Source organism: Streptomyces sp. JLBJ103, from assembly GCF_058215575.1.
The window spans coordinates 1,880,236-1,936,995 of the sequence record NZ_CM177089.1 but is presented as its reverse complement, the minus strand read 5'-3'; the positions used below and the strand labels follow the sequence as shown (position 1 = coordinate 1,936,995).

Genomic DNA, 56,760 nt, shown 5'->3' with positions numbered 1-56,760 from the left:
CCATCCTTGGGCACGCGGCCAATACGGCAGTGAGCAAGGAGTGTTCGGGTGGACATGCACAACGCGCGCGATACGGGGCCGGCCCGGCTGGACGATCCCTGGTACGACGCGCTCGCGTCCGGCTGGGGAGAGCCGGACGACACCGACAGCAGAGCCGGGCGGGTGAGCCCGCCCGCCGCGGAGGAGGTCTACACGGAGGTGCACGGCAGCGCCGCGTTCCAGGAAGTGCGCAGGCGCTACCGCCGGTTCGTCTTTCCGGCGGCCGCCGCGTTCCTCATCTGGTACCTGGTCTATGTCGTCGCGGCGACCACGGCTCCCGAACTGATGGCCCGCCCCGTGATCGGTGTCCTCAATGTCGCGATGGTCGCCGGACTCGCCCAGTTCGCCACCACCTTCCTCCTCACCTGGGCGTATGCCCGTCATGCCCGGCTGCGCAGGGACCGCGTCGCACTCGAACTGCGCTGGGTGACCCAGGAGATGATGCGGGGGCACGGGCGGTGACCGGCAATCAACAGGGCCTTGCGCTGCTGCTCTTCGGCGTCTTCGTGGCCGCCACGCTCGGGATCACCACCTGGGCGGGGCGCCGGCGTCATGGCTCACCCGAGGAGTTCTACGCGGGCGGACGGCTGTTCTCGCCCATGGAGAATGGTTTCGCGATCGCCGGTGACTACATGTCGGCCGCTTCCTTCCTCGGTATTTCGGGACTGATCGCGCTCTTCGGTTACGACGGGGTGCTCTACTGTGTCGGCTTCTTCGTCGCCTGGCTGGTGGTGCTCCTCCTGGTGGCCGAACTGGTCCGCAACTGCGGCCGGTTCACCCTGGCCGACGTACTGGCCGCCCGGATGCGCGAGCGCCCGGTCCGGATCGCCGCGGGCGTCTCGTCGGTCACCGTCTGTGTGCTCTATCTCGTCGCCCAGATGGTGGGCGCGGGCAGTCTGGTCGCCCTGCTGCTCGGTGAGACCGGCGCCCACGCCCGCACCTGGACCGTCATCGGCGTCGGCACCCTGATGGTGGTCTTCGTGACGCTCGGCGGGATGCGCGCCACGACCTGGATCCAGATCGTCAAGGCCGTGCTGCTGATGGGTGGGGCGGTCGCGCTGACGGCCCTGGTGCTCGTCCGCTTCCACGGCGACATCGACGCGCTGCTGAGCTCGGCGGCGCGCCACAGCGGGCACGGCTCCGACTTCCTCGCCCCCGGCCTCAAGTACGGCGGCGACTGGACCGCGCGGCTGGACTTCGTGAGCCTGGGGCTGGCCCTGGTGCTGGGCACCGCCGGGCTGCCGCACATCCTCTCGCGCTTCTACACGGTGCCCACCGCACGGGCCGCACGCCGCTCGGTCATCTGGTCCATCGGCCTGATCGGCGGCTTCTACCTGATGACGATCGTGCTCGGCTTCGGCGCGGCCGCGGTGCTGGGCACCGATGCCGTACGGTCCTCCAACGCGGCCGGGAACACGGCCGTTCCGCTGCTCGCCCTGGACCTCGGCGGTGGCGCGGGGTCGACTGGGGGGACGGTGCTGTTCGCGGTCGTCGCCGCCGTCGCCTTCGCCACCATCCTGGCCGTCGTCGCGGGCATCACCCTCGCCTCCTCGGCGTCCGTCGCCCATGACCTCTACGCCTCGCTGAGCCGCCGGACCGACCGCACCCCGCGCAGCGAGGTCGCGGTCGCGCGGCTCGCGGCGGTGGGGATCGGGGCGGCGGCGATCGGTCTCGGGCTGCTCGCCCAGGACCTCAATGTGGCCTTCCTGGTGGGGCTCGCCTTTGCCGCCGCGGCGTCCGCAAACCTTCCGGTGCTGCTGTATTCGCTGTTCTGGCGGCGGTTCACCACCCAGGGCGCGGTGTGGTCGGTCTACGGCGGGCTGATTCCGGCGGTGGTGCTGGTGGTGCTGTCCCCAGTGGTCTCCGGCAGTCCGGGTGCGATCTTCCCCGGGCTGGACTTCCATGTCTTCCCGCTGGAGAACCCGGGCCTGGTCTCCGTGCCGCTCGGCTTCCTCGCGGGCTGGATCGGCACGGTCACCTCACCCGCGGCCGTGGACACCGCCGGGCACGCGGCCAAGCACGCGGAGACGGAGGTCCGGGCGCTCACCGGGGCCGGGGCCGCCTGACCCCGTGGTCCACGGTCCGGGAAGCCCGCTCAGACCCAGACATAGCGGTGTTCGGGGCGGCCGGTCTCCCCGTACTTGAGGCTGAGCCGCACCCGGCCGGTACGCTCCAGCAGCTTCAGATAGCGCTGTGCGGTCTGCCGGCTCAGCGATGACCGCTCGGCGACCTCCTGGGCCGACAGCGGCCCTTCGGCGCCGCGCAGCACCTCACGGACGAGATCGGCGGTGAGCGCGGAGTGGCCCTTGGGCAGCTCCGAGGGTCCGGCCGAGGCGCCGCCCAGCGCGCCGAAGATCCGGTCCACCTGGTCCTGACCGGCCTCGCCACCGCCCTCCAGCGCACGGCGCAGCGCCGCATAGCCCGCCAACTTGGCGCGCAGACCGGCGAAGGTGAAGGGTTTGACCAGGTACTGGAGGGCGCCGTGGCGCATGGCCGCCTGGACGGTCGCGATGTCGCGGGCGGCGGTCACCATGATGATGTCCGTGTGGTGGCCGAGCCGGCGCAGCCGCCCCACCAGCGCGAGCCCCGTCTCGTCCGGCAGATAGTGGTCCAGCAGGACGAGATCGGCGTGGCCACGCTCCAGGAAGGCCAGCGCCTCGGCGGCCGAATGCGCCTGCCCCGCCACGTGGAAGCCCGCCACCTTGCCGACGTAGGCCGCGTTCACCCGGGCCACGCGCACATCGTCGTCCACCACCAGCACCTCGATGGGCGCGGGTGGACCGGGTCTGTCGGTCATCGTGGCTCTCCTGTCGCGGTCAGCGGTGCCCCACCCGGTTCCTCGGCCAGCGCCTCGGGGAGGACCACGGTGAATTCCGCGCCCCCGCCCTCGCGGTCGGACACCTGTGCGCTGCCACCCTGACGTTCGGCGAGCCGTCGCACCAGGGCGAGACCGATACCGCGCTTCCCGTGCGCGGGTGGCTCCTTGGTCGACCAGCCCTCGGTGAAGACCAGGTCGCGGCGGTCGGGCGGAACACCGGGACCGGTGTCGGCGACGCGCACGCGCACCGTACGCGTACGGTCGTCCGCGCGCAGCGCCACCTCGACCCGCGGTTCGCGCGATCCGACGGCCGCGTCCAAGGCGTTGTCGATGAGGTTGCCGACGATCGTCACCAGGCCCGGCGGATCCACCAGACGGTCCGGCAGCAGGGTGTCGTCGGCGAGGGCCAGCGAGACACCGCGCTCGGTGGCGACGGTGGCCTTGCCCACCAGGAGCGCGGCGAGCAGCGGGTCATGGACGCGCTCGGTGACCTGCTCGGCGGTGGCGCGGTGCACCCCGACCGCCTCGGTGATGAACTCCGTCGCCTCCTCATGCAGCCCCAGCTCCAGCAGGCCCAGGAGGGTGTGCATTCGGTTGGCGTGCTCGTGGTCCTGGGCGCGCAGGGCGTCGATCAGCCCACGGGTGCCGTCCAGTTCGCGGCCCAGCCGCTCCAGCTCGGTGCGGTCGCGGAGGGTGGCCACGGCGCCGCCGTCGTCCGTCGGCATCCGGTTGGCGACCAGCACCCGTCCGCCGGAGACGGTCAGCAGATCGGCGCCGGTGACCCGCCCGGTGAGCACATCGGCCGTACGGCCCGGTGGCAGCACCGCCTCCAGCGGCTGTCCGGTGTCCTCGGTGCGCAGCTCCAGCAGCCGCTGGGCCTCGTCGTTCAGCAGCCGGATGCGGCCGTGCGCGTCGAGGGCGACCACCCCTTCGCGGATGCCGTGCAGCATCGCCTCGCGCTCGGCGAGCAGCGCCGAGATATCAGAGAAGGCCAGGTCATGGGTGCGGCGCTGAAGTCTGCGGGCGACCAGATACGCGGCGAGCGCGCCGACGGCGAGTGCCCCGCCCGCGTAGGCGAGCATCCCGGGCACGGCGCCGACCAGCCGTCCGCGCACCGTCTCGTACGCGATGCCCACCGAGACGGCGCCGACGATGCGGCCGTGTGCGTCGCGCAGTGGCACCTTGCCGCGTGCGGACCGGCCGAGCGTGCCCTGATCGATCTGCATGACCTCGCGGCCCGCGAGGGCCTCACTGGGGTCGGTGGAGACATGTCTGCCGATCTCCTGCGGGGAGGTGTGCGACCAGCGGACGCCGTTCCGGTCCATGATCACGACGTACTCGGCGCCGGTCGCCCGGCGGATCCGCTCCGCCTCGGTCTGCACGGGGCCGCCGGGGGAGGGGCGGGTGTGCTGGAGCGCTTCGGCCAGCCGGGGCTGGGCGGCGGTGGTCTGCGCGATGGCGAGGGCGCGGCGCATGGCCTGGTCGTCCAGCTGCGAGCCGAGGGGGGCGAGGAAGAGGCCGGTCGCGAGCACGGTGACGCCCGTGGCGATGGCCAGCTGCATCAGCAGAACCTGGGAGAAGACGCGTCGGGGCCAGCCGATGCGCCACCTGGTGGCCGCGAGCCGCGGCCGCGGCGGTATCGCGGCGCTCATGGCAACGAAGGGTAACCAAGGGCGTGGGGACCGGGTCTCCGGCTCCCCGGGTCTGCGGGGCGCTGCGTCTGCGGGGCGCGGGGCACGGGCCCCCGTGGCTCGGCGCGTGGGGCGCCGGAGCTCAGTGCGCCCGGTGCGAGGGGCCACAGGGCTCAGGCCCGGACATGACCAGGCTCAGTGGCGGGCCGCGGCCACCGCGCGGGCGTCGTGGGGCGCCGTGCGCGTCGCGCGGATGCCGACGACCTCCATCCGGGCCGGGGAGCCCAGCGCGGAACCGCAGCTCTCCGGGCGGGGCGGGGCGGACACGACCTGGGCGACGCTCACCCGCCACTCCCGGCCGTCGCGGTGCGCGACGGTCACGGACCAGGTGGGTGCCGTGCCGTCGGTCCGCGCCACGGTGAGCGCCTCGGCGCCGTCCTCGCCGGTGATGGCGCGGACCGCCAGCTCCGCCGCCTGGCCCGGGCGCTCCCACGCGGAGCGGCCTCGGCAGCCCTCGATGACAACGCGCCCGCCGCGCAGCGCCTCCAGGACCTCGTGCACACCCTGCGCCGAGGCGCGTCCGTAGGTGTACCCGTGCGGCAGGACGACGAGCGTCGGCGAGAAGCGGTGGCCTCCGATGTGGGTGACTTCCCAGGTGCCGTCGACCCCGGACGCGGCGAGCTCGGCGGCGAGCGGACGGCCGAGGAGGGCACAGCAGCGATCCCGCTTGCCGTTGGTGCAGACGAGCACCAGCGGATCGCCGGTGTACTCCTCCCACTGCCCGGGGACGCCCTGGGCGGCCTGTCGCCCGGAGGGTTCGCCGTCCGCCGGGCCCAGCGTCAGCCCGGCCGGATCACCGGCGCCCAGCGCCGCGAAGTCGAGGCCGCGCAGCCGTCCGGGGTCGGTGAGCGCGGTGGTGCGGATCCAGGAGCGGCCGGGCCGGGTGTGGGCGACGAACACGCGGTGCCGCGCACCGGTGTGCAGATCGGCATGACGGCCGGGGCGGCGGATGAGCGCGACCCGTACGCCGGTGTCCTTGGCGGCGCGCTCCAGCGCGCGGCCCACGGCCGGGTCGAGATGACTCGCCGTGAGGGCCTCGGTGCCCCACGGACCGGGTTGTTCGACCAGCAGCCAGGTGGGGGCGGTGGCCGCCGTTCCGGCGAGCGGCTCGGACAGGTCGCGGGAAGCGGTCGCGCACGTGCTCACGAAGGTAAGCCTAACCTCTCTCGATCGGCGTGGCGCGCCGGAGTGCGGCAGGGGAAGTCACATGAGTTACATCACGCCTCCTGAGCGCCATGACCGGAAGGTCACGGTCCGTATTCAGCGCCGTACACGCGGTTCCGCGATGCGGAAACACACGGGAGAATGGCGGACACGGGGGCGGGGAGGCAGGGCTTGGATGAGTGGTTTATGGGCGCGGTGGCGGGGGCGCAGGGGAAGACGCGGAGGACGGCGAAGGCTGGATCCCGCCCTGAAGTCGATGGTGCGGGCGGCCTACCGCGACGGGCGGCCCCTCCCCGAGCCGCTCGCCCGCAAGGCGGCGCACGCCGGTGACCGCCAGGGCATGACGGTCTACGGCATCGGGCTGGGCAACCGGGGTGCGTACGCCGAGGCGGTGCACTGGCTGGGAAAGGCAGTTGACGCGGGGGACACCTCGGCGATGGTGGTCCTCGGCACGCTGCATATGGATCTGGGCAATCTGGGCGAGGCGGAGCGGCACTTGCGCAGGGCCGCCGACCGCGGACACTCCGGTGCCCGCGTCGCCCTCCACCAGCTGCGCGCCCGCCGCAACGGCAGCGGCCACTGAGCCCTGCCGGAGGCCCCCGGGGGAGTCGTACACGGCCGCGGCCGGACGGGGACGCCTTGGTCCACCTCGTACGCGCCCAGGTCCCCCTACGCGCCCTGGCCGATCCCGCTACGCGCGCGGGGGCGCGGCACCCCGTGGTGCCGCGCCCCCGTCCCGTTCAGCGCCGTGTGGCCCGCCGCCCGGCTCACACCGGTCCGGCCACCACCGCCACCGGCTTCGCCAGGGGTGTCCCCGAGCCGTCCCGGCGCGGGTCGGGGTCGGGCAGCGGTGCCGCCGTGCCGGTGGCCGTCGCGGCGTGGGCGGGGGTCGGCCCCGCCCAGGCCAGGACGAGACAGTCCTCGCCCTTCAGGAACCGCTGGCAGCGCACACCGCCGGTGGCCCTGCCCTTGCGCGGGTACTGGTCGAACGGGGTCAGCTTGGCCGACTGCTGCACCGAGTCGTCGAGCGTGCCGTGCGCGCCCGCCACCGTGAACACCACCGCGTCGGCCGCCGGATCCACGGCGGTGAACGAGATCACCTTCGCGCCGGAGCTCAGCTTGATGCCCGCCATGCCGCCCGCGGGACGACCCTGTGGCCGTACCTGACTCGCCGGATAGCGCAGCAACTGGGCGTCGTCGGTGATGAAGACCAGGTCCTCCTCACCGGTGCGCAACTCCACCGCACCCACGATCCGGTCGCCGTCCCGGAGCCCGATGACCTCCAGTTCCTCCTTGTTGGCCGGATAGTCGGGGACCACGCGCTTGACGACGCCCTGCTCCGTGCCGATCGCGAGCCCCGGTGAGGACTCGTCGAGGGTGGTGAGACCGATCAGCTCCTCGCCCTCGTCCAGCGTCAGGAACTCCGCGATCGGCGCCCCGCCCGCCAGGTTGGGGGGTCCGGCCTTCTCCGGGAGAATCGGCAGGTCGATCACCGACAGCCGCAGCAGCCGCCCGGTGGAGGTCACCGCGCCCACATCGGCGCGGGCCGTGGCCGGGACGGCGGAGACGATCACATCGTGCTTGGCGCGCTTGGCCTGTCCTTCGACCGGGAACGGCTCCCCGTTCGCGGTGCGGGCCAGCAGTCCGGTGGAGGACAGCAGCACCCGGCACGGGTCGTCCGCGACCTCCAGCGGCACCGCGGTGACCGGCGCGCTCGCCGACTCCTGGAGCACCGTCCGCCGGGGGGTGCCGAACTTCTTGGCCACCTGGGCCAGTTCGGAGGAGACCAGCTTGCGCAGCTCCGCGTCGGAATCCAGGATCCGGGTCAGCTCCTCGATCTCCGCCTTGAGCTTGTCGCGCTCCGACTCCAGCTCAATACGGTCGAACTTGGTCAGCCGACGAAGCGGGGTGTCCAGGATGTACTGCGTCTGGACCTCGGAGAGTTCAAACCGCGACATGAGGGCTTCCTTGGCCTGCGCCGCGTTGTCGCTGGAGCGGATCAGCCGGATGACCTCGTCGATGTCGAGCAGGGCGACCAGGAGACCCTCGACCAGGTGCAGCCGGTCGCGTCGCTTGGTGCGCCGGAACTCGCTGCGCCGCCGCACCACCTCGAAGCGGTGGTCGAGATAGACCTCCAGCAGCTCCTTCAGCCCCAGGGTGAGCGGCTGGCCGTCCACCAGTGCCACGTTGTTGATGCCGAAGGACTCCTCCATCGGCGTGAGCTTGTAAAGCTGCTCCAGCACGGCCTCGGGGTTGAAGCCGTTCTTCACCTCGATCACCAGACGCAGGCCGTGCTCACGGTCGGTGAGGTCCTTGACGTCCGCGATGCCTTGGAGCTTCTTCGAGCCGACCAGGTCCTTGATCTTCGAGATGACCTTCTCGGGGCCCACGGTGAAGGGCAGTTCGGTGACGACCAGGCCCTTGCGGCGGGCCGTCACGTCCTCCACCGCCACCGTGGCGCGGATCTTGAAGGTGCCGCGGCCGTTCTCATAGGCGTCCCGGACGCCGCCGAGCCCCACGATCCGGCCACCGGTCGGCAGGTCGGGGCCGGGCACGAACCGCATCAGTGTTTCCAGATCGGCAGCCGGGTGCTTGATCAGATGACGGGCGGCGGCGATCACCTCGCCCAGATTGTGCGGGGGCATATTGGTCGCCATCCCGACCGCGATTCCGGACGTGCCGTTGACCAGCAGGTTCGGATAGGCGGCGGGCAGGGTGACCGGCTCCTGCTCACTGCCGTCGTAGTTCGGCGAGAAGTCGACCGTGTCCTCGTCGATGGACTCGGTCATCAGCGAGGTGGCCGAGGCCATCCGGCACTCGGTGTAGCGCATCGCCGCGGGCGGGTCGTCATTGCCCAGCGAGCCGAAGTTCCCGTGTCCGTCGACCATCGGCAGCCGCATCGAGAACGGCTGTGCCATGCGGACGAGCGCGTCGTAGATCGAGGCGTCGCCGTGCGGGTGGAGCTTTCCCATCACCTCGCCGACGACGCGGGCGCACTTCACGAAGCCGCGCTCCGGGCGCAGCCCCATCTCGTTCATCTGGTAGAGGATGCGGCGGTGCACGGGCTTGAGCCCGTCGCGGGCGTCGGGCAGCGCACGCGAATAGATGACCGAGTAGGCGTACTCGAGGAAGGAGCCCTGCATCTCGTCGACGACGTCGATGTCGAGGATGCGCTCCTCGAAGTCGTCCGGCGGCGGGGTCTTCGTGCTGCGGCGGGCCATCGCGCGTGCGGCTCCTTCAACTGCCGGGGCGGGATCTGACGGCGTCCATTGTGGCCCGGCCCGCCGACAACTGTGGAACGGGCCATGGACGAGCGTGCCCGCGCCCCCTCCTGTGACCGCCTTCCGGGGGTGCCCCGGACCCCCGAGGCACCCCTCGCGGGGGCGGAACGGGACCGGAACTTCGCCAGATGTCCGTGCGCTTGCATACAGTGACAGGAGCGCTCATCACGCGGCTCGCACCGCCTCCATCACGCGATCGAAGGGACGTACATGCCCATGGGTCACACGGCCACGCAACAGGCCGAATCCGGCGGCCTGAAAGCCACCGAGCATCGGCTGGCCAACGGACTGCGGGTGGTGCTCTCCGAGGACCACCTGACCCCGGTCGCCGCGATCTGTCTCTGGTACGACGTCGGCTCGCGCCACGAAGTCAAGGGGCGCACGGGCCTGGCTCACCTCTTCGAGCACCTGATGTTCCAGGGCTCGGCCCAGGTGACCGGAAACGGCCACTTCGAGCTGGTGCAGGGCGCCGGCGGGTCGCTCAACGGCACGACCAGCTTCGAGCGCACCAACTACTTCGAGACCATGCCCACCCACCAGGTCGAGCTGGCGCTGTGGCTGGAGGCGGACCGGATGGGGTCCCTCCTGACCGCGCTGGACGAGGAGAGCCTGGAGAACCAGCGGGACGTCGTCAAGAACGAGCGCCGCCAGCGCTACGACAACGTGCCGTATGGCACCGCCTTCGAGAAGCTGGTCGCCATGGCCTACCCCGAGGGCCACCCCTACCACCACACCCCCATCGGCTCGATGGCCGACCTGGACGCGGCCTCCCTGGAGGACGCGCGCGCGTTCTTCCGCACCTACTACGCGCCGAACAACGCGGTGCTGTCGGTCGTCGGTGACATCGACCCCGAGCAGACCCTCGCCTGGATCGAGAAGTACTTCGGCTCCATCCCCTCCCACGACGGCAAGCTGCCGCCCCGCGACGGCACCCTCCCGGAGGTGATCGGCGAGCAGCTGCGCGAGGTTGTGGAGGAGGAGGTCCCCGCCCGCGCCTTGATGGCCGCCTACCGGCTGCCGCACGACGGCACCCGCGAGGCCGACGCCGCCGATCTGGCGCTGACCGTCCTCGGCGGCGGCGAGTCCTCCCGGCTCCACAACCGCCTGGTGCGCCGCGACCGCACCGCCGTCGCGGCCGGATTCGGCCTGCTGCGGCTCTCGGGCGCGCCGTCGCTCGGCTGGCTGGACGTGAAGACCTCCGGCGGTGTCGAAGTGCCCGCCATCGAGGCGGCGGTCGACGAGGAGCTGGCCCGCTTCGCCGAAGAGGGGCCGACCCCCCAGGAGATGGAGCGCGCCCAGGCGCAGATCGAGCGTGAGTGGCTGGACCGGCTGGCCACCGTGGGCGGCCGGGCCGACGAGCTGTGCCGCTTCGCCGTGCTGTTCGGCGATCCGCAGCTGGCGCTGACCGCCGTGGAGCGGGTGCTCGACATCACCCCCGAGGAGGTGCGGGCCGTGGCCGCCGCGCGGCTGCGGCCGGACAACCGCGCCGTGCTGGTCTACGAGCCCGTCCAGGGCGCCGAGTCCGCAGATGACGCCGCCGACGACACCGACGCAGAAGGGGAGGCGGCCCAGTGAGCGACGCCGTCACCGCGACCATGACCTTCCACCCGCAGCCGACCGGCGGCGCCCCCAGGCCGTGGGCGTTCCCCGCCCCCGAGCGCGGGGAGCTGTCCAACGGGCTCACGGTGCTGCGCTGCCACCGCCCCGGCCAGCAGGTCGTGGCCGTCGAGGTCAATCTGGACGCCCCGCTGGACGCCGAGCCCGCCGGGCTCGACGGAGTGGCCACGATCATGGCGCGCGCCCTGTCGGAGGGCACCGACAAGCACGACGCCGAGGAGTTCGCCGCCGAGCTCGAGCGCTGTGGCGCCACCCTGGACGCCCATGCCGACCACCCGGGCGTGCGGGTCTCCCTGGAGGTCCCGGTCTCCCGGCTGCCCAAGGCGCTGGGGCTGCTCGCCGACGCGCTGCGCGCCCCCGCCTTCCCCGACAGCGAGGTCGAGCGGCTGGTGCGCAATCGGCTGGACGAGATCCCGCACGAGCTGGCCAACCCGGCCCGCCGCGCCTCCATGGCGCTGTCCAAGGAGCTGTTCCCGGCCGAGTCGCGGATGTCCCGGCCCCGCCAGGGCACCGAGGAGACCGTCGAGGGCATCGACGCCGCGGCGGTGCGGGCCTTCTACGAGGCGCATGTCCGCCCGTCCACCGCGACCGCGGTCGTGGTCGGCGACCTCAGCGGGGTCGACCTCGATCAGGCCCTCGCCGACACCCTCGGCGCCTGGACGGGCGGACCGGCCGCGCCCCGGCCGGTCCCGCCGATCGTGGCCGACGACACCGGCCGGGTGGTGATCGTCGACCGGCCCGGCGCGGTCCAGACCCAGCTGCTGCTCGGCCGGATCGGCGCCGACCGCCACGACCGCGTCTGGCCCGCCCAGGTGCTGGGCACCTACTGCCTGGGCGGCACCCTCACCTCCCGGCTCGACCGCGTGCTGCGCGAGGAGAAGGGCTACACCTACGGGGTGCGCTCCTTCTGCCAGGTGCTGCGCTCCACGGCCTCCTCGCCGTCCGGCGGGTCCACGGGCGCCGCGATGCTGGCGATCAGCGGCTCGGTGGCCACCGAGGTCACCGGCCCGGCGCTGGAGGACCTCTGGAAGGTGCTGCGCGGCGTGAAGGAGGAGGGGCTGACGGACGCCGAGCGGGATGTCGCCGTGCAGAACCTCGTAGGCGTCGCCCCGTTGAAGTACGAGACCGCGGCCGCGGTCGCGGGCACCCTCGCCGATCAGGTCGAGCAGCATCTTCCGGACGATTTCCAGGCGCAGTTGTACGCCCGGCTCGCCGAGGCCGGGACAGTGGAGGCCACCGCCGCGGTGGTGAGTGCCTTCCCGGCGGACCGGCTGGTCACGGTGCTGGTCGGGGACGCCTCGGAGATCGAGGAGCCGGTCCGCGCGCTAGGCATCGGTGAGGTGAGCGTCGTCTCGGGCTGACCCCGGCAGGACCTCCGGCCGTCCAACGGGCCGTCAGCGGAAGGACCCTGGCATCGTGTGCGATGTCAGGGTCCTTCCGAATGCCCGTTTTATAGGGAGGTTGGCTGTTTGGTTTGTGGGGAGGGCAACAAAAATCCGGATCTGTTTGGTGATCGAAAGACGGCCCGTTTAGCGTCAGTCCGGCTGTTCGCCATCCGCACGCCGCGCCCGCGGCACGAGCAGCCATCGCCGAGTCCCCGTACGGCGCGAGCCAGGGGAGCCGGGGACCCAAAGTCCCCTGGGGTGAATCGGGCGCCTTGTCCTTCGGGGCGAGGGGTCCGTAGGAGACCTTCCTGCTCCGAACCCGTCAGCTAACCCGGTAGGCGAGAAGGAAGGAAAGGAGTGCGCCACAGCATGGCGTTCACCCGTGCCACCGGGAAGCACCGCCGTCCCCGACGGTCCGTCCGCACCGGCGCGAACATCGCGGGAGTCACCACCGTCGCCTCGGGTGTGGTCGCCGGTATCGCCGGTCCCGCCCTCGCCGCCGAGGAGCCAGCTCCCGAGCAGACCGGGTTGCAGCAGGCGATCGTGATCGATGAGGGACTGGCCGACCAGATCCAGGCCCAGGCGCAGTCCCAGGAGACCGCCGCCGCGGAGGCCGCGGCCAAGGCGCGGGCCGAGACCATCGCCCGTCAGGAGGCCGCCAGGAAGGCCGAGGCGGCCGCGAAGAAGGCCAAGGCGGAGCGCGAGGCCAAGGAGCGCGCCGCGCGCGAGGCCGAGCGCAAGCGCCTCAACACCTTCGTCGCGCCGATCTCGGGCTCCTACGTCTCCACCGCCTACAAGGCGTCCAGCGGTCTGTGGTCCTCCGGCAGCCACACCGGGATCGACTTCCACGCCGCCTCGGGCACCTCGGTGCACGCGGTCGGCTCCGGTGAGGTCGTCGAGGCGGGCTGGGGCGGCTCCTACGGCAACAACATCGTCATCAAGATGAAGGACGGCACGTACACCCAGTACGGCCACCTGTCCTCGATCAACGTCTCGGTCGGCCAGTCGGTTACCCCGGGCCAGCAGATCGGCCTCTCGGGCGCCACCGGCAACGTCACCGGACCGCATCTGCACTTCGAGGCGCGCACCAGCCCCGACTACGGCTCGGACATCGACCCCGTGGCGTATCTGCGCTCCCACGGCGTCAACGTCTGACCCACCCCGCGCGAGGACACCCTCCGCGCACCAGACCGTGCCAAGGCCCCGTCCGCCGGACCGGACGGGGCCTTCGGCATGCGCAACCCGCCCGACTGACCAAAAATATCCATGAATTCCGGTCCGCCATCGGAAATTCCCTCGGTTTGGAATAGAGTTGTCGAACGCCCGGCAATCGGGTGCGTTTCGCTGGGATTAAGGCGGAGGTTCGACAGTGGGGGGACCGGAAGTGACCGGGGATGCGGCCGCGATTCCGGGTGGTCGGCGGATTTCGGCGCACGCGGTGTGCGCGGCGATTCGCGACGACATCGTCTCCGGTGTCCATCCGCCCGGCAGCCGGCTCACCGAGGAACTGCTCGCCCGTCGTTACGGCGTCTCGCGGGTGCCCGTGCGGGAGGCCCTGCGCACCCTGGAGTCCGAGGGGTTCGTGACCACCCGGCGCCACGCGGGCGCCTGTGTCGCCCAGCCCTCCGAGCGGGAGGCGGCCGACCTCCTCGACATCCGCGGGCTGCTGGAGCCGCTGGGCGCCGCCCGCGCCGCCCAGCGCCGCACCGAGGCCCATCTGAAGGTGCTGCGCGGTCTGGTCCGGCTCGGGCAGGAGCGGGCCCGCCGCGGCTCCCTCGGTGAACTGCGGCCGCTGGACGACTGGTTCCACGAGACGCTCGCCCAGGCGTCGGACAGTCCGAGCCTGGCCGCGCTGCTGGTCCAGGTGCGCCGCAAGATCGCTTGGGTGTACGCGGCCGCTCCGGCGCGGCAGTCGGAGTGGCCGGTGCGGGCCGCCGCCGACCGGTCCGATCCGGCGGCGCGGGCCGTGGAGTCCTGGGCGGAGCACGGCGCGCTGGTGGACGCGGTCGCGCGCGGTGACGCGGACCGCGCGAGGATCCTCGCCACCGCGCACACCGAGCGCGCGCTCTCGGAATTCCGGCTGCGCCGTCCGGCTCAGGTGAGGACTTCGAAACATTCCGTCAACACGGCGAGCGGGCGGAATTAACATGGCTCGCGTATAAAAGTTTCCGGCTCCGCCCTTTTGGCAAAGTTTTGTCAGGGGCAGGAATTCGGAAACGACAGGGCCGCGGTGACCATTCCGGTCACCGCGGCCCTGTCGTACGAGAAAGGACCCGGCGGAATACGGGGCAGCCGAATCACCCGGTGGGTCAGACGGTCTCGGGAAGCTCCTCGAGACCGTCCGCCACGAGCTTCGCCAGGCGGTCGAGCGCGACCTCGGCGTCGTCCGCGTCGGAGGCCAGGACAACCTCCTCGCCACCCTGCGCGCCCAGGCCGAGCACGGCCAGCATGGAGGCGGCGTTGACCGGGGTGCCGTCGGCCTTGGCGATCGTGATGGGGACGCCTGCGGCGGTGGCCGCCCGGACGAAGATCGACGCAGGGCGGGCGTGCAGGCCCTCGGCCCAGCCGATGGTGACGCGGCGCTCAGCCATGGTGTTGCCCTTCAGGTGTGACGGGTGTGCTGTTGTCTAGACCAAAATCATACGGTGTCCGGGTTCACCCGAACGATGCCCGAGTGAGCCCGGCTGTGTCCGGACCGGTCCGATACGGACCTTCCCGCGACACCCGGCCCCGACGCAAGGGGGTCCACCATTCGGACCGGCTGCCGGATCCGGACGGGCCCGTTCGGACCTGCTCCCGATGGCCGCCCGGCCCTTAGGCTTGCCCCATGCCGACGCCGCCGGACCAGCATGCCTACCCGACCCACTGGGAGGCCGATGTGGTGCTACGGGACGGTGGCACCGCCCAGATCCGCCCCATCACCCCCGATGACGCGCAGCGGCTGGTCAGCTTCTACGAGCACGTCTCCGACGAGTCGAAGTACTACCGCTTCTTCGCCCCCTACCCGCGTCTGTCGGACCGCGACGTCCATCGCTTCACGCACCACGACTACGTCGACCGGGTGGGTCTGGCGGCGATCGTGGGGGGCGAGTTCATCGCCACCGTGCGCTACGACCGCATCGACGGCCGGGGCCGCTCCGCCAGTGCGCCCGCCGACGAGGCCGAGGTCGCCTTTCTGGTCCAGGACGCGCACCAGGGCCGTGGTGTCGCCTCCGCCCTCCTGGAGCACATCGCCGCGGTCGCGCGCGAACGCGGCATCCGCCGCTTCGCCGCCGAGGTGCTGCCCGCCAACATCAAGATGATCAAGGTGTTCACGGACGCGGGCTACACCCAGCAGCGCAGCTTCGAGGACGGCGTCGTGCGCCTGGAGTTCGACCTCGAACCCACCGACCGCTCGCTGGCCGTCATGCGCGCCCGCGAACAGCGCGCCGAGGCCCGCTCCGTGCAGCGGCTGCTCGCCCCCGGCTCCGTCGCCGTCATCGGCACCGGACGCGCCCCCGGTGGAGTCGGCCGCACGGTGCTGCGCAATCTCCTGGACGGGGGCTTCACCGGGAGCCTGTACGCCGTCAACCGCGCCTTCCCCGAGAGTGGCGCGCCCCTCGACCCGGAGGGCGTTCCCGGCCATCGCGCGCTGCGCGAGATCGACGGCCCGGTCGACCTGGCCGTCGTCGCCGTCCCCGCCGGGCAGGTGCCGTCCGTAGTGGCCGACTGCGGTGAGCACGGCGTCCAGAGCCTGGTCGTGCTCTCCGCCGGATACGCCGAGAGCGGGCCCGAGGGCCGCGCCCGCCAGCGCGACCTGGTCCGCCAGGCGCGCACCTACGGCATGCGCGTCATCGGCCCCAACGCCTTCGGCGTCATCAACACCGCCGACGGGGTGCGGCTGAACGCCTCCCTCTCTCCCCAACTGCCCATCCCCGGACGACTCGGTCTTTTCACCCAGTCCGGGGCCATCGGCATCGCGCTGCTTTCCGGGCTGCACCGGCGCGGGGCGGGGCTGGCCGGTCTGGCCGGGATCGCCGGGATATCGACCTTCGTCTCCGCGGGGAACCGCGCCGATGTCTCGGGCAACGATCTCCTCCAGTACTGGTACGACGACCCGCAGACCGACGTGGCCCTGATGTACCTCGAATCCATCGGCAACCCGCGGAAGTTCACCCGGCTCGCCAAGCGCACCGCCGCGGTCAAACCGGTGGTGGTGGTCAAGGGCGCCCGGCACAGCGGCGCCGCCCCCACCGGCCATGCCGTGCCCACCACCGGGATCCCCGACGCCACCGTCTCCGCCCTGCTGCGGCAGGCGGGCGTCATCCGCGTCGACACCGTCACCGAGCTCGCCGACGTCGGCGTCCTGCTCGCCTCCCAGCCGCTTCCGGCCGGGCCGCGCGTCGCCATCCTCGGCAACTCCGAGTCCCTGGGGATGCTCACCTACGACGCCTGCCTCACCGAGGGGCTGCGCCCGCTGCCGCCCCGCGATCTCACCACGGCCGCCGAGCCCGGGGACTTCCGCTCCGCCCTCAGCGAGGCGCTCGCCGACGACGGGTGCGACGCGGTCGTCGTCACCGCCATCCCCTGGGTCGGCGACACCTGCGCCGCCGATCTCGCCGCGGCCGTGCGCGAGGCGGCCGACGCGGCCCCGGGGCCCGGCGGCGCCAAGCCCGTGGCCGTGGTCCATCTGGAGATCCCCGACCTGGTGGAGTCCCTGGCCGGGATGCGCGACGAGCGCGACGCCCCGCGGGCCCGGCGGATCCCGGCGTACCCCGCGGCCGAGCGGGCCGTCCGGGCGCTCGCCGAGGCCGTGCGGTACGCGCGCTGGCGCCGGGAGGAGTCCGCCGAGCCCGGACGGGTGCCGGAGTACGACGACATCGACGAGTCCGGGGCCGCGGCCGACATCGAGGTGCTGCTCGCCCCGGCCGCGAGCGCCCCCGCTGAGAACGTCCCGTTCGCCGGCGTCCCGGCCGAGGGCCGACCGTCCCCCGGCGCCCCGCTGCCGGACGACACCGCGACCGCCGCGGCCGGTGTCGAGCTGTCCGCCGCCGACACCCAGCGGCTGCTGGCCCGCTACGGCGTCAGCGTGCTGCCCGCCCTGCCCGCGCCCGGCCCCGACGCCGCCGTCCGGGCCGCCGAGCGGCTCGGCTTCCCGGTGGCGCTCAAGCCCACCGCCCCCCATCTGCGCCACCGCACCGACCTGGGCGGCGTACGGCTCGGCCTCGGCAGCGAGGTGGAACTGCGCCGCGCCTACGCCGAGTTGACCGACTACCTCGGCCCGCCCGAGGAGCTGGGGCTGGTCGTCCAGCGGATGGCGCCGCGCGGTGTGGACACCGTGGTCCGGGCCGCGATCGACCCCGCGGCCGGGGCCGTGCTCTCCTTCGGCCTTGCCGGTGCCCCCTCCGAACTGCTCGGCGACACCGCCCACCGCCTCGTCCCGGCCACCGACCGGGACGCCGCCGGGCTCATCCGGTCCATCCGGACCGCCCCGCTCCTCTTCGGCTGGCGCGGCTCCAAACCCGTCGACACCGCGGCCCTGGAGGAGCTGCTGCTGCGGGTGTCACGTCTGGTCGACGACCATCCCGAAATGGTCGCCGTCGACCTCGAACCGGTCGTTGTCGCTCAGCGCGGTCTGTCGGTGCTCGGCGCCTCCGCCCGCCTCGCCCCACCCCCCGTCCGGACCGACCTCGGTCCCCGCCACCTCCCCGCCTACTGACCGCCAGGAGGTCCTGACGGTGGACACCACATCCCCGTACCCGGCGATCCGGCTCCCGGAGAGATCCTGGTGGGACTGGGACGTCCTCGCCCGGGACTGCGGCGCGTTCCGGCCGGCCGCCGGGCCCGACCTCAGCTACGGCCACGGACCGGAACTCGTCTTCCGCGGTCCGGCATTCGTCAGCTGCCCCACGGCGTTCCACGATCCGGCCTTCGCGCCGACCCCCGGGGAGCCGGCCGCGGTCCCCCGGCACCTCGGTGAACAGCCGACCGTCCTGGTCGCCTTCGAGGCGGACGCCCACGGCCCGGAGCCCGTCTCCTGCCTCGTCGCCGCGGAGCGGCTCGAGATCGTGCGGCGGCACGTCCTGCGGTACGGGCGCGACGATGCGCCCCCCGGTCAGCGCTTCGCGCCGTGGGTCCGCCCCGCGGCGCACCGGACGGGCCCTCCGGCCGCGGGCCCCGGTGGGTCCCGAACCGGCCGTCCGCGCATCCGTACGGCCGGACCGGCCACACCCACGGATTAGGATGGTGCACATGGCGAAGACCGGTACGACGACCCAGGGGCTGCGCGCGGCGATCGAGCGCAGCGGCTATTACCCGGCACTCGTGGCCGAGGCGGTGGAGGCCGCCGTGGGCGGGGAACCGATCGTCTCGTACCTCGTCCACCAGGAGACCACCTTCGACGCCAACGAGGTCCGCCGCCATGTCACGGTCCTCGTCCTCACCCGCAACCGCTTCATCGTCAGCCACACCGACGAGCAGGCCGCGGACGGCACCTCGCCGTCGCCGTACGCCACCACCTCCACCGAGTCGGTGAAGCTCCAGCGGATCTCCTCGGTCGTGGTCAGCCGGGTCGTCGCCAATCCCGAGTCGTACACCCCGGGCACCCTGCCGCGGGAGGTCGTGCTCACCATCGGGTGGGGCGCGGTCAACCGGCTGGACCTGGAGCCCGCCGCGTGCGGCGATCCCAACTGCGAGGCGGACCACGGCTACACCGGCTCCTCCACCGCCGACGACCTGAGCCTGCGCGTCAGCGAGGCGGGCGACGGGCCCGACAGCGTCCGCCAGACCCTCGCCTTCGCCCAGGCGCTCTCCGAGGCCACCGCGGCCACGCCGGACTCCGGCCGCTGATGTCCGGTTCCGCCACCGGCCCCGCCCCGGCCGGCTCCGCCTGGCCCGAGCCCGCGCCGCTCGACCCGCGTTCCGCGCCGCTGCCGAAGTACGGCTCCGCGTCGCTGGCCGATCTGCTGCCCGCCGTCGTCGCGGGGCAGGAGGTCCCGGGCTTCACCTCCGGGCTCACCCTCGCCCCCGCCGACCGGGTCTGCGTCTTCCTGGTCGACGGTCTCGGCTGGGAGCTGCTGCGCGCCCACCCCGCCGAGGCGCCCTTTCTGACCACGCTGCTGTCCAGCTCGCTGAACGGCACCGGGGCGCCGCTGACCGCGGGCTTCCCGTCCACCACCGCGACCTCGCTGGCCTCGGTCGGCACCGGGCTGCCGCCGGGTGCCCACGGGCTGCCCGGCTACACCGTGGCCGACCCCGCCACCGGCCATCTGATGAACCAGCTGCGCTGGCAGCCCTGGACCGATCCGCATCTCTGGCAGCCGTACCCCACGGTCTTCCAGCAGGCCGACGCGGCGGGTGTGCACACCTGCCAGGTCTCCGCGCCGACCTTCGAGGAGACCCCGCTCACCAAGATCGCGCTGAGCGGCGGCACCTTCCACGGACGGCTCACCGGCGAGGAGCGGATGGACCTCGCGGCCGAGCAACTCGCCGCCGGGGACCGCTCGCTGGTCTACACGTACTACAGCGAAGTGGACGGCAAGGGCCATCGCTTCGGTGTGGATTCCATGGAGTGGCGTGAGCAACTCCGCTATGTGGACCGGCTCGCCCAGCGGCTCGCCGAGCAACTCCCGCCCCGCTCCGCCCTCTACGTCACCGCCGACCACGGCATGATCGACATCCCCTTCGACCCGGAGTCGCGGATCGACTTCGACGAGGACTGGGAACTGCGGGCGGGCGTCGCGCTCCTGGGCGGCGAGGGCCGTGCCCGGCATGTGTACGCGGTCCCCGGAGCCGCCGCTGATGTGCTCGCGGTCTGGCGAGAGGTGCTGGGCGACCGGATGTGGGTGGCTGGGCGCGACGAGGCCGTCGAGGCGGGCTGGTTCGGCCCGCCCGGCGACGGCGGCGGGGTGGAGGAGCGGGTCTACCGGCGGATCGGCGATGTGGTGGCCGCCGCTGCCGACGATGTCGCGATCGTCGCCTCGGAGACCGAGCCGAAGGAGTCCGCGATGGTGGGGCTGCACGGTTCGATGACCCCTGTGGAGCAGTTGGTGCCGCTCCTCGAAGTACGCTCCTGAAGCGCGATCCGTCATCTCCGCCGTACGAAAGGCTCTGCCGCCCTCATGCCCGAGCTGGTGTTCTTCTCCGGAACCATGGACTGCGGAAAGAGCACCCTCGCTCTTCAGATCGAGCACAACCGCTCGACGCGCGGACTGCAAGGGATGATCTACACCCGGGACGACCGGGCGGGCGAGGGCAAACTCTCCTCGCGGCTGGGGCTGGTCACCGAGGCGGTCGAGGCCGTCGAGGACCTGGACTTCTACGCCCATGTGGTCGGGGTGCTGACGGCCGGGGGCCGGGCCGACTACGTCATCGCGGACGAGGCGCAGTTTCTCGCCCCGGCCCAGATCGACCAACTCGCCCGGATCGTCGACGACCTGGGTGTGGACGTCTTCGCCTTCGGCATCACCACCGACTTCCGCAGCAAGCTGTTCCCCGGCTCGCAGCGTCTGGTGGAACTCGCCGACCGGGTGGAGGTGTTGCAGGTCGAGTCGTTGTGCTGGTGCGGGGCGCGGGCCACGCACAACGCACGTACCATCGGCGGCCGGATGGTCGTCGAGGGCGCCCAGGTCGTCGTGGGCGACGTCAACCAGCCGGAGAGCGCGGTCGGTTACGAGGTGCTGTGCCGCCGCCACCACCGGCGCCGGATGACGGCCGCCACCGCCCACGCCGCCGCCCTGTCACCGGATGTGCTGCCCGTCGACGCGCCCTCCGGGCCGGTGGCGGCCGGTACGGGGTCCGACGGGACCGCGCACCGGCGTCACCACGACCCGGCCTCCACCTCTGCCTGAGAGGCCCTGAGGCCGTGGCCGCCGTACCGTCAGCCGTTCGCGGCCCGTACGACGGTGAAGGCCGCGCCCTCGGGGTCGGTCACCGTGGCCCAGCGCCCCGCCGTCCCCTCCGACGGCGGCCGCACCACCTGGCCACCGGACGCGGTCACCCGGCGTACCGCCTCGTCCACGTCCGTCACCGCGAAGTGCGTCATCCAGTGCGGTCCCCGGTCGCGCGGCAGCGCGCCGCCCACGCTCCGGATCGCGCACACCGGCCGCCCGTCCAGCCGCAGGGTGCGGCAGCGGGAGTCAGCCGGGTCCGCGGGCTCCGGCTGGTAGCCGAAGACCATCTGGTAGAACTTGGCGACGCCGACGGCGGAACGGGTCATCAGCTCGTGCCAGACGGGTGTGCCCGGCGCCCCGGTCGCCGGGATCTCCGGCTGGTGCACCTCCTGCCACACCCCGAACACCGCGCCCTCCGGGTCGGCCGCCAGCAGCATCCGCCCGGCCTCGTCCGCGTCGAGCGGGCCCACCGCCACGGTGCCGCCGCAGGCACGGATCATCTCCGCTGCCTCATCGGCGTCGTCCGACGCCAGATAGGTCATCCAGGCCACCGGAAGATGGCGCTCCGGAGGCAGTTCACCCAGCCCGGCGACCGGTCGGCCGCCCTGTACCGCGCGGACGTACGCGCCGAGCTGCTGTGGGCCCGGTGTGAACTCCCAACCGAACACGGCGTGGTAGAAGTCCTGTGTCGCGGCAAGGTCGTGCACCATCAGACTCGTCCAGCAGGGCGTGCCCGGTGTGCGCCGAGTCGCTGCCTCGGTCATAGGTCAATCTCTCCTCGGACCATTTGTTGTGGTCGTACGTCCCCGGACGCCGGTCGGCGGCGCGGGGCGGTGGTGCGGAGGTGTTGCTGTGGGGGTCCGGAAGATATTTGCACCACCCGTCGTGGAGCGCCCCCCGGCCGCGCCGCAATTCGCGGGTTCCCACTGGAGAATGCCCGAAATCACACGGTGCATCCGTTTCGGCTTCATTGCGGTCCTGTGGCCATCAGCTGTACGTCGGGTGACTCGATAGTCCAAAAGTCGCAGGGATTTCTACGTAAGGATGGTTCCCATGAATCCCCTCATCACCGCATCTGGCCTCATGGGTGAGATGGCTGGAGACCGACCGCCGCTGCTGCTCGATGTGCGCTATCAACTCGGTGGTCCTCCGGGGCGCCCCATGTACGAGGCGGGCCATCTGCCCGGTGCCGTCTACGTCGACCTCGACACCGAGCTCGCGGGATCGGCCGGAGCCGCAGGGCGTCATCCGCTGCCCGAACTGTCCACCTTCGCTACCGCGATGCGTGGGGCCGGGGTCGGCCGGGACCGGAGCGTGGTGACCTACGACGGCGGTCAGGGGTGGGCGGCGGCGCGTGCGTGGTGGCTGCTGCGCTGGGCGGGACATCCGTCCGTACGGGTGCTGGACGGCGGTCTGCCCGCCTGGACGGCGCAGGGCGGCCCGCTGACCACTGACGTCCCCACCGTGGCCGAGGGGGACTTCGTCCCCGAGCCGGGCGCCGTGCCGCTGCTGGACGCGGACGGCGCGGCGGCGCTCGCCCGGCGCGGTGTGCTGCTGGACGCGCGGGCGGCCGAGCGGTACCGGGGCGAGGTCGAGCCCATCGACCCGGTCGCCGGCCATATCCCCGGCGCGGTCTCCGCCCCCACGGCCGAGAACGTCACCGCCGACGGCCAGTTCCTGCCCCCGGCACGGCTGGCCGAGCGCTTCGCGGGGCTGGGCGTCACGGAGGCCACCGAGGTGGGGGTGTACTGCGGTTCGGGTGTCTCGGCCGCGCACCAGGTGCTGGCGCTGGCGGCCGCGGGCGTACCGGCGGCCCTGTACGTCGGCTCCTGGAGCGAGTGGTCCGCCTCCGGTGAGCGCCCCGTGGCCACGGGCCCGCAGCCGGGCTGAGCGCGCCGGTGGGCCCCGCCGTCCCCAACGGGGCGGCGGGGCCCACCGGATGAGCACCTACGGGCCGTGGGCGCCCGGCGCGCGGCCGGGGCGCCCGGCGGCTACTCCTGCTTCTTGCGGCGGGTGCCGAAGACGATCTCGTCCCAGCTGGGCACCGCCGCCCGGCGGCCCGGACGGACCCCGTCTGCCTCCGCCTGACGGTCCGTGGTCCCGGTCAGCCGGTCGCGATGGCCCGCCACCGACCGCGGCATCAGCACATCCGCGTACGCCGAACCAGCGCTCGCCGCCGGGGCGGGCGGCTCCACGGTCTCCGGCTCCTCGGCGGGCTCGTCCGGCGGGGAGGCCGACGCGGCGGGCGCGTCGGGCACGACCATGTCCCCCCGGAAGTTGGGCACGGCCTCCAGCAGGCTGGTGAGCGAGTCCCGCTCGCCGCCGATGCCGTCGTCCGCCGAAGCGGACGCCGATGCCGACGTGGGGCTGTCGGTCTCCTCGCCGCCGCGCTCGCCCGACATCCGGTCGCGGTCTCTCTCCCGGTCGCGGTCGCGGTCGCGGTCGCGCGGCAGCCGGGCGATCCTCGGCACGAAGGGGAAGCTGGGCTCGGGGGTGTCGTCCGCCTCGCCGATCAGCGCCCGCGCCTCGTCGTCGACGGCCTGCACCAGCCGCCGGGGCGGGTCGTAGGTCCAGCTCGCCGAATGCGGCTCACCGGCGACCCGGTAGACCAGCAGCACCTCCCAGGTGCCGTCGTCACGCCGCCAGGAGTCCCACTGCGTGGTGTCCTTCTCGGCGCCGCGCAGCAGCAGCCGCTCCGCGACGGCCTCGCCGAGCTGCGGGCCGGTGTTCTCGCCGGGGCGGCGCACGGGCGTCTTGCGGGCGCGCTCGGCCATGAACGCGCGCTCCGCGAGCACCGGGCCCTCGAAGCGGCGCACACGATCGACGGGGATTCCCGCCATCTGCGCCACCTCTTCGGCAGAGGCGCCGGCGCGTATACGGGCCTGGATGTCACGGGGTCGCAGATGGCTCTCGACCTCGATCTCGATCTGGCCGAGCCGAGCGCGGTCATTGCGCACCGCGGCGCGCAGTCGCTCGTCGATGGGAAGTGTGTACTCCGTGCTGTCCGCAGCCTTGAGCACCAGCCGTGTGCCGTCGTTGCTGACGGCCACGACACGCAGTTCGGGCATGGGGACCTCCCGGGTGGTGCCTGCCGACGTCACGGTTGCGTCGCTGCTCTCCCGCTAGACGAGTGTGGCCTGCCCGGGTGCAGCCTGCCACAACTTTGCCGAGTTGCCCGGCGTGTCGGGCATGGTCCCCGATCCGCCGTTATGGCACGGTGACCTGTTTGCAACCCAAAGTGACGGCGCTGTCACCTCGGGCGGCGATCCCCATGTCATGTCGCGGCGGCGCCCGTTGAGTTGCCGCCTTCCGGCCCCTCTCGTTGGGTCCGGGCAGCCGGACGGGGGGAGGGGGGCCAGGGCTCGCCACAGTACTCCATTCGGGCCGCTCGGGTGGAGCGGCGCGCCAGCCGAGTTCGGCCGCGGCATGGTGATCGGACCCTCAGTCCTTCGAAGTGGGTCCGGATGTGGGTGGCAAGGTTCACAGAATCGCCAGAATCGGAACGATCCGCTTCGTTTATCGGTCACTTCTCCTTGCAGGCTGGAACGAATGTCCACGCAAGGGCGAGAGATGCACGGCAAGGCCGAGAGCGACGGACAACAGAAGAGCGGGCGGGCGGAGCTGAGCGTGGCCCAGGTGGCCGGGAGCGCGCTGGCGGCCGTCGCCGCCGCGGTGCTGGCCTCCAAGCTCGGTGTGTACGGCACGATCCTCGGCGCCGGTCTGGTGAGCGTGGTCGCGACCGCGGGCGGCAGCATCTTCCAGCATCTGTTCCGGCGTACCGGTGAGCAGATCAAGGAGGCGCGGGACCAGACCCGGACCGCGCCCCGCGCCGGACGCGGCGCCGCGGCCGCGCCCAGGGAGCACGGCGTCTGGAACGATCCCACCACGCACGGCACCCGGCTGCGCGGCGGGCGGCGGCCCGCGCTCGCGGCGCTGGCCGTGTTCACCGTCGCCATGGCGGCCATCACGGGGATCGAGTGGGCGTCGGGCGGTCCGGTGTCCAACGTCTGGGGCGGCGACCGGGGCGGGACAACGGTCAGCGAGAGTGTCAACGGCCCGTCGGGCTCCTCGGGGTCGAAGAACGACCCCGAGCCGTCGGACACTCGTCCGGAGACCCCGTCCCGGGACCGGGGCCCCGAACGTGGCTCCTCTCCCTCCGCGAGCCCTTCCCGCGAGCGCGGCGACGGCGGTGCCGGCCGTCCGGCCACGCCGACGCCCGGCCCGTCCAGGTCCTCCGGTGCGGGGGGCGGTGACGGCGGCGCGTCCCCGGATCGCACCCCCGGCACCTCCGACCCCACCCCGGCTCCCTCGACGCCCCCGTCGCAGAGCGCTCCGGACGGGAGCACGGGCACCGGGGGCGCCACGCCCGAGCCGGACTCCTCCGCCGCTGAGTGACTCCGTGCGGTGCGCGACCCCGCGCCGGAGGAGCCGGGACCGGGCGTCAGTCGCCGAGCACCCGCCGCAGATAGTCGTTGGCGAACAGCCGGTCGGGGTCCAGCCGGTCGCGGATCGCGGTGAACTCACCGAACCGTGGATAGACCCCGGCCAGATAGGCCGCGTCACGGCTGTGCAGCTTGCCCCAGTGCGGGCGGCCGCCGTGCGCGGTCATGATCTGCTCGGCGGCGGTGAAGTACGCCCGGTGCGGTGTGCCCCGGTACAGATGCACCGCGATGTACGCGGTGTCCCGGCCTGAGGCGGTGGACAGCGGGATGTCGTCGGCGGGCGCGGTGCGCACCTCCACCGGGAAGCTGACCCGCAGATCCGAGCGGTCGACGGTCCTCTTCAGCTCGCGCAGCGCGTCGACCGCGGCCTCGCGCGGCAGGGCGTACTCCATCTCCAGGAAGCGGACCCGGCGCGGACTGGTGAAGACTTTGTAAGGAATGTCCGTGTAGCTGCGGGCGGACAGCGCCCGGCTGGAGATCTTGGCGATGCCGGGGATGGTCGCGGGGACCGCCCGCCCCACCGAACAGGCCATCTGGAAGATGCCGTTGGACAGCAGCTCGTCGTCGACCCAGCCGCTGACCCGGCCCACCGGCTCGGCCGGACCCCGGCTGCGGTTGTTCCGCTTGGTGTTGCAGTTTCCGGTGTGCGGAAACCAGTAGAACTCGAAGTGCTCGTTCTCGGACACCAGGTGCGGGAAGTCGGCCAGCACCCGGTCGAAGGGCATCGGCTCCTCCCGCGCGGTGAGCAGGAACTCCGGCTCCACCCGGAAGGTGATCGCGCTGACCACACCGAGCGCGCCCAGTCCGACCCGTGCCGCCGCGAAGATCTCCGGGTGCTCCTCCGCAGAGCAGCGCAGCACCGAGCCGTCCGCCGTCACCAGTTCGAGTCCGGCGATCTGGGCGGAGATCGAGGCGCTGTCCCGGCCGGTCCCATGGGTGCCGGTGGAGGTGGCCCCGGCCACCGTCTGCTCCATGATGTCGCCCATGTTGGTCAGCGAAAGACCATGGGCCGCCAGCGTCTCGTTGAGCTGCTTGAGCGGGGTGCCCGCGGCCACCGTCACGGTCCCGGCCCCGCGGTCCAGATCCCGTATCCCCACCAGCCGGTCCGGGCGTATCAGCAGCCCGTCCGTGGCGGCGGCGGTGCTGAAGGAGTGGCCGGTGCCCACCGCCTTCACCGTCAGCCCCTCGGCCGCCGCCCCGCGCACCGCCGCGACGAGGTCCTGAGTGGACGACGGACTCACACTCCGCGCCGGACGGGCCGCCACATTGCCCGCCCAGTTACACCACACGCTGCTCCGACCGGTCCTCACGGTCCTGACAGCCATCCGCACCCGACCCCTCCCGTTCTGGCGCCGACCGCAGCCGGCGGTATCCGAGGAACGCCACCGCCGCCGCGAGCGCCCCAGCCACCGCCGACACCAGGTACCCCGCCCCGGCCCCGGCGGCGTCGACCACCCAACCGGCGATCGACGAGCCGAGCGCCACCCCGACCGCGAGCCCGGTGGTGGTCCAGGTGATGCCCTCGGTCAGATTCGCGCGCGGTACATGCCGTTCGACGAGGGCCATGGTGGTGACCATGGTCGGAGCCACCGTCATGCCCGCGACGAAGAGCGCCCCGGCCAGAAACGGCAGGTTCCCGACCAGTAGGAGGGGGATCATACTCACGGCCATCGCACAAATACCCACCAGCCACTGGCGGGACACCGCCCCGCGCGGTCTCTTCATCCCGAACACCGCGCCCGCCAGACACGAGCCGAGCGCGAATACCGACAGCACCAGGCTGGCCGCGGCCTTGTGGCCCTCCTCCTCGGCGAAGGCCACCGTCACCACGTCGGTCGCGCCGAAGATGCCGCCGGTCGCCGCGAAGGTGGCCACCAGCACCCGCAGTCCGGGCGAGCGCAGTGCCGAGCCGCCGGTGTGGTGCTCGCGCGGATGCGGAACCGGCTCGGTGGCGCGCTGGAGGGTCAGCGAGAAGACGCCGACAGCCAGAAAGCAGGTCGACAGCAGTACGCCCGCCTCCGGGAACCAGGCCGTGGACAGACCGATCGAGATCACCGGTCCGACGATGAAGCACACCTCGTCGACGATCGACTCCCAGGCGTACGCGGCGTGCAGCTCCCGCGGCGCGTCCTGGTGGATCGCCGCCCAGCGGGCCCGCACCATCGCCCCCACGCTCGGGACGCACCCGGCCGCCGCGGCCCAGACGAACAGCGTCCAGTCCGGCCAGCCCCGGCGCGCGCTCACCAGCAGCCCCGCGACGCCGATCAGCGCCACGAGGGTCGCCGGGCGCAGCACCTTGCGCTGGCCGTACCGGTCCACGAGCCGGGAGATCTGCGGCCCGGCGACCGCCACGGACAGCGCGACGGTGGCCGCGAGCGCGCCCGCCAGTCCGTACCGGCCGGTGAGCTGGGAGATCATCGTGACGATGCCGACGCCCTCCATCGCGATCGGCAGCCGCCCGACAAAACCGGCGAGGGAGAACGCCGTGGCGCCGGGAGTGGCGAAGAGCGCACGGTAAGGAGACTTGGGCACGACAGCGGCTCCGCCGATGAACAGGGCTGGACAGCGGGACAGGCCCGCTGGGTAAGGAACGTGAGAGCTGATACAGCTTACGGCCACCGCCGGTTCCGCGCAGGGGTATTTCCTGCCTGTCAGAGGCTGGTGGCAGGATCGGGAGCATGCCGGATCTGTCAGAACAGCCATCTCCCGCCCCGTACGACGCCCTGCTCCTGCTCTCCTTCGGCGGGCCGGAGGGGCCGGAGGACGTCGTCCCGTTCCTGGAGAACGTGACGCGCGGACGGGGCATCCCGCGCGAGCGGCTGACGGAGGTCGGCCGGCACTACTTCCTCTTCGGCGGCGTCAGCCCGATCAACGCCCAGAACCGCGAGCTGCTCCAGGCACTGCGCAAGGACTTCGCCGAGCACGGGCTCGATCTGCCGGTCTACTGGGGCAATCGCAACTGGGCGCCGTATCTGACCGACACTCTGCGCGAGCTGGTCACCGACGGCCATCGCCGCATCCTGGTGCTGGCCACCAGCGCCTACGCCTCCTACTCCGGCTGCCGCCAGTACCGGGAGAACCTGGCGGACGCGCTCGCCACGCTGGAGGCGGAGGGGCTGCCGCTGCCGCGCGTCGACAAGCTGCGGCACTACTTCAACCACCCCGGCTTTGTGCGCCCCATGGTGGACGCGACGCTCGCCGCGCTCGGCGAGCTCCCCGAGGGGCTGCGCGCCGCGGCGCACCTGGCCTTCACCACCCACTCCGTCCCGACCGCCGTCGCGGACACCTCCGGGCCCCCGGCGGACCACGGCGAGGGCGGCGCGTATGTGGCCGAGCACCTCGAGGTGGCCCGGCTGGTCGCCGACGCGGTGCGTGAGCAGACCGGTGTCGACCATCCGTGGCGCCTGGTCTATCAGTCGCGCAGCGGCGCGCCGCACATCCCGTGGCTGGAGCCGGACATCTGCGACCACCTCGAGGAGCTGCACGGCGAGGGCGCGCCCGCGGCGGTCATGGTCCCGATCGGCTTTGTCTCGGACCACATGGAGGTCAAGTACGACCTCGACACGGAAGCCGCGGCCAAGGCAGCCGAGCTGGGCCTGCCGGTCTCCCGCGCCTCGACCGTCGGTGCCGATCCGCGGTTCGCGGCGGCGGTCCGCGATCTGGTGCTGGAGCGCGCGGCCACCGAGCGCTTCGAAGAGGGCGGGGCGGCCGCCGCCCCCGAGCGGTGCGCGCTGGGCTCCCTCGGCCCGAGCCATGACCTCTGCCCGGTGGGCTGCTGCCCGGCCCGCTCACCGCGCCCCGCGGCCGCGGGCATCGACTAGGTCCTGTCGCTGTGGATCCGGGCTGATCCACAACCGGGGCCCGGCCCACGGAAGTCCATGGCCCGTCACCGCCGCCGGCGCCGCTCGCACCCCACGGGTACATCCGCGAAGGAGCACGATGACCGACCCACTCACCACCGAACTGCTCGACCTGGCGCTGGAGGTCGCCCGCCGGGCCGGGGACCTGCTGCGGGACGGCCGCCCGGCCGACCTCGGCGTGGCCGCCACCAAGTCCAGCCCGATCGACGTCGTCACCGAGATGGACATCGCCTCCGAGAAGCTGATCACCGACTTCCTGGCGCGTCACCGCCCGGCCGACGGTGTGCTGGGGGAGGAGGGCGCGAGCCATGAGGGCAGCAGCGGTGTCCGCTGGGTGATCGACCCGATCGACGGCACGGTGAACTACCTCTACGGCCTGCCCGCGTGGGCGGTCAGCATCGCCGCCCAGAAGGACGGCGAGACGGTCGTCGGGGTGGTGGCGGCCCCGGTGCGCGGTGAGACGTACCACGCGGTGCTCGGCCAGGGTGCGTACGCGGACGGCGAGCCGGTGCGCTGCCGCCCCGCGCCGGAGCTGGAGCGGGCGCTGATCGGCACCGGTTTCGGCTATGTGCGGGAGCGGCGCATCGGGCAGGCAAGGGTGCTGCACGAGCTGCTGCCCACGGTGCGTGACATCCGTCGCGGCGGCTCGGCGGCCATCGATCTGTGCGATGTGGCCTGCGGGCGGCTCGACGCCTACTACGAGCGCGGGCTCAACCCCTGGGACTACGCGGCCGGGGAGCTGATAGCCCGCGAGGCGGGAGCGCTGACCGGCGGACGGCCGGGGGTCCCGGGTTCCGGGGAGCTGATGGTCGCCGCGGCCCCCGGGCTCTTCGAAACGCTCCAGGGGCGTCTTGACGAGCTGGGCGCCTGGCACGACTGATGCCGTGCCCCGCGGGCGGCTCCCCGCGGACGCCGAAGCGCCCCGGTGCCACTGGGACACCGGGGCGCTCGGGCGTGGGACCGGAAACAGCCGCTGGATCGTCGGCGCGTTTCCGTTCTTGAACCTGGATCTTTGAACCTGAACCTGAACCTGTATCTGTATCTGGATCGTGAAACAGCGGATCAGTATCCCCGGAGGGATCAAGCGACGGCGCTGACCTCCACGCCATGCTCGGCGGCCAGCCGACGAAGGTCGTCCAGCTCCGCCTGTTCCACATCGGCGAGGTACTCGTCGCCCGTCTCACGGGCGCGAGTGAGGTCGGACTGGGTGGTCTCTATACGCTGCAGAATGCCTGCGGTGAACGCGTCCATGGTGCGCCCCCTCGTCGTGGGTCGGTGGCACGGGGGTGTGCCGACGGCGGGGCGATCACGTACGTGGTCCCTGCGGATGACAGCAAGATCATGGGATGCCAAAAGACAGGGCGTGATCGCGGGTGTGCAGTCGTCCTCCCCACCCCGTTGTGAGCGGAAACCTCCGGCGCGAAAAGAATCTGAATTGCCTGTTCCGGTGGATCCGTCCCGCGCCGGTGGCGGTGCGGCGGGCCCCGCTCCCCCTTACCGCCGGTTTATGAGACTTCGAGGCAGGATGGAGGGCGCCGAACGCTCATCGAGTTTGGCGAGATCACGCCCGCTGTGGCCATGACGGAAGGACTAACGACGTGCGTGTACTCGTCGTCGAGGACGAGCAGCTGCTCGCGGACGCGGTGGCCACCGGTCTGCGCCGGGAGGCCATGGCCGTCGACGTCGTGTATGACGGAGCGGCCGCCCTGGAGCGCATCGCCGTCAACGACTACGACGTCGTCGTCCTCGATCGGGACCTGCCCCTCGTCCACGGTGACGACGTCTGCCGCAAGCTCGTCGAGCTCGGGATGCCCACCCGGGTCCTGATGCTCACCGCCTCCGGTGACGTCAGCGACCGGGTCGAGGGCCTGGAGATCGGCGCGGACGACTATCTGCCCAAGCCCTTCGCCTTCAGCGAGCTGATCGCGCGGGTGCGGGCACTGGGCCGCCGTACCACCGTCGCGCTGCCGCCCGTGCTGGAGCGCGCCGGGATCAAGCTGGACCCCAACCGCCGCGAGGTGTTCCGCGACGGCGAGGAGATCCAGCTGGCGCCGAAGGAGTTCGCGGTGCTGGAGGTGCTGATGCGCAGCGAGGGCGCCGTGGTCTCCGCGGAGCAGCTGCTGGAGAAGGCGTGGGACGAGAACACCGACCCGTTCACCAACGTGGTCCGGGTGACCGTGATGACGCTGCGCCGCAAGCTGGGTGAGCCCGCGGTGATCGTCACGGTTCCCGGCTCGGGTTACCGGATCTGACCGGGCATGGCGACGACCCCGCTTCCGCCGACCGCGCCACCCAAGCCCAGCTGGGATCCGCCGCACGGTTCGCCGCCCAACCCGTGGCTGCGCCCCACCATCCGGATACGGCTCACCCTGCTGTACGGCGGGATGTTCCTGATCGCCGGTGTGGTGCTGCTGACGATCATCTATCTGCTCGCGGCCGACGCCATCCGGCGCGGCAGTGAGTTCCCGCTGCAAATCGTGCGGATCGACTACAAGCCGACCGACACCTGCCATCTGCCCAGTCAGGGCAACAACGACGCGTTCAACCGCGCGGTGGCCCAGTGCATGAAGCAGCAGCGCGACTTCGCCCTGGACGGGCTGCTGCGCCGCTCGCTGATCGCCCTGCTGGGGCTGGCCGTGGTCGCCTTCGCGTTCGGCTATGCCATGGCCGGACGGGTGCTCTCGCCGCTGGGTCGGATCACCCGTACCGCGCGCCAGGTGGCCGGTTCGGACCTGTCCCGCCGGATCGAGCTGGACGGCCCGGACGACGAGCTGAAGGAGCTGGCCGACACCTTCGACGAGATGCTGGAACGGCTGGACCGGGCGTTCACCGCCCAGCAGCGGTTCGTCGCCAACGCCTCGCACGAGCTGCGCACCCCGCTGGCGATCAACCGCACCCTGCTGGAGGTCCATCTCTCCGATCCGCAGGCGTCCCCGGAGCTGGTGCAGCTGGGCAGAACGCTGCTGGCCACCAATGAGCGCAGCGAGCAGCTGGTGGAGGGCCTGCTGCTGCTCGCACGCAGCGACAACGAGATCGTCGACCGCAAACCGGTGGACCTCGCCGAGGTCGCCTCCCAGGCGCTGGACCAGGTCCGGGCCGAGGCGGAGGCCAAGGGCGTGGAGGTGCGCGGGGTGCGCGAGCCCGCGGTGGTCCAGGGCAACGGTGTGCTGCTGGAGCGGATCGCACTGAACCTGGTGCAGAACGCGGTGCGCTACAACGTGGCCGAGGGCGGCTGGGTGCAGGTCACCACCGGGATCGAGCAGGGCCAGGCGGTGCTGGTGGTGGCGAACACCGGACCGGTGGTCCCGGCCTACGAGCTGGACAACATCTTCGAGCCCTTCCGGCGGCTGCGTACCGAGCGCACCGGCAGCGACAAGGGCGTCGGCCTCGGACTGTCGATCGCGCGCTCGGTGGCGCGCGCCCACGGCGGCAGGATCGCGGCGGAGCCGCGCGAGGGAGGCGGCCTTGTCATGCGAGTGGCGCTCCCGCTCTGAGCGGGCAGACGGGCCGGGAAACGGAAGCTGGGGTACCGTCGGGAGGTGTTCGCTTTGGGCGGAATTTTCGTGATCCGACCCGCGCCTGTATGGTGTGTGATCGATCACATGGGCGATTTTCAGGCCATATACTCTGCGTGATCGCCATGGTTGACGGAAAGCCGGGAAAATCCGGGTTTTCGGTGACCTTGATCACGGGAAGTACACGTCATGGCGCATGCGAGTGCGACAGTCGGACCGTGTACGGTCCCGATGGCCATCCAACCCGATCACCTCTTCAGGGGTGCGGTTGGGTGTCGATTGAGTAACAGACCTTGATGTGAGGCAAAATCTCCGCCTCGGGTCGGGCACAAGTCCGGCCTCTCACGCGTTACGTGCGCTGGAGACACCGCAGACACCCAGAGGGGGAGAGCGACATGGCAACGGATTACGACACCCCACGCAAGACCGACGATGACGTCAACGAGGACAGCATCGAGGAGCTGAAGGCCAGGCGGAACGACAAGTCCGCCTCGACCGTCGACGTGGACGAGTTCGAGCAGGCCGAGGGCCTCGAGCTGCCCGGCGCGGACCTCTCGAATGAGGAGCTGTCCGTGCGGGTACTGCCCCGCCAGGCGGACGAGTTCACCTGCATGAGCTGCTTCCTCGTGCACCACCGCAGCCAGCTGGCCAACGAGACCAAGAACGGCCAGCCGATCTGCCGCGACTGCGCGGCCTGAGCCACGACGCAGGCGTGGACGCGGAGCACGGCAGCGTGACCGAGGCGCACCCCGAGCGAGGCCGGACGGCCTCGCTCGCGAGCGCCCTGGGCCGTGGTGTCCGCTCAGGCGGCGAGCGTGCGAGAGCGGGGGTTTACGCGGTCGCCGACCGAATCATCGCGAACGCTCCACGGATCCCGGTCCGCGACCTGGAGACACTGCGTCGGCAGTTCCCCGGGCTCGGTCCGGAGGAGATCGCGGACAAGCTGGTGGCGGGTGCCGTACACGGCACCTCCACCGTGGGCGCGGGCGTCGGGGCGGCGGCCATGCTTCCTACGCCGCCCGCCATGCCCACCGAACTGGCCGCCGAGATCATCGGGGTGGCCTCCGTAGAGATCAAGCTCATCGCCGAGCTGCACGAGGTCTACGGGCTGCGGCCGCCCGGCGGAGTGCGCCAGCGTGCCACCGCATGTCTCGGGGCGTGGGCCGCGGAGCGCGGGATCGACGTCACGGCCCCCGCCGCCGTCAACGCCGCCCTGGGCGTCCAGATGCGGCTCGAGATGCGTCAGCAGGTGATCAGGCGCAGCTTCCGCAATCTGCCGGTGCTGACCCCCTTCATGGTGGGCGCGGCCGTCGGGGCCGCCATGAACCGGCGCGACACCAAGAGGCTCGCGCGGAAAATCCGCAAGGATCTGCGCGCCAAGCAGATCCCCTGGAGCGAGCTGGTCCCGCTGGCTGAATGAAGCCGAATGAAGCCGAATGAAGCCGAATGAAGCCGAATGAGCCCCCGGGCCCTCGGCCCCGCGGGGAGCTACGAGGCGTCCGAGCGCACCGCCGCGAGGGCGGCGGCGAGGGCGTTGGGGTCCCGGGTCGACACATACACATAGGGCGTCGGGTCCTGCGGATCGGTGACCTCCACCCGCAGTGCGGTGGGGATGTAGCTGCGCAGCAGCATGAACGCCCGTGGATCGGCCTTGTAGGAGCGCCAGGCGGTCGCCTCGTCGGCGTCCAGCACCTCGGCGGTCCCCAGCGCCGACACCGGGATCTTCGCGTCTCCTGCCACCAGTGAGCCCGCCACCACCCGCACCCGCGCCGAGCCGTACGAACTCACCGCGACGGCGGCCAGTGCGCTGCCGCCGATCAGACCCCCGAGCATCGGCAGGGTGCCGAACGGCAGCATGATCAGCCCCATGGCGACCCCGACCATCAGGGCGATGAACCACCAGGAACGGGGCGCGGTGAGGCGTTCGTCGTAAGGCTGCATGCCTATCAGCTTGGCATGGCCGCCGATCCCGGCTGTCCGCGCGGGTAAGGTCAGCCGTTGTGAGTGGAACAACGACAGCGCTGAAGCCGCCGGAGGGCGCCAGGGCACCCGTGCGCCCCCCTGACGCGCCCGCGCCCGGGGAGCTTCTCGACGCCCACAACCACCAGTGCTTCGGCTGCGGTGACCAGGAGAGCGGTCTGCTTCTCCGGGCTCGCGCCGACGAGGGCGTCGCCGTCACCGCCGAGTTCGAGGTGCGCCCCGTCCATCAGGGCGCTCCGGGGCTGGCTCACGGCGGGCTGCTGAGCGCGGCGCTGGACGAGACACTGGGGGCGCTCAACTGGATGCAGCGGGTGATCGCGGTGACCGGGCGGCTGGAGACCGACTTCGCCCGTCCCGTCCCGGTCGGCACGGTGCTGCACCTTCAGGCGCGGGTGACCGCCGTGCACGGCCGGAAGATCTACTGCACCGCCACCGGCCGGATCGACGCCCCCGACGGCCCCATCGCCGTCCGCGCGGACGCCCTCTTCATAGAGGTGCAGGTGGATCACTTCATCAAGAACGGGCGGGCGGAAGAGATCAACGCGGCGATCGCCGACCCGGACCAGGCGAAGCTTGCGCGTGTGTGCGAGGTGAATCAGTGAGTCCGCAGCCGGTCGAGGTGCTGATCCGCAGGGTCGACCCCGAGGTGCCGCTCCCCGGGTACGCTCACCCCGGCGACGCGGGCGCCGATCTGGTCACCACCCAGGCCGCGGAGCTCGCCCCGGGGGAGCGCACGGTTCTGCCCACCGGGGTGTCTATCGCGCTGCCGGAGGGGTATGCCGCCTTTGTGCATCCGAGGTCCGGACTCGCCGCCCGCTGTGGCATCGCCATGGTGAATGCCCCGGGGACCATCGATGCCGGGTACCGTGGAGAGATCAAGGTGATCGTGGTCAATCTCGATCCGCGCGAGAGCGTGCGGTTCGAGCGCTTCGACCGGATCGCCCAATTGGTCGTCCAGCAGGTCGAGAAGGTGCGCTTCCACGAGGTGGCGGAGCTTCCCGGGTCGGCGCGGGCCGAAGGGGGCTTCGGGTCCACCGGCGGCCACGCCGCCGTGGACGGCACAAAGGGTGGGAATGGATACGCTTCGGTCGGTTCCGACCGGGAAGGACGATGACGTGTTCGGACGTCGCCGCAAGCGCAGCGAGGAGGACGTCGAGGCGCTCGACGTGGCCTCCGATGAGTTGACCGAGGATGCGGAGGACGCGGAGGACTCCGAGGCGGTGGAGGCCGCCCGGGTGAGCCTGCCGCCCGCGCCGCGCCCCGACGGCCCGTGGGACGTATCCGAGGTGCGTGAGCCCGGCGAGGGTCGGGTGGACCTGGGCGGCATGCTGGTCCCGGGTGTCGAGGGCATGGAGCTGCGGGTGGAGGTCGCGGGGGACGCGATCGTCGCCGCCACCGTGGTGCTGCGGGACAGCGCCGTGCAGCTCCAGGCGTTCGCCGCGCCCAAGAAGGAAGGCATCTGGACCGAGGTCCGGGACGAGATCGCCACCGGCATCACCCAGCAGGGTGGCGTGGTCGACGAGGTCGAGGGACCGCTCGGCTGGGAGCTGCGCGCTCAGGTGCCGGTGCAGCTGCCCGACGGGAAGAACGGCGTGCAGGTGGTCCGCTTCATCGGCGTCGACGGACCGCGCTGGTTCCTGCGTGGAGTGATCTCCGGGCAGGGGGCGGTGCAGCCCGAGACCGGCAGTCTGCTGGAGGCGATCTTCCAGGACACGGTCGTGGTGCGCGGTGAGGGCCCGATGGCCCCGCGCGATCCGATCGTGCTCAAGCTGCCGGAGGACGCCCAGATGGTGCCCGACGGGGTGCAGCAGGACGAGGCACAGGGCTCGCGGTTCGCGGGCGGCGCCGACCGCCTCCAGCGCGGTCCGGAGATCAGCGAGGTGCGCTGAGGCTCCTCCCGCGCACGCTTTCGCGCACAGGGAAGGCCAGGTCCGAAGGGGCCCGGGGCAGTGCCCCCGGGCCCCTTCGGCTTTTTTCCGGGCTCATTGAACGCGGTTGCCCCACGAGCCGTACTCCTGGGTGCGAGACCTCCCCGGCCCACCCCGGTTCGACCTCGACGAGGTGAGATCAGATGGCGCACCGCATTCCGTTACGGCTCCGTCGGCGCGTCGTCGCTGCTGCCATCGGCGGTGTCACCTGTGGGCCCGTCGTCGCCGGAGCCGCGTCGGCGGATCTGTCGGATCCGTCGGGTCGGCGTGATGCCACGGCGTCGGCCGCGGCCGACGCTCGGATCAGCCGTCCCCCGGTTTCCGGCTCGTTCTCCCGCCAGGGCGTGACCGCCCCCTCCGGTCTCGGCGCCTTGGCGGGCCGCTCGCTCGGATCAGGCTGAGCCCTTGGCGTAAGGCGTGGCCTGATGTGAGCGTTCACGGGTGGGCCGTACTCTTCTCTGCGGAGTACGGCCCACCGCTTTTCGCAGGTGGGAGCGGTCGGCGTCAGGGATGCGTCAAAAGGGCGCCAATGGCCGTAAGGGAGCCGTCAACGGGTGTCGTCGAGTGCTCTGGGCGGGGGTTTCCTCTAGGGGTCCGTTCGTATTCGAGCCTCTAGGAGCCCACGATGGCCGACCTGGCCTTCGTCGTCGCCACGATCGCGGTGTTCGCGGTGGTGGCCGTCGTCGCCAGAGGGGTGACGAAGCTGTGACCGCCGAGAACGTTGTCGGCCTGGTCGTGGCCGTCGCACTGCTGGGTTATCTGGTCCTCGCGCTGATCTTCCCGGAGAGGTTCTGAGGTCCCGCACATGAGCCCCGAACTCGCTGGGGTGCTCCAGCTGGCCGCGCTGATCGGCGCGCTCGCCCTGGTGTACCGACCGCTCGGCGACTACATGGCCGCCGTCTACAGCTCCGAAAAGCATCTGCGCCCCGAGAAGTGGATCTACCGCTGCATAGGCGCCAACCCGTCCACCCAGATGCGCTGGCCCGCCTATCTGCGCGGAGTCCTCGCGTTCTCCCTGGTGGGCGTCCTGTTCCTGTACCTGTTGCAGCGGGTTCAGGGCAGCCTGCCGCTCTCGCTCGGCTTCACCTCGATCAGCCCGGACCAGGCGTTCAACACCGCCGCGTCCTTCGTCGCCAACACCAACTGGCAGTCGTACGCGGGCGAGCAGTCCATGGGACACGTCGTCCAGACGGCCGGGCTCGCGGTGGCGAACTTCGTCTCCGCCGCCGTCGGCATGGCCGTGGCCATCGCGCTCGTCCGGGGCTTCGCCCGCTCGCGCACCGGTGAGCTCGGCAACTTCTGGGCCGACCTGGTGCGCGGCACGGTCCGCATCCTGCTCCCCCTCGCGGTGGTGGGCGCGCTGGTGCTGGTCGCCTGCGGCGCCATCCAGAACTTCGCGGGCATCCACGAGGTCGGGCAGCTCACCGGCGGCAGCCGGCAGATGAACGGCGGCGCCGTAGCCTCGCAGGAGGTCATCAAGGAGCTGGGCACCAACGGTGGCGGTTACTTCAACGCCAACTCCGCCCACCCGTTCGAGAATCCGAGCGGCTTCACCAACCTCTTCGAGATCTTCCTGATCCTGGTCATCCCCTTCGCGCTGACCCGCACCTTCGGGAAGCTGGTGGGCAACATCCGGCAGGGCTACGCGATCCTTGCCGCGATGGGCCTGATCTGGCTCGGCTTCACGGCGCTGATGATGTGGACCGAGTTCCACCACGGCGGTGCGGCGCTCCAGGAGGCGGGCGGCGCGATGGAGGGCAAGGAGCAGCGGTTCGGCGTCGGCGCCTCCGCGATCTTCGCCACCAGCACCACCCTGACCTCGACCGGCGCCGTGGACTCCTTCCACTCCTCCTTCACCGGCTTCGGCGGCGGGCTCACCATGCTGGGCATGATGCTCGGCGAGATCGCCCCCGGCGGTGTGGGCTCGGGCCTCTACGGCATGCTGATCATGGCGATCATCGCGGTGTTCATCGCCGGCCTCATGGTCGGCCGCACCCCCGAGTACCTCGGGAAGAAGATCGGCTCCCGCGAGATCAAGCTCGCGGCCTGCTACATCCTGATCACCCCGACCCTGGTGCTCTGCTTCACCGCGCTGTCGATGGCGCTGTCCACCCCGCCGGACTCGATCCTCAACACCGCCGGGAACTCGGTGCACCACAGCGGCGCCCACGGCTTCTCCGAGGTGCTCTACGCCTTCACCTCCGGCGCCAACAACAACGGCTCCGCCTTCGCCGGACTCAACGCGAACACCGAGTGGTACAACACCACGATCGGCCTGGCCATGCTGCTCGGCCGCTTCCTCCCCATGGTGTTCGTCCTGGCACTGGCCGGCTCGCTGGCCGAGCAGAAGCCCGTCCCCGAGACCGCGGGGACCCTGCGCACCGAGAAGCCGCTCTTCGCGGGGCTGCTGGTCGGCGCGATCCTCATCATCACCGGTCTGACCTACTTCCCGGCCCTGGCCCTTGGCCCGATGGCGGAGGGACTCTCATGAGCACAGCCACCACTCCCGTACGCACCGCACCCGAGGGCGGGCACCCCCACGGTCCCGAGGGCTCCGGCGGCCGGGTCTCGGGCGGCTTGTTCGACCCCCGGCAGCTGGTGAAGTCGCTGCCGGACGCCTTCCGCAAGCTGGACCCGCGGATCATGGCGAAGTCCCCGGTGATGTTCGTGGTCGAGATCGGCTCGGTGCTCACCACTGTGCTCGCCTTCCTCGACCCCGGCGACTGGTTCGGCTGGGCCATCACCGTCTGGCTGTGGCTGACCGTGGTCTTCGCCAACCTGGCCGAGGCCGTGGCCGAGGGCCGCGGCAAGGCGCAGGCCGACACCCTGCGCAAGGCCAAGACCGACACCGTGGCACGCCGGCTGACCGGCTCCACCGAGGAGCAGGTGCCCGGCACCGAACTGCGCATCGGCGATCTGGTGGTCTGCGAGGCGGGCGACATCATCCCGGGCGACGGCGATGTCGTCGAGGGCGTGGCCTCCGTGGACGAGTCCGCCATCACCGGTGAGTCGGCCCCGGTCATCCGGGAGTCCGGCGGCGACCGGTCCGCGGTCACCGGCGGCACCAAGGTGCTGTCCGACCGCATCGTCATCAAGATCACCACCAAACCGGGCGAGACCTTCATCGACCGGATGATCAACCTCGTCGAGGGCGCCGCACGGCAGAAGACCCCGAACGAGATCGCGCTGAACATCCTGCTCGCCTCGCTCACCATCGTCTTCCTGCTGGCGGTGGTGACCCTCCAGCCGTTCGCGATCTACGCGGGCGCCGAGCAGACCATGATCGTGCTCACCGCGCTGCTGGTCTGCCTCATCCCGACCACCATCGGCGCGCTGCTCTCGGCCATCGGCATCGCGGGCATGGACCGTCTGGTCCAGCGCAATGTGCTGGCCATGTCCGGCCGCGCGGTCGAGGCGGCGGGCGATGTGTCCACCCTGCTGCTCGACAAGACCGGCACCATCACCCTCGGCAACCGGCAGGCGGCGGAGTTCGTCCCGGTGTCCGGGGCGTCCGAGGCGGAGCTCGCCGACGCCGCCCAGCTGTCCTCGCTGGCCGACGAGACTCCCGAGGGCCGCTCGATCGTGGTCCTGGCCAAGGAGCGCTACGGACTGCGGGCGCGGGACGAGGGCGAGCTCGGCCACGCTGACTCTCTGACGTTTGTGCCCTTCACCGCCCAGACCCGGATGTCCGGCGTCGACGTGGACGGCGTCTCGGTGCGCAAGGGCGCCGCGGGCGCCATCGTCGCCTGGGTCGGCCGGCGCGGCGGGGAGGTCTCCTCCGACGCCCAGGAGACGGTCGACGCGATATCGGCGGCCGGTGGCACCCCGCTGCTGGTCGCCATCGAGGACGCCGACGGACCGCGGGTGCTCGGCGTGATCCACCTCAAGGACGTGGTCAAGGAGGGCATGCGGGAGCGGTTCGACGAACTGCGCCGGATGGGCATCAAGACCGTGATGATCACCGGGGACAACCCGCTGACCGCGAAGGCCATCGCCGACGAGGCGGGGGTGGACGACTTCCTGGCGGAGGCCACTCCCGAGGACAAGATGGCGCTCATCAAGCGGGAGCAGGCGGGCGGCAAGCTGGTCGCGATGACCGGCGACGGCACCAACGACGCCCCCGCGCTGGCCCAGGCCGACGTCGGCGTGGCCATGAACACCGGCACCTCGGCCGCCAAGGAGGCCGGGAACATGGTGGACCTGGACTCCAACCCGACCAAGCTGATCGAGATCGTGGAGATCGGCAAGCAGCTGCTCATCACCCGCGGCGCGCTGACCACCTTCTCGATCGCCAACGACGTCGCCAAGTACTTCGCGATCATCCCCGCGATGTTCGGCGCCGTGGCGGGCTACGAGGGCCTGGACACGCTCAACATCATGCGGCTGTCCTCGGCGCAGTCGGCCATCCTCTCGGCAGTGATCTTCAACGCGCTGATCATCGTGGCGCTGGTGCCGCTCGCCCTCAAGGGAGTGCGCTACCGCCCCATGAGCGCCGACCGGATGCTCCGCCGCAACCTGGGCCTGTACGGCCTCGGCGGCCTGATCGCCCCGTTCATCGGGATCAAACTCATCGACCTGCTCATCTCCCTCATCCCCGGGATCGGGTGACCCACCACCATGACCTCCATGAACAGCTCGGTCCGCGGCACGGCGCGGCTGATCGGCGCGGGGCTGCGCGCCCTGCTGGCGCTCACCGTCGTCTGCGGGGTGCTGTACCCCCTCGCCGTCACCGGGATCGCCCAGGCCGCCTTCCACAACAAGGCCAATGGCTCCGAGGTGACGTCCGGCGGCCGGGTCGTCGGCTCCGAAGTCATCGGCCAGCGCTTCGACCTCGACAAGAAGGGCAAGGACGGCAACCCGCTGCCGGACCCGCGCTACTTCCAGCCCCGGCCGTCCGCGGCGGGCACCAACGCCTACAACACCCAGTACTCGATCGTCGTCTCCGGCGCGTCCAACCTCGCCGCCGACAGCAAGGTGCTGAAGCAGACCGTCATCGACCGGCGGAAGCAGGTGGCCGAGTTCAACCACGTCTCCCCGTCCCGGGTGCCGGTGGACGCGCTCACCGCGTCCGGCTCCGGTCTGGACCCGGACATCTCCCCGGCCTATGCCAAGCTCCAGGCCAACCGGGTCGCCCGGGCCAACGGACTGGCGCGGGACACGGTGGCCCGGCTGGTGAAGGACCACACCGAGGGCCGTCAGCTCGGCTTCCTCGGTGAGCCGCGGGTCAATGTGCTCAAGCTGAACATCGCGCTCACCCGGCTCGCGCAGCGCTGAGTATTCGGAACAGCAGGGAAAATAGGGTCATGGGACGCGGCAAGCTACGGATCTACCTGGGCGCGGCCCCGGGAGTCGGCAAGACCTACGCCATGCTCTCGGAGGGCCACCGCCGGGTCGAGCGGGGCACCGACCTCGTGGTCGGCTTCGTCGAGCACCACGGCCGCCGCCGTACCGAGGTGATGATGCACGGGCTGGAGGCGGTGCCCCGCCGGGAGCTGGAGTACCGGGGCGCCGTCTTCACCGAGATGGACGTGGACGCGGTGCTCGCGCGCCGCCCCGCCGTGGCCCTCGTCGACGAGCTCGCCCACACCAACGTCCCCGGTTCCCGCAACACCAAGCGCTGGCAGGACATCGAGGAACTGCTGCGGGCGGGCATCGACGTCGTCTCCACCGTCAACATCCAGCACCTGGAGTCGCTGGGCGACGTGGTGGAGTCGATAACGGGCGTCCGGCAACGGGAGACCGTGCCCGACGAGGTGGTGCGCCGCGCCGACCAGATCGAGCTGGTCGACATGTCGCCCCAGGCCCTGCGCCGCCGGATGGCGCACGGCAACATCTACGCCCGCGACAAGGTCGACGCGGCGCTGTCCAACTACTTCCGGCCCGGAAACCTGACCGCGCTGCGCGAGTTGGCCCTGCTGTGGACCGCGGACCGGGTCGACGAATACCTCCAGCAGTACCGCTCCGAGCACAGCATCCGCTCCACCTGGCAGGCGCGCGAGCGCATCGTCGTCGGCCTCACCGGCGGCCCCGAGGGGCGGACGCTGATCCGCCGGGCCGCCCGGATGGCGGCCAAGGGCTCCGGCAGCGAGATCCTCGCCGTCTACATCGCCCGCAGCGACGGGCTCACCTCAGCCTCCCCCAAGGAGCTGGCGGTCCAGCGCACCCTGGTCGAGGATCTGGGCGGCACCTTCCACCACGTCATAGGGGAGGACATCCCCGGGGCGCTGCTGGAGTTCGCCCGCGGGGTCAACGCCACCCAGATCGTGCTCGGTTCCAGCCGCCGCAAGGCGTGGCAGTACATCTTCGGACCCGGGGTGGGCGCCACCGTCGCCCGCGACTCCGGACCCGACCTCGACGTCCACATCGTCACCCACGACGAGGTAGCCAAGGGCCGCGGGCTGCCCGTGGCGCGCGGTGCCCGGCTCGGCCGCTCCCGGCTGATCGCGGGCTGGGTGGTGGGCGTGGCCGGACCGGTGCTGCTCACGCTGCTGCTCACGGCCGGTGGAGCCACCCTCGCCTCCGAAGCCGGACCCGGCTTCGCCAACGAGGTGCTGCTCTTCCTGTTCCTCAATGTGCTGGCGGCGCTGCTGGGCGGGATGTTGCCCGCCCTCGCCTCGGCGGCCGTGGGCTCACTGCTGCTGAACTACTACTTCACCCCGCCCACCCACACCCTCACCATCGCCGACCCCGAGAACATCGTCGCCATAGCGATCTTCGTGGCGGTGGCGGTCAGCGTGGCCTCGGTCGTCGACCTCGCGGCGCGCCGCACCCACCAGGCCGCCCGGCTGCGCGCCGAGTCCGAGGTGCTGTCCTTCCTCGCGGGCAGTGTGCTGCGCGGCGAGACCAGCCTGGAGGCGCTGCTGGAGCGGGTCCGTGAGACCTTCGGCATGGACACCGTGGCGCTGCTGGAGCGGGAGAGCGATGTCGCCCCCTGGACCTGCGCGGGCAGTGTCGGCAGCGCCGGGGGAGCGGGGCCGCCGGAGCGGCCCGAGGACGCGGATGTGGACATGCCGGTCGGCGACCATATGGCGCTCGCGCTCTCCGGCCGGGTGCTGCCCGCCGAGGACCGCCGGGTGCTCGCCGCCTTCGCCGCCCAGGCCGCCGTCGTCCTCGACCGGCAGCGGCTGGCCGTCGAGGCCGAGCGGGCCACCGAGCTGGCCGAGGGCAACCGCATACGGACCGCTCTGCTGGCCGCCGTCAGCCACGATCTGCGCACCCCGCTCGCAGCCATCAAGGCGGCTGTGACCTCGCTGCGCTCGGACGACGTCGCCTGGTCCGAGGAGGACGAGGCCGAGCTGCTGGAGGGCATCGAGGACGGCGCCGACCGGCTCGACCACCTGGTGGGGAACCTGCTGGACATGTCCCGGCTCCAGACCGGCACCGTCACCCCGCTCATCCGCGAGATCGACCTCGACGAGGTAGTGCCGATGGCGCTCGGCGGCGTCCCGGAGGGCAGCGTCACCCTCGACATCCCCGAGGAGCTGCCGATGGTCGCCGTCGACCCCGGGCTGCTGGAGCGCAGCGTCGCCAACATCGTGGAGAACGCCGTGAAGTACAGCCCGCCGGACTCGCCCGTGCTGGTCTCGGCCAGCGCCCTCGGCGAGCGGGTCGAACTGCGCGTCGCCGACCGCGGCCCCGGAGTGCCCGACACCGCCAAGGACCGGATCTTCGAGCCCTTCCAGCGGTACGGTGACGCCCCGCGCAGCGCCGGGGTCGGCCTCGGGCTCGCCGTGGCCCGAGGCTTCGCCGAGGCGATGGGCGGCCGGCTGGCCGCCGAGGACACCCCGGGCGGCGGGATGACCATGGTGCTCACCCTGGCGGCCGCTCCCGGCCGGCTGCCGGTCCGGCCCGACCTCCCGGCACGGGCGGTTTCCTGACCGGCCCCCCGAGCCGCGAAGGGGGGCGGCCGGGCGGGCGGGACGACAACACACAGATGGGAAGGCAGACCAGATGAACCGGGTGCTCGTGGTGGACGACGAGCCGCAGATCGTACGCGCCCTCGTGATCAACCTGAAGGCCCGCAAGTACGAGGTGGACGCCGCGTCGGACGGCGCGACGGCCCTGAGGCTCGCCGCCACCCGCCACCCCGATGTGGTCGTGCTCGACCTCGGTCTGCCGGACATGGACGGGGTGGAAGTGATCAAAGGGCTGCGCGGCTGGACCCGGGTGCCGATCCTGGTGCTCTCCGCCCGCCAGACCTCCGACGAGAAGGTAGAGGCTCTGGACGCGGGAGCGGACGACTACGTCACCAAGCCCTTCGGCATGGACGAGTTGCTGGCCCGGCTGCGCGCCGCGGTCCGCCGTGCCGAGCCCACCGTGCAGTCGGAGGACCCGGTGACCGTCGAGACCGAGGCGTTCTCGGTCGACCTGGCGGCCAAGAAGGCCCACCGCGACGGCCGCGACGTGCGGTTGACACCCACCGAATGGCATCTGCTGGAGGTGCTGGTGCGCAACCCCGGCCGTTTGGTCAGTCAGAAGCAACTGCTCCAGGAGGTCTGGGGTCCCTCCTACGGAACCGAGACCAACTATCTGCGGGTCTACATGGCCCAGCTGCGCCGCAAGCTGGAGGTCGACCCTTCCCATCCGCGGCACTTCATCACGGAGCCGGGGATGGGCTATCGCTTCGAGCGGTGATCAGCGGGTCGGGGTGTGCGGCCGGGGGTCCGGGGGTTGTCCCCCGGGGGATGCGGTATCACGGAGCCGGGGATGGGCTATCGCTTCGAGCGGTGATCGGGGCGTGCGGTGTTCGGGGGCGCGCGGTGATCGGTGCGAGCGGTGCGGGACACAACGGGGTTACGGCAGGGGCTCACCGGTACGCTGGCCGTATGAGTTCCGTACGCCAGCCCTCCGAGAAGGGTGACAAGCCGGTCGGCCGCTTTCGGCGGATGCTCGACCGGCTGTCGAGTTCCCAGGAGGAGCTTCACTCCGCCGAGCTTCAGCAGGACGCGGAGGACGCGGGCTGTACCAAGATCGGTGACTGCGGCGACCGGCAGATCGTCAAGGTGACAGGTACGCTGCGCACCGTCACACTACGGCCGAGAGCCGGGGTGCCCGCACTGGAGGCGGAGCTCTTCGACGGCACCGCCGCGTTGGACGTGGTGTGGCTGGGCCGTCGCTCCATCATCGGCATAGAACCGGGCCGCAAGCTGATCGCCTCCGGCCGGATCTCCATGAGTCACGGGCGCCGGGTGTTGTTCAATCCGAAGTACGAACTCCGACCGCTCGGACAGGAGTAGCCGGTGACGTCAGACGACAAGCCGACCCCCACCGATGACCAGGACACCGCCGCCCAGAGCAGGGCGGCGGCCGACACAGCGCTCCTCGAGGCGTTCGGCGGCGTACGGGGCATGGTGGACACCACCGTCCCCGGCCTGGTCTTCGTCCTGCTCTACACCATCAAGCGCGATATCCACCTCGCCGCCATCGCCGCGCTCGGTCTGACGGTGCTGCTGGCGCTGGCCCGGCTGGCGCGCAAGGAGACCCTGAAGCACGCCTTCAGCGGGGTCTTCGGGGTCGCGTTCGGCGCGGTCTTCGCCATGATGTCCGGCGACGCCAAGAACTTCTATCTGCCGGGCATGCTCTACACCCTCGGCCTGGCGGTCGCCTACGTCGTGTCGGCGATCTTCCGCTATCCGCTGATCGGTGTGCTGCTCGGGCCGATGCTCAAGGAGAACCTCTCCTGGCGCACCCGCAATCCGGGCCGCTTCCGCGCCTACACCAAGGCCACCTGGGCGTGGGGGCTGATCCTGCTGGCCAAGTCGGCGATCCTCTTCCCGCTCTACTGGTGGGGGGACGTCACCCAGCTCGGCTGGGTCAAGGTGGCGCTGGGCATTCCGCCGTTCCTGCTCTGTGTCTATCTGACCTGGATCTTCCTCGCGAAGGCCCCGCCGCCGATCGATGTCATCGCGGAGATGGAGGCCGAGGAGAAGGCCGAACGGGAGCGTGAGCGCGCCAGGGCCGCGGCCGAGCGGGCCGCCGACCCGCTGCTCTCGGAGTGGACCGACCAGATCGTGAGCGAGGCCCGTGGCGAGTCGGCCGACCGGCGGCCGCCCCGCTTCCCCTGACACGGCCGCCGGCCGACGCGTACGACGCATACGAGGGCCCCGGGAACCGAAGAGGTTCCCGGGGCCCTCGTCCGTGTCACGGCCCGGGGCTCAGCTCCCGGCGGACGGCTCCCGGCGGACCGACAGCAGGTCCTCCAGCTGCTCCTCACGCGCCTGCGCCGCCACGAACAGCAGCTCGTCGCCCGCCTCCAGGACATCGTCCTTGTTCGGGGTCAGCACCCGGGTGCCGCGGATGATGGTGACCAGGGTGGTGTCCTCCGGCCACTCCACATCCCCGACCCGGGTCCCGGCCAGCGCCGCCTCCGGCGGCAGCGTCAGCTCGACCAGGTTGGCGTCGCCGTGGCTGAAGCGCAGCAGCCGCACCAGGTCGCCGACGCTCACCGCCTCCTCCACCAGCGCCGACATCAGCCGCGGGGTGGAGACGGCGACATCGACGCCCCACGCCTCGTTGAACAGCCACTCGTTCTTGGGGTTGTTGACCCGGGCGACCACCCGGGGCACCCCGTACTCGGTCTTGGCGAGCAGTGAGACGACCAGGTTCACCTTGTCGTCCCCGGTCGCCGCGATGACCACGTTGCAGCGCTGGAGCGCGGCCTCGTCCAGCGAGGTGATCTCACAGGCGTCGGCGAGCAGCCACTCGGCCTGCGGCACCCGCTCCACCGAGATGGCGGTGGGCGCCTTGTCGATGAGGAGCACCTCGTGGCCGTTCTCCAGCAGCTCGCCCGCGATGGAGCGCCCCACGGCGCCCGCTCCGGCAATGGCGACCCTCATCGGTTGTTCCCCTCCTCGGGCCCCTCGTCGAAGGCCGCCTCGACCTTCTCGACCTCGTCGGTGCGCATCATCACATGGACGAGGTCGCCCTCCTGCAACACGGTCTGGGAGGTCGGCAGGATGGCCTCGCCGAGCCGGGTCAGGAACGCGACCCGCACCCCGGTCTCCTCCTGGAGCTTGCTGACCTTGTGCCCGACCCACGAGGGGGAGGTGTGCACCTCGGCCAGCTGCACGCCACCGCTGGGGTCGCGCCACAGCGGCTCCGCGCCGGACGGCAGCAGCCGCCGCAGCATCTGGTCGGCGGTCCACCGGACGGTGGCCACGGTGGGGATGCCCAGACGCTGGTAGACCTCGGCGCGGCGGGGGTCGTAGATCCGGGCCGCCACGTTCTCCACACCGAACATCTCACGGGCCACCCGGGCCGCGATGATGTTGGAGTTGTCACCGCTGCTGACGGCGGCGAAGGCCCCGGCCTCCTCGATGCCCGCCTCGCGCAGGGTGTCCTGGTCGAAGCCGACACCGGTCACCCGGCGCCCGCCGAACCCCGCGCCGAGGCGGCGGAAGGCGGTGGGGTCCTGGTCCACGACCGCGACGGTGTGCCCCTGCTGCTCCAGGGTCTGGGCGAGCGCGGAGCCCACCCGGCCGCAGCCCATGATCACGATATGCATGCGTCCTACCCCGCACTCCTGATGACCGTGCTGACCTGCACAAACACCCTGCTCACATCTTCCTTCCAGGACCTACGGGGCAACAGTGGGGACACCCGGTCCCCGCCGCTGGTGCGTCAGCGGGGACGGACTGTCGTCACCGCGGCGCTAGTCCCCACCGTATCCGTACCGATGGGAAAGTTCCCCGGGGCGGTGGAGAGGGCGTCGGGACCGGGTGGAATACTGATCATTTCCGATAGGGGCGAACTCGTGGAAATGCGGTGGACGATCACATCGGTCCGTGCCGGAGAAGTGGTCCCGGGTTTTTCCCGCGTCGCATTCGCGTCATCTTCGCCCCGCGTCCAGGACCTTCACCGAACCGTCACGGCAAATAACAATAGAGTCCGCCGTGTTCGAACTGTGTTCCTGGCGTCGGACACTCGGCCATGGCGTGGCTAAGATGATCGCCGTATTCCGTTTCCGGACGGGACATCAGGGCTCTGAATCGTTCCTTCCGCGCCCGGCGCCCGCGTTCTCTGCACGAGGTTCCTGATGACTGATCACATATCGGAGGCGGTGAGCTGGTGTCTGGCCGTCGTCGCCCTGGTCGTGTTGGTGCTGTTGACGCGTCAGCGGCGGATCACCGCGGGCGTGCGCAGGCGCAACGCCACACTCGAGGAAAGCCTGCGGGCCCGGGACGAGGAGGTGCGCCATCTCGTCGACGTCCGGCTTCCCACCGTCGCGGACGGGGTGAACCTGCCCACTCCGCTGCCGGGGCTGAAGGACGAGAAGCTGGCCGGCACCACCTTCGCGCAGGGCCTGCACGCCGTCGTGGAGCAGTTCACACGGGCGGTGGACAAGGCGCAGGCACGGGCCGACGCCTCCGCCAAGTCCGCGCTCAAGGCGTCGATGCGCGCCCTCCAGGGGCTCGCCCATGAGCAGCAGGTGTCCATCTCGCAGATGCAGGACCGGCACGACAACCCCGATGTGCTGCGTGACCTGCTGGAGATCGACCACGCCAACTCCCAGTTCGGCCGGCGGGCCCAGGCCATCGCCGTGCTCTGCGGCTCCTGGCCGGGACGCCAGCGGCTGGCCTCCTCGCTGACCGATGTCGTCCGCGGTTCGAAGTCGCGCATCCGCGACTACCAGCGGGTGCAGGTGCACAGCCTGATCGATGTCGCCGTGGTGAGCCGGTCGGTGGAGCCGGTGGTGCTCGCGGTCGCCGAGCTGCTGGACAACGCCGCCCGGCACTCCCAGCCCAACACCAGCGTCGAGGTCAGCCTGCAACCGGTGCACAACGGCGCCTGCATCGTGATCGACGACGCCGGTGTCGGCATGGACGGCCTGGAGGTGCAGCGGGCCGCCACCCTGCTGTCCGGACAGCGCGCCGTGGACGTCTCCCGGCTCGGCGACCCGCCGCAGTTCGGCTTCGCCGTCGTCGGACTGCTCGCGGCCCGGTACGGCTTCAGCGTCTCGGTGGACACCCGGTCGCCGTACGGCGGGGTGCGCGCCGTGCTGTTCCTCCCCTCCGCGCTGCTCACCCACATCGACGCCGGTACCCGTGGCGCCGCCGGGGCCCCGGAGGCGCAAGCGGCCGCCCCGGCGCAGACCCTTCCCTCCCGTCCGACCCGCCGTCGCGCCGCGCCCCAGAGCCCGGCGCCCGGATCCGCACCCGCCGCCGCGGGGATACCGGCCCAGGCCGGGCCCCCCGCCGTCACCTACACCCCCGATCCCGCGCCCGCGGCGGCCCCACCCGCCGCGGACGACGAGGCCGCACACAACCTCGGTGTGACGGCCGGCGGACTCCCCAAGCGCCGCCGCCGTCAGGCCACCGACGCGCCGGGACCGCCGCCGGTCGGCCAGACCGAGCCGGACACCGGCTCGCACCGGGTCCGCTCCGCAGAGGAGACCGCCCAGCGGATGGGCGCCTTCGCCCGGGGCACCCGCTCCGGCCGAGCGGCCCACCGGGAAACCGCCCCCCACCCCGAGGACGCCGCCCCCCACCGTGAAGAAGGGAATCGCCAGGCATGAACGACCACATGAACAACGAGCTGGGCTGGATGCTCGACGAGGTCGTCAAGATGCCGGAGGCGCGGCACGCGATCCTGCTGTCCGCGGACGGGATGCTGCGGGCGCACTCCGCGGGCATCCCCCGCGACGAGGCGGAGCGTCAGGCAGCCGCGCTGTCCGGACTCCAGTCCATCAGCCGCAGCACCTCCGAGTTCTGCGATCCGCACGAGACCCCCTGGCAGCAGACCCTGGTGGAGTTCGTCGGGGGCTATGTCTTCCTGATCGCCGCCGGACCCGGCGCCTATCTCGCGGTCTCCGCCACCGAGACGGTGGACATGGAGGCGGTCAGCTACCGGATGCAGAAACTGGTCGACCGGCTCGGCAAGGAACTCACCAGTCCGCCGCGGCAGGACATCGGGCGGCAGGGCTTCGGCAGCTCCGCATGAGCCCCGGCCGGCGCGAACGAGGACTGGTACGCCCGTATGTCGTGACCGACGGCCGTGCCTACCCGACCCGCAACACCTTCGACCTGGTGACCCTGGTCCTGGCCCACACCGACCGTCCGCTCTCCGGGCTCAGCCCGGAGAAGCGGCGGGTGATGGAACTCTGCCTCGGCGGCGCGCTCTCCGTCGCCGAGGTCGCCGGCTATCTGGAGCTGCCGGTGAGCGTCACCAAGGTCCTGCTGGGCGATCTCGTGGACAGCGGCCACATCACCACCCGGTCCCCGATTCCCCCCGCCGAACTCCCCGAGACGCAGCTGTTGCAGGAGGTGCTCGATGGACTCCGCGCTCGCCTCTGAACAGGCGGTCTATCTGCCCGGAAGTGTGCGGACGGCCGTCAAGCTCCTGGTGGTCGGTCACTTCGCGGTCGGCAAGACGACCTTCGTGGGCTCGCTCTCCGAAATCCGCCCGCTGCGCACCGAGGAGACGATGACGCAGGCCGGGGCGCTGGTCGACGATCTCGCCGGTACCGAGCAGAAGACCACCACCACGGTCGCCATGGACTTCGGCCGGCTCACCCTCAGCGACTCGCTGGTGCTGTATCTGTTCGGCGCCCCCGGCCAGCACCGGTTCACCCGGCTGTGGAAGGACATGACCCAGGGCGCGCTGGGCGCGCTCGTCCTCGCCGACACCCGCCGGCTGGAGCAGTCCTTCCCGGTGATGTCCGTCCTGGAGGAGCAGGGCCTGCCGTACGCGGTGGCCGTCAACCGCTTCGAGGGGTCGCCGGTCTTCGCCGAAGAGGAGATCAGGGAGGCGCTCGATCTGCTCCCCGAAACCCCCCTGGTGGTCTGCGACGCCCGCAACCGGATCTCCTCCACCCGCGCCCTGATCGCCCTCGTCCAGCACCTCCAGTCCCTCCACACCCGCACCCCGCAGGAGAAAGCGTGACCTACAGCTCAGACGTCGGGGCCGGCCCGGTACCGCCACCGGGGTGCCCCGCGCACACCGGCGGCCCGGCCCAGGGGAGTCCCGTCGGTGGCCACGGCGTGCCGCTGTACGGGGCCGACTTCGCCGCCGATCCGCACGCCTTCTACGCGCGGCTGCGGGCCATGGGACCGATCGCGCCGGTCGAGCTCTCCCCGGGGCTCGGGGCGTATCTGATCACCAGCTACTCCCTGGCGCTGGAGGTCCAGCGCGACACCGAGCGGTTCGCCAAGGATCCGCGCAACTGGCGGGCGCTGGCCGAGGGCGAGGTGCCCCAGGACTGCCCGGTGCTCCCGATGCTGATGTACCGGCCCAACGCCCTGTTCACCGACGGCGAGGAGCACGCCCGCTTCCGCGGGGCGATCAACGACAGCCTCGGCCGGGTGGATGTGCACGCGCTCAGCGAGTTCGTGGAGCGCAGCGCGGATGTGCTCATCGACGCCTTCGCCGGGAGGGGCGAGGCCGATCTGCTGAGCGAGTACGCCGCGATCATCCCCCTGCTGGTGTTCAACCAGCTCTTCGGCTCCCCGCCGGAGAAGGGGCGGGAGCTGGTCCGCGCGGTGACGGCGCTGTTCGACGTCGACCACAAGTCAGCGCGGGCCAACGAGGAGATGCTGGGCTACATGGCCGAGCTTGTGGCCGTCAAACGCCGGGAGCCGGGCCCCGATGTCACCTCCTGGATGATCGCCCATCCGTCCCGGCTGACCGACGAGGAACTCATCGAGCAGATGGGGCTGCTGCTGGCGGCCGGTACCGAACCCCAGCTGAACCTGATCGCCAACGCGCTGCGGCTGCTGCTCTCCGACGACCGGTTCGCCGGGGAGCTGTCCGGCGGCAGCCTCCCGGTGCAGGACGCGCTGGACGAGGTGCTGTGGTCCGACCCGCCGATGGCGAACTTCGGCACCCGGTTCGTCCGGTACGACGTCGAGGTGGGCGGGGTGCGGCTGCGCAAGGGCGATGCCGTCCTCACCAGTTTCGCCGCGGCCAACAACGACCCTCAGCTGACCTCCGTCGGCCGGCTGGGCAACCGCGCCCATCTGGCCTGGAGCGTGGGCCCCCACCGGTGCCCCGCCGAGAGCCCGGCGCGGGTGATCGCGTCGGTGGCGATCGAGAAGCTCCTCGACCGGCTGCCGGACCTGGAACTGGCCGTTCCGGCCGAGCGGCTGGCCTGGCGCACCGGCCCCTTCGCCCGCGCTCTGGTGGCGCTGCCCGTGCGCTTCCCCGTGGTGGCCCCTCCGCAGCCGGTGCCCGCCGCGATGCCGACCGTGGCCTCCGCGCAGCCACCCGCCCCCGCGCCCGCTGCGCAGCCGTCCGCCCCTGCTCCGTCGGCCCCGGCAGCCGAGCCCTCTGGGCCGGAGCAGCCCGCGCCCGGCACCGCGGGCTCGCGCCGTCTGTGGGGCGTCCTGGGGGCGTGGTGGCGCGGGCAGTAGACCGCCCTCGTACCACCGGTGAAGCGGGCGGTGGCGCCGCCGCCGGGCGGACGTGAGCTGTACGACATCCCGGGCCGTCACCGCGCTTGCGAGCGCGCCCTCCCGCACGATGTGCGGGATATGCCCCGGAGCGCCGTCCCGCGCGCCCGGAAGCGGTGGAATAGGGTTCTTTCCGGCGGTAACCGCGGGCTTCCTGTGCCGTTGCCCCGGCCGGGCACCTCCCACCGCGCGCCCCCGCCGAAGGAGCGGGGGTGGGCGGGTGGGCGGCCGAAGTAGCTACCGCTTACGATCCTCTGCGTGTCCAAACTGACCGACCTCCCGAAACGGATCCTGATCGGGCGGGCGCTGCGCAGCGACAAGCTGGGGGAGACCCTTCTCCCGAAGCGCATCGCGCTCCCCGTCTTCGCCTCCGACCCCCTGTCCTCCGTCGCGTACGCGCCGGGGCAGGTGATGATCGTTCTGTCCGTGGCGGGGGCGTCGGCATACAGCTACAGCCCGTGGATCACGATCGCGATCATCGTGCTGATGTTCACCGTGGTCGCCTCGTACCGCCAGAACGTCCACGCGTATCCCAGCGGAGGCGGTGACTACGAGGTCGCCACCACCAACCTCGGCCCCAAGGCGGGGCTCACCGTCGCCAGTGCCCTGTTGGTCGACTACGTGCTGACGGTGGCGGTGTCGATCTCCTCCGGTGTGGAGAACCTCGGCTCGGCCGTCCCCTTCGTCGTCGAGCACAAGACGCTGTGCGCGGTCGGCATCATCCTGCTGCTGACGCTGATGAACCTGCGCGGGGTACGGGAGTCGGGCAAGCTCTTCGCGATCCCCACGTACGTCTTCGTCGGCGGCGTCTTCGCGATGATCATCTGGGGCGCCTACCGCGGGCTGGTCCTCGGCGACGACATGAAGGCCCCCACCGCCGGTTACGAGGTCCACGCCGAGCACACCGGGCTGGCCGGTTTCGCGCTGATCTTCCTGCTGCTGCGGGCGTTCTCCGACGGCTGTGCCGCGCTGACCGGTGTCGAGGCGATCAGCAATGGTGTGCCCGCCTTCCGCAAGCCCAAGAGCCGGAACGCGGCGACGACGCTGGCGCTGATGGGCGGCCTGGCCGTCGTCATGTTCGTCGGCATCATCTCGCTGGCCCTGGCCACCGACGTGAAGATGGCCGAGGACCCGGCCCGTGACCTGCTGGACAAGGGGGTCGCACTCGGCTCCGACTACACCCAGAACCCGGTGATCTCGCAGGTCGCCGCCGCCGTCTTCGGCGACGGCTCGATCCTGTTCGTGGTGCTGGCCGCGGCCACCGCGCTGGTGCTGTTCCTGGCCGCCAACACCGCGTACAACGGCTTCCCGCTGCTCGGCTCGATCCTGGCCCAGGACCGCTATCTGCCCCGCCAGCTGCACACCCGCGGCGACCGGCTCGCGTTCTCCAACGGCATCGTGCTGCTGGCCTCGGCCGCCGCGGTCCTGGTCTATGTCTACGGCGCCGACTCGACCCGGCTGATCCAGCTCTACATCGTCGGTGTCTTCGTCTCCTTCACCCTCAGCCAGACCGGCATGGTGCGGCACTGGAACCGCCATCTGGCCACCGAGCGGGACCCGGCTGCGCGCCGGCGGATGATCCGCGCCCGCGCCATCAACACCTTCGGTGCCTTCTTCACCGGTCTGGTGCTGGTCGTGGTGCTGCTGACCAAGTTCACCCACGGCGCGTGGGTCGCCCTGCTGGGCATGTTCATCTTCTACGTCACCATGACGGCGATCCGCCGCCACTACGACGGGGTCTCCGAGGAACTCGCCGCCGCCACCGAGCAGCTCGACGAGGAGGAGGTGCGCCCCTCCCGGGTACACTCCATCGTCCTGGTCTCCAAGGTCCACAAGCCGACGCTGCGCGCCCTGGCCTACGCCAAGCTGATGCGCTCCCACCGGCTGGAGGCCGTGAGCATCAGCGTCGACCCCGCCGAGACCAAGGCCCTCCAGGCGGTGTGGCACGAGCGCGGTATCGACGTCCCCCTGAAGATCCTCGACTCCCCGTACCGCGAGATCACCCGGCCGGTCATCGACTACGTCAAGGGCCTGCGCCGGGAGAGCCCGCGCGATGTGGTCTCGGTCTACATCCCCGAGTACGTGGTCGGACGCTGGTACGAGCATCTGCTGCACAACCAGAGCGCGCTGCGGCTCAAGGGGCGGCTGCTGTTCACCCCGGGCGTCATGGTGACCTCCGTGCCCTGGCAGCTGGACTCCTCGGAGCTGGCCCGGAAGCGGGCCCGCAAGCGGGCCGAGTGGAACGCGCCGGGCGCGGTGCGGCGCGGTCCGGTCACCCCGCCGAAGGGCGAGCGGACAGGCACCAAGTCGCAGACCCCGGGACGCTAGGCCCGGGGCACCGGCGGCCGGACCGGGGGAGGGGTGGCGGCACGTAGACTGGTGGGCTGTTGTCCCACCGCCGGGCCGCACCCCGCGGCCGGGCCGCCGTCCCACCGCCCTCTCACCCCTTCAGGAGCCGAGCCCGCCATGCACCGTGAACCCAAGGCGTCGCTGGTCGGCGAGGAGTACGAGGTCGAGGTCGGCCCGGTGGCCCACGGCGGCCACTGCATCGCCCGCACCGAGGAGGGCCAGGTCCTCTTCGTCCGGCACGCCCTGCCCGGTGAGCGGGTCGTCGTCCGGGTGACCGAGGGCGAGACCGGCGCCCGCTTCCTGCGCGCCGACGCGGTGCGGGTCCTGGACGCCTCCAAGGACCGGGTCGAGGCGCCGTGCCCGTTCTCCGGACCGGGCCGCTGCGGCGGTTGCGACTGGCAGCACGTGGCCCCCGGAGCCCAGCGCCGGCTGAAGGCCGAGGTGATCATCGAGCAGCTGCGCCGGCTCGCCGGGCTCACCCCCGAGCAGGCGGGCTGGGACGGCACCGTCGAGCCCGCGCCGGGCGACAAGGTGTCCCGCGGTGAGGTCCCCGCCTGGCGCACCCGCGTGCAGTACGCCGTCGACGAGCAGGGGCGGCCCGGACTGCGCCGCCACCGCTCGCACGAGGTCGAGCCGGTGGACCACTGTCTGATCGCCGCCCCCGGCGTCACCGAACTCGGCGTCGAGAAGCGCGAATGGCCGCAGATCGAGACGGTGGAGGCGATCGCCGCCACCGGCTCCTCCGACCGTCAGGTCGTCCTCACCCCGCGCCCCGGCGGCAGGCTGCCGATCGTCGAGCTGGACCGGCCGGTCTCCGTATTGCGGGTCAGCGAGTCCCGCGGCCGGGACCGGGCCCGGATGGTCCACCGCGTCCACGGCCGCCCCTTCGTCCGTGAGCGCGCCGCGGGCCGCACCTGGCGGGTCGGTGAGGGCGGCTTCTGGCAGGTCCACCCCAAGGCGGCGGATCTGCTGGTCGAGGCCGTGATGCAGGGCCTGATGCCGCGCAAGGGACAGACCGCGCTCGATCTGTACTGTGGTGTCGGACTGTTCGCGGGCGCACTCGCCGAGCGGGTCGGGGAGAGCGGCGCGGTGCTCGGTATCGAGTCCTCCAAGCGCGCGGTGGAGGACGCCCGCCACAACCTCCAGGACTTCGACCGGGTCCGGATCGAGCACGGCAAGGTCGAGCAGGTGCTGCCGCGCACCGGAATCACCGAGGCCGATCTGATCGTGCTGGACCCGCCCCGCTCGGGCGCGGGCAAGGAGACCGTGACCCGGCTCGCGGGCATGGGCGCGCGCCGGATCGCCTACGTCGCCTGCGACCCGGCGGCGCTCGCCCGCGATCTGACGTACTTCGCCGCGGCGGGCTATGTCCCGCGCCGGATGCGGGCGTTCGACCTCTTCCCGGTCACCCACCACGTGGAGTGCGTGATGATCCT

51 protein-coding genes and 1 riboswitch (1 of these 52 only partly in view) are annotated in these 56,760 nt (G+C 71.7%); of the genes, 38 read left to right on the top strand and 13 right to left on the bottom strand.

What is annotated here, in order from left to right; genetic code table 11:
* The first annotated feature begins 48 nt into the window (after positions 1-48).
* The gene (locus AC4BEG_RS08310) at positions 49-501 is read left to right on the top strand and encodes a DUF485 domain-containing protein (protein ID WP_490705256.1); all 453 of its coding nucleotides are present in this window, start codon (positions 49-51) and stop codon (positions 499-501) included.
* On the top strand, positions 498-2,105 hold the full coding sequence (locus AC4BEG_RS08305) for a solute symporter family protein (protein ID WP_490705255.1): 1,608 nt from the start codon (positions 498-500) through the stop codon (positions 2,103-2,105). The genes AC4BEG_RS08310 and AC4BEG_RS08305 overlap by 4 nt, the downstream gene beginning before the upstream one ends.
* 29 nt (positions 2,106-2,134) lie before the next feature.
* On the opposite strand, the gene AC4BEG_RS08300 is transcribed toward AC4BEG_RS08305, so the two are convergent.
* The 3 genes from AC4BEG_RS08300 to AC4BEG_RS08290 all read right to left on the bottom strand — a co-directional run bounded on the left by AC4BEG_RS08300 (position 2,135) and on the right by AC4BEG_RS08290 (position 5,694).
* A complete protein-coding gene (locus AC4BEG_RS08300; RefSeq protein WP_490705254.1) occupies positions 2,135-2,836 on the bottom strand; it encodes a response regulator in 702 nt (233 codons plus the stop codon).
* Positions 2,833-4,509: an ATP-binding protein gene (locus AC4BEG_RS08295; RefSeq protein ID WP_490705253.1), complete on the bottom strand. Its 1,677-nt coding sequence runs from the start codon at positions 4,507-4,509 to the stop codon at positions 2,833-2,835. The genes AC4BEG_RS08300 and AC4BEG_RS08295 overlap by 4 nt, the downstream gene beginning before the upstream one ends.
* 174 nt (positions 4,510-4,683) lie before the next feature.
* Positions 4,684-5,694: a ferredoxin family protein gene (locus AC4BEG_RS08290; RefSeq protein WP_490705252.1), complete on the bottom strand. Its 1,011-nt coding sequence runs from the start codon at positions 5,692-5,694 to the stop codon at positions 4,684-4,686.
* A 274-nt stretch (positions 5,695-5,968) separates the two neighbouring features.
* Here AC4BEG_RS08290 and AC4BEG_RS08285 point away from each other — a divergent pair, with 274 nt between their 5' ends.
* Entirely contained in the window at positions 5,969-6,295 is a 327-nt protein-coding gene (locus AC4BEG_RS08285; RefSeq protein ID WP_490705251.1) for a tetratricopeptide repeat protein, read from the top strand.
* A gap of 184 nt (positions 6,296-6,479) precedes the next feature.
* Here AC4BEG_RS08285 and AC4BEG_RS08280 read toward each other — a convergent pair whose 3' ends face one another.
* Positions 6,480-8,933, bottom strand: a complete 2,454-nt coding sequence (locus tag AC4BEG_RS08280) for a DNA gyrase/topoisomerase IV subunit A (protein WP_490705250.1) — start codon at positions 8,931-8,933, stop codon at positions 6,480-6,482.
* A 270-nt stretch (positions 8,934-9,203) separates the two neighbouring features.
* On the opposite strand from AC4BEG_RS08280, the gene AC4BEG_RS08275 reads away from it, so the two are divergent.
* From AC4BEG_RS08275 to AC4BEG_RS08260, 4 genes are all read left to right on the top strand, one after another.
* On the top strand, positions 9,204-10,568 hold the full coding sequence (locus AC4BEG_RS08275; protein ID WP_490705249.1) for a M16 family metallopeptidase: 1,365 nt from the start codon (positions 9,204-9,206) through the stop codon (positions 10,566-10,568).
* A 20-nt stretch (positions 10,569-10,588) separates the two neighbouring features.
* The gene (locus AC4BEG_RS08270; RefSeq protein ID WP_490707024.1) at positions 10,589-11,971 is read left to right on the top strand and encodes a M16 family metallopeptidase; all 1,383 of its coding nucleotides are present in this window, start codon (positions 10,589-10,591) and stop codon (positions 11,969-11,971) included.
* Between the two features lie 216 nt (positions 11,972-12,187).
* Positions 12,188-12,350: riboswitch (cyclic di-AMP (ydaO/yuaA leader) on the top strand.
* A gap of 14 nt (positions 12,351-12,364) precedes the next feature.
* Positions 12,365-13,150, top strand: coding sequence for a M23 family metallopeptidase (locus AC4BEG_RS08265; protein ID WP_490705248.1), 786 nt, complete (start codon positions 12,365-12,367; stop codon positions 13,148-13,150).
* 229 nt (positions 13,151-13,379) lie between these two features.
* Positions 13,380-14,141, top strand: coding sequence for a GntR family transcriptional regulator (locus tag AC4BEG_RS08260; RefSeq protein ID WP_490705247.1), 762 nt, complete (start codon positions 13,380-13,382; stop codon positions 14,139-14,141).
* Positions 14,142-14,304: 163 nt separating this feature from the next.
* Here the strand turns inward: AC4BEG_RS08260 and AC4BEG_RS08255 are convergent, their stop codons facing one another.
* The gene (locus AC4BEG_RS08255) at positions 14,305-14,586 is read right to left on the bottom strand and encodes an HPr family phosphocarrier protein (RefSeq protein ID WP_201878511.1); all 282 of its coding nucleotides are present in this window, start codon (positions 14,584-14,586) and stop codon (positions 14,305-14,307) included.
* A 236-nt stretch (positions 14,587-14,822) separates the two neighbouring features.
* On the opposite strand from AC4BEG_RS08255, the gene AC4BEG_RS08250 reads away from it, so the two are divergent.
* The 5 genes from AC4BEG_RS08250 to AC4BEG_RS08230 are packed head-to-tail and all read left to right on the top strand — an operon-like array spanning position 14,823 to position 20,823.
* Positions 14,823-17,693, top strand: a complete 2,871-nt coding sequence (locus AC4BEG_RS08250) for a bifunctional acetate--CoA ligase family protein/GNAT family N-acetyltransferase (RefSeq protein WP_490705246.1) — start codon at positions 14,823-14,825, stop codon at positions 17,691-17,693.
* A gap of 19 nt (positions 17,694-17,712) precedes the next feature.
* Positions 17,713-18,216 (top strand): hypothetical protein, encoded by a 504-nt coding sequence (locus tag AC4BEG_RS08245; RefSeq protein ID WP_490705245.1) that lies wholly within the window; start codon positions 17,713-17,715, stop codon positions 18,214-18,216.
* Between the two features lie 10 nt (positions 18,217-18,226).
* Positions 18,227-18,823 carry a DUF5998 family protein gene (locus tag AC4BEG_RS08240; RefSeq protein ID WP_201878531.1) on the top strand — a complete coding sequence of 199 codons (597 nt, stop codon included), beginning with the start codon at positions 18,227-18,229 and terminating at the stop codon, positions 18,821-18,823.
* Positions 18,823-20,049, top strand: a complete 1,227-nt coding sequence (locus tag AC4BEG_RS08235) for an alkaline phosphatase family protein (RefSeq protein ID WP_490705244.1) — start codon at positions 18,823-18,825, stop codon at positions 20,047-20,049. Before AC4BEG_RS08240 ends, AC4BEG_RS08235 begins: the two co-directional genes overlap by 1 nt.
* A 45-nt stretch (positions 20,050-20,094) precedes the next feature.
* Complete coding sequence (locus tag AC4BEG_RS08230; protein ID WP_490705243.1) at positions 20,095-20,823, top strand: thymidine kinase; 729 nt, start codon at positions 20,095-20,097, stop codon at positions 20,821-20,823.
* Between the two features lie 29 nt (positions 20,824-20,852).
* Here the strand turns inward: AC4BEG_RS08230 and AC4BEG_RS08225 are convergent, their stop codons facing one another.
* Entirely contained in the window at positions 20,853-21,629 is a 777-nt protein-coding gene (locus tag AC4BEG_RS08225) for a VOC family protein (RefSeq protein ID WP_490705242.1), read from the bottom strand.
* 289 nt (positions 21,630-21,918) lie between these two features.
* Between AC4BEG_RS08225 and AC4BEG_RS08220 the strand changes: the two genes are divergently transcribed.
* Positions 21,919-22,755: a sulfurtransferase gene (locus tag AC4BEG_RS08220; RefSeq protein ID WP_490705241.1), complete on the top strand. Its 837-nt coding sequence runs from the start codon at positions 21,919-21,921 to the stop codon at positions 22,753-22,755.
* 101 nt (positions 22,756-22,856) lie between these two features.
* Here the strand turns inward: AC4BEG_RS08220 and sepH are convergent, their stop codons facing one another.
* A complete protein-coding gene (gene sepH / locus AC4BEG_RS08215; RefSeq protein WP_490705240.1) occupies positions 22,857-23,966 on the bottom strand; it encodes a septation protein SepH in 1,110 nt (369 codons plus the stop codon).
* A 448-nt stretch (positions 23,967-24,414) separates the two neighbouring features.
* Here sepH and AC4BEG_RS08210 point away from each other — a divergent pair, with 448 nt between their 5' ends.
* Complete coding sequence (locus AC4BEG_RS08210; RefSeq protein WP_490705239.1) at positions 24,415-25,260, top strand: hypothetical protein; 846 nt, start codon at positions 24,415-24,417, stop codon at positions 25,258-25,260.
* 46 nt (positions 25,261-25,306) lie between these two features.
* Here the strand turns inward: AC4BEG_RS08210 and AC4BEG_RS08205 are convergent, their stop codons facing one another.
* Together AC4BEG_RS08205 and AC4BEG_RS08200 are read right to left on the bottom strand one after the other, a co-directional pair.
* Positions 25,307-26,632: a D-arabinono-1,4-lactone oxidase gene (locus AC4BEG_RS08205; protein WP_490705238.1), complete on the bottom strand. Its 1,326-nt coding sequence runs from the start codon at positions 26,630-26,632 to the stop codon at positions 25,307-25,309.
* On the bottom strand, positions 26,586-27,839 hold the full coding sequence (locus AC4BEG_RS08200) for an MFS transporter (protein ID WP_490705237.1): 1,254 nt from the start codon (positions 27,837-27,839) through the stop codon (positions 26,586-26,588). Before AC4BEG_RS08200 ends, AC4BEG_RS08205 begins: the two co-directional genes overlap by 47 nt.
* A gap of 146 nt (positions 27,840-27,985) precedes the next feature.
* On the opposite strand from AC4BEG_RS08200, the gene AC4BEG_RS08195 reads away from it, so the two are divergent.
* Positions 27,986-29,128: a ferrochelatase gene (locus AC4BEG_RS08195; protein ID WP_490705236.1), complete on the top strand. Its 1,143-nt coding sequence runs from the start codon at positions 27,986-27,988 to the stop codon at positions 29,126-29,128.
* Between the two features lie 118 nt (positions 29,129-29,246).
* On the top strand, positions 29,247-30,047 hold the full coding sequence (locus tag AC4BEG_RS08190) for an inositol monophosphatase family protein (RefSeq protein WP_490705235.1): 801 nt from the start codon (positions 29,247-29,249) through the stop codon (positions 30,045-30,047).
* 200 nt (positions 30,048-30,247) lie between these two features.
* Here the strand turns inward: AC4BEG_RS08190 and AC4BEG_RS08185 are convergent, their stop codons facing one another.
* On the bottom strand, positions 30,248-30,418 hold the full coding sequence (locus AC4BEG_RS08185; RefSeq protein ID WP_490705234.1) for a hypothetical protein: 171 nt from the start codon (positions 30,416-30,418) through the stop codon (positions 30,248-30,250).
* Between the two features lie 347 nt (positions 30,419-30,765).
* On the opposite strand from AC4BEG_RS08185, the gene AC4BEG_RS08180 reads away from it, so the two are divergent.
* The 4 genes from AC4BEG_RS08180 to AC4BEG_RS08165 all read left to right on the top strand — a co-directional run bounded on the left by AC4BEG_RS08180 (position 30,766) and on the right by AC4BEG_RS08165 (position 34,102).
* Entirely contained in the window at positions 30,766-31,419 is a 654-nt protein-coding gene (locus AC4BEG_RS08180; protein ID WP_490705233.1) for a response regulator transcription factor, read from the top strand.
* Positions 31,420-31,425: 6 nt separating this feature from the next.
* A complete protein-coding gene (locus AC4BEG_RS08175; protein ID WP_490705232.1) occupies positions 31,426-32,661 on the top strand; it encodes a sensor histidine kinase in 1,236 nt (411 codons plus the stop codon).
* 416 nt (positions 32,662-33,077) lie between these two features.
* Positions 33,078-33,380, top strand: coding sequence for a DUF4193 domain-containing protein (locus AC4BEG_RS08170; protein WP_014175864.1), 303 nt, complete (start codon positions 33,078-33,080; stop codon positions 33,378-33,380).
* Positions 33,381-33,394: 14 nt separating this feature from the next.
* Positions 33,395-34,102, top strand: a complete 708-nt coding sequence (locus tag AC4BEG_RS08165) for a hypothetical protein (protein ID WP_490705231.1) — start codon at positions 33,395-33,397, stop codon at positions 34,100-34,102.
* 68 nt (positions 34,103-34,170) lie between these two features.
* Here the strand turns inward: AC4BEG_RS08165 and AC4BEG_RS08160 are convergent, their stop codons facing one another.
* Positions 34,171-34,623: a DUF3093 domain-containing protein gene (locus AC4BEG_RS08160; protein WP_490705230.1), complete on the bottom strand. Its 453-nt coding sequence runs from the start codon at positions 34,621-34,623 to the stop codon at positions 34,171-34,173.
* Between the two features lie 59 nt (positions 34,624-34,682).
* Here AC4BEG_RS08160 and AC4BEG_RS08155 point away from each other — a divergent pair, with 59 nt between their 5' ends.
* The 11 genes from AC4BEG_RS08155 to AC4BEG_RS08105 all read left to right on the top strand — a co-directional run bounded on the left by AC4BEG_RS08155 (position 34,683) and on the right by AC4BEG_RS08105 (position 46,654).
* On the top strand, positions 34,683-35,264 hold the full coding sequence (locus AC4BEG_RS08155) for a PaaI family thioesterase (RefSeq protein ID WP_490705229.1): 582 nt from the start codon (positions 34,683-34,685) through the stop codon (positions 35,262-35,264).
* The gene (dut, locus tag AC4BEG_RS08150; protein WP_490705228.1) at positions 35,261-35,776 is read left to right on the top strand and encodes a dUTP diphosphatase; all 516 of its coding nucleotides are present in this window, start codon (positions 35,261-35,263) and stop codon (positions 35,774-35,776) included. The genes AC4BEG_RS08155 and dut overlap by 4 nt, the downstream gene beginning before the upstream one ends.
* 1 nt (position 35,777) lies before the next feature.
* Positions 35,778-36,551 carry a DUF3710 domain-containing protein gene (locus AC4BEG_RS08145; RefSeq protein ID WP_490705227.1) on the top strand — a complete coding sequence of 258 codons (774 nt, stop codon included), beginning with the start codon at positions 35,778-35,780 and terminating at the stop codon, positions 36,549-36,551.
* 744 nt (positions 36,552-37,295) lie between these two features.
* The gene (gene kdpF, locus AC4BEG_RS08140) at positions 37,296-37,385 is read left to right on the top strand and encodes a K(+)-transporting ATPase subunit F (protein WP_009326374.1); all 90 of its coding nucleotides are present in this window, start codon (positions 37,296-37,298) and stop codon (positions 37,383-37,385) included.
* 10 nt (positions 37,386-37,395) lie between these two features.
* Complete coding sequence (kdpA, locus tag AC4BEG_RS08135; RefSeq protein WP_490705226.1) at positions 37,396-39,081, top strand: potassium-transporting ATPase subunit KdpA; 1,686 nt, start codon at positions 37,396-37,398, stop codon at positions 39,079-39,081.
* Positions 39,078-41,198 (top strand): potassium-transporting ATPase subunit KdpB, encoded by a 2,121-nt coding sequence (gene kdpB, locus AC4BEG_RS08130; RefSeq protein WP_490705225.1) that lies wholly within the window; start codon positions 39,078-39,080, stop codon positions 41,196-41,198. The genes kdpA and kdpB overlap by 4 nt, the downstream gene beginning before the upstream one ends.
* 18 nt (positions 41,199-41,216) lie before the next feature.
* Positions 41,217-41,864, top strand: a complete 648-nt coding sequence (kdpC, locus tag AC4BEG_RS08125; protein WP_490705224.1) for a potassium-transporting ATPase subunit KdpC — start codon at positions 41,217-41,219, stop codon at positions 41,862-41,864.
* A gap of 29 nt (positions 41,865-41,893) precedes the next feature.
* Entirely contained in the window at positions 41,894-44,467 is a 2,574-nt protein-coding gene (locus AC4BEG_RS08120; RefSeq protein WP_490705223.1) for a DUF4118 domain-containing protein, read from the top strand.
* Positions 44,468-44,540: 73 nt separating this feature from the next.
* Positions 44,541-45,224: a response regulator gene (locus AC4BEG_RS08115; RefSeq protein ID WP_201878579.1), complete on the top strand. Its 684-nt coding sequence runs from the start codon at positions 44,541-44,543 to the stop codon at positions 45,222-45,224.
* A 191-nt stretch (positions 45,225-45,415) separates the two neighbouring features.
* The gene (locus AC4BEG_RS08110; protein WP_201878581.1) at positions 45,416-45,826 is read left to right on the top strand and encodes an OB-fold nucleic acid binding domain-containing protein; all 411 of its coding nucleotides are present in this window, start codon (positions 45,416-45,418) and stop codon (positions 45,824-45,826) included.
* Positions 45,827-45,829: 3 nt separating this feature from the next.
* A complete protein-coding gene (locus AC4BEG_RS08105; protein WP_490705222.1) occupies positions 45,830-46,654 on the top strand; it encodes a DUF3159 domain-containing protein in 825 nt (274 codons plus the stop codon).
* Between the two features lie 90 nt (positions 46,655-46,744).
* Here the strand turns inward: AC4BEG_RS08105 and AC4BEG_RS08100 are convergent, their stop codons facing one another.
* The gene (locus tag AC4BEG_RS08100; RefSeq protein ID WP_362446970.1) at positions 46,745-47,425 is read right to left on the bottom strand and encodes a potassium channel family protein; all 681 of its coding nucleotides are present in this window, start codon (positions 47,423-47,425) and stop codon (positions 46,745-46,747) included.
* Positions 47,422-48,093, bottom strand: a complete 672-nt coding sequence (locus AC4BEG_RS08095) for a potassium channel family protein (RefSeq protein ID WP_201878585.1) — start codon at positions 48,091-48,093, stop codon at positions 47,422-47,424. The genes AC4BEG_RS08100 and AC4BEG_RS08095 overlap by 4 nt, the downstream gene beginning before the upstream one ends.
* A 531-nt stretch (positions 48,094-48,624) precedes the next feature.
* On the opposite strand from AC4BEG_RS08095, the gene AC4BEG_RS08090 reads away from it, so the two are divergent.
* From AC4BEG_RS08090 to AC4BEG_RS08060, 7 genes are all read left to right on the top strand, one after another.
* On the top strand, positions 48,625-50,103 hold the full coding sequence (locus AC4BEG_RS08090; RefSeq protein ID WP_490705221.1) for an ATP-binding protein: 1,479 nt from the start codon (positions 48,625-48,627) through the stop codon (positions 50,101-50,103).
* Complete coding sequence (locus tag AC4BEG_RS08085; protein ID WP_201878595.1) at positions 50,100-50,528, top strand: roadblock/LC7 domain-containing protein; 429 nt, start codon at positions 50,100-50,102, stop codon at positions 50,526-50,528. Before AC4BEG_RS08090 ends, AC4BEG_RS08085 begins: the two co-directional genes overlap by 4 nt.
* A complete protein-coding gene (locus tag AC4BEG_RS08080; RefSeq protein WP_201878597.1) occupies positions 50,525-50,881 on the top strand; it encodes a DUF742 domain-containing protein in 357 nt (118 codons plus the stop codon). Before AC4BEG_RS08085 ends, AC4BEG_RS08080 begins: the two co-directional genes overlap by 4 nt.
* Complete coding sequence (locus AC4BEG_RS08075; RefSeq protein ID WP_490705220.1) at positions 50,859-51,470, top strand: GTP-binding protein; 612 nt, start codon at positions 50,859-50,861, stop codon at positions 51,468-51,470. The genes AC4BEG_RS08080 and AC4BEG_RS08075 overlap by 23 nt, the downstream gene beginning before the upstream one ends.
* A gap of 161 nt (positions 51,471-51,631) precedes the next feature.
* Positions 51,632-52,936: a cytochrome P450 gene (locus AC4BEG_RS08070; RefSeq protein ID WP_490707023.1), complete on the top strand. Its 1,305-nt coding sequence runs from the start codon at positions 51,632-51,634 to the stop codon at positions 52,934-52,936.
* Between the two features lie 297 nt (positions 52,937-53,233).
* The gene (locus AC4BEG_RS08065; protein ID WP_490705219.1) at positions 53,234-55,303 is read left to right on the top strand and encodes an APC family permease; all 2,070 of its coding nucleotides are present in this window, start codon (positions 53,234-53,236) and stop codon (positions 55,301-55,303) included.
* 138 nt (positions 55,304-55,441) lie between these two features.
* Positions 55,442-56,760 carry the 5' portion of a class I SAM-dependent RNA methyltransferase gene (locus tag AC4BEG_RS08060; protein WP_490705218.1) on the top strand. It continues 25 nt past the right edge of the window, so only the first 1,319 of its 1,344 coding nucleotides appear in the window; its start codon is at positions 55,442-55,444; the stop codon falls past the right edge of the window.

Coding starts and splice junctions, on each gene's coding strand:
- kdpA (WP_490705226.1), top strand. CDS start 37,396: ATGAGCCCCGAACTCGCTGGGGTGCTCCAGCTGGCCGCGCTGATCGGC.
- kdpC (WP_490705224.1), top strand. CDS start 41,217: ATGAACAGCTCGGTCCGCGGCACGGCGCGGCTGATCGGCGCGGGGCTG.
- AC4BEG_RS08090 (WP_490705221.1), top strand. CDS start 48,625: ATGACTGATCACATATCGGAGGCGGTGAGCTGGTGTCTGGCCGTCGTC.
- AC4BEG_RS08195 (WP_490705236.1), top strand. CDS start 27,986: ATGCCGGATCTGTCAGAACAGCCATCTCCCGCCCCGTACGACGCCCTG.
- AC4BEG_RS08100 (WP_362446970.1), bottom strand. CDS start 47,425: ATGAGGGTCGCCATTGCCGGAGCGGGCGCCGTGGGGCGCTCCATCGCG.
- AC4BEG_RS08250 (WP_490705246.1), top strand. CDS start 14,823: ATGCCGACGCCGCCGGACCAGCATGCCTACCCGACCCACTGGGAGGCC.
- AC4BEG_RS08230 (WP_490705243.1), top strand. CDS start 20,095: ATGCCCGAGCTGGTGTTCTTCTCCGGAACCATGGACTGCGGAAAGAGC.
- AC4BEG_RS08240 (WP_201878531.1), top strand. CDS start 18,227: ATGGCGAAGACCGGTACGACGACCCAGGGGCTGCGCGCGGCGATCGAG.
- AC4BEG_RS08185 (WP_490705234.1), bottom strand. CDS start 30,418: ATGGACGCGTTCACCGCAGGCATTCTGCAGCGTATAGAGACCACCCAG.
- AC4BEG_RS08110 (WP_201878581.1), top strand. CDS start 45,416: ATGAGTTCCGTACGCCAGCCCTCCGAGAAGGGTGACAAGCCGGTCGGC.
- AC4BEG_RS08190 (WP_490705235.1), top strand. CDS start 29,247: ATGACCGACCCACTCACCACCGAACTGCTCGACCTGGCGCTGGAGGTC.
- AC4BEG_RS08075 (WP_490705220.1), top strand. CDS start 50,859: ATGGACTCCGCGCTCGCCTCTGAACAGGCGGTCTATCTGCCCGGAAGT.
- AC4BEG_RS08280 (WP_490705250.1), bottom strand. CDS start 8,933: ATGGCCCGCCGCAGCACGAAGACCCCGCCGCCGGACGACTTCGAGGAG.
- AC4BEG_RS08115 (WP_201878579.1), top strand. CDS start 44,541: ATGAACCGGGTGCTCGTGGTGGACGACGAGCCGCAGATCGTACGCGCC.
- AC4BEG_RS08285 (WP_490705251.1), top strand. CDS start 5,969: ATGGTGCGGGCGGCCTACCGCGACGGGCGGCCCCTCCCCGAGCCGCTC.
- AC4BEG_RS08295 (WP_490705253.1), bottom strand. CDS start 4,509: ATGAGCGCCGCGATACCGCCGCGGCCGCGGCTCGCGGCCACCAGGTGG.
- AC4BEG_RS08095 (WP_201878585.1), bottom strand. CDS start 48,093: ATGCATATCGTGATCATGGGCTGCGGCCGGGTGGGCTCCGCGCTCGCC.
- AC4BEG_RS08255 (WP_201878511.1), bottom strand. CDS start 14,586: ATGGCTGAGCGCCGCGTCACCATCGGCTGGGCCGAGGGCCTGCACGCC.
- AC4BEG_RS08175 (WP_490705232.1), top strand. CDS start 31,426: ATGGCGACGACCCCGCTTCCGCCGACCGCGCCACCCAAGCCCAGCTGG.
- AC4BEG_RS08120 (WP_490705223.1), top strand. CDS start 41,894: ATGGGACGCGGCAAGCTACGGATCTACCTGGGCGCGGCCCCGGGAGTC.
- AC4BEG_RS08225 (WP_490705242.1), bottom strand. CDS start 21,629: ATGACCGAGGCAGCGACTCGGCGCACACCGGGCACGCCCTGCTGGACG.
- AC4BEG_RS08160 (WP_490705230.1), bottom strand. CDS start 34,623: ATGCAGCCTTACGACGAACGCCTCACCGCGCCCCGTTCCTGGTGGTTC.
- AC4BEG_RS08265 (WP_490705248.1), top strand. CDS start 12,365: ATGGCGTTCACCCGTGCCACCGGGAAGCACCGCCGTCCCCGACGGTCC.
- AC4BEG_RS08080 (WP_201878597.1), top strand. CDS start 50,525: ATGAGCCCCGGCCGGCGCGAACGAGGACTGGTACGCCCGTATGTCGTG.
- AC4BEG_RS08235 (WP_490705244.1), top strand. CDS start 18,823: ATGTCCGGTTCCGCCACCGGCCCCGCCCCGGCCGGCTCCGCCTGGCCC.
- AC4BEG_RS08085 (WP_201878595.1), top strand. CDS start 50,100: ATGAACGACCACATGAACAACGAGCTGGGCTGGATGCTCGACGAGGTC.
- AC4BEG_RS08300 (WP_490705254.1), bottom strand. CDS start 2,836: ATGACCGACAGACCCGGTCCACCCGCGCCCATCGAGGTGCTGGTGGTG.
- AC4BEG_RS08270 (WP_490707024.1), top strand. CDS start 10,589: ATGACCTTCCACCCGCAGCCGACCGGCGGCGCCCCCAGGCCGTGGGCG.
- AC4BEG_RS08170 (WP_014175864.1), top strand. CDS start 33,078: ATGGCAACGGATTACGACACCCCACGCAAGACCGACGATGACGTCAAC.
- AC4BEG_RS08205 (WP_490705238.1), bottom strand. CDS start 26,632: ATGGCTGTCAGGACCGTGAGGACCGGTCGGAGCAGCGTGTGGTGTAAC.
- kdpB (WP_490705225.1), top strand. CDS start 39,078: ATGAGCACAGCCACCACTCCCGTACGCACCGCACCCGAGGGCGGGCAC.
- AC4BEG_RS08220 (WP_490705241.1), top strand. CDS start 21,919: ATGAATCCCCTCATCACCGCATCTGGCCTCATGGGTGAGATGGCTGGA.
- AC4BEG_RS08070 (WP_490707023.1), top strand. CDS start 51,632: ATGGGACCGATCGCGCCGGTCGAGCTCTCCCCGGGGCTCGGGGCGTAT.
- AC4BEG_RS08210 (WP_490705239.1), top strand. CDS start 24,415: ATGTCCACGCAAGGGCGAGAGATGCACGGCAAGGCCGAGAGCGACGGA.
- AC4BEG_RS08275 (WP_490705249.1), top strand. CDS start 9,204: ATGCCCATGGGTCACACGGCCACGCAACAGGCCGAATCCGGCGGCCTG.